The sequence below is a fragment of the Fictibacillus sp. B-59209 genome (assembly GCF_036216745.1).
Taxonomy (GTDB): Bacteria; Bacillota; Bacilli; order Bacillales; family Fictibacillaceae; genus Fictibacillus_C; species Fictibacillus_C marinisediminis.
The window spans coordinates 1-57,671 of the sequence record NZ_JARMMC010000023.1; the positions used below are offsets into that span (position 1 = coordinate 1).

The window sequence follows — 57,671 nt, forward strand, 5'->3', positions numbered from 1 at the left end:
TGGAAGATGCGAGACTCCTGCGGGACTAGCGTGACAGGTGAGACTCCCGCCGGTGCTTGCACCAAGAGGCTCACCGCACGCCCCGCGGAAAGCGAGCAGCCTGGAACGGAAATCAACAGCTTACAGACTTCTTGGACAGCCCCTTTTTACAGTTATAAGGTTACTGCTTTGCCCTGATAGGTTAAGTGCCTCCCTTTAGTAAATGCAGGCAAGTAATCTGCATGAGCATCCAATAGTTCCTTCGTCATGTTCCACATTTCGTCCAGTGATAGAACAGAAGACGTGTGAGGGTCGAGCATGACTGCCTGATACACATAATCCACATTGCTTGTAAGTACAGCTTCAACGACGAGTTGCTGAACATTGATATTGGTCATGTTCATCGCAGCCAAATGAGGTGGGAGATCGCCTACATGGATGGGCTGAATCCCTCGTTTATTGACCAGGCAAGGAACTTCCACGCAGGAATTATTCGGCAGGTTCGTAATAAGTTGTGTATTTAACACATTTCCCCAAATCTCTCGGTTGATCCCCGTTTCTAGAGAATGAATGATAGGGGCTCCAAATTCATGGCTTTTTTCCATTGGAAAGGCCTTCCCTTGGTCTATCATTTTTTGTGTTTCGGCAAATTGCTTTAAATTGTCTTCGCTTCTTCTCACATATTCATCAATTGGAATATCAAAGTCCTGAATTAACTGATCCCGTTTAATAAAATACGGTGTGTATTCGGACATATGTTCACTGGATTCAGTGATAAAGAAATTCAATCTTTTCATCATTTCAAACCGGACTTTATCTTTGGCATAAATGTTTGGGTCTTTCATAGCTTTAAAGAGAGAAGGATAAAGATCCTGACCATTTCTTTTTATCTCCAGGAACCAGGCCATATGATTGATCCCCGCAACTTTGTACTCCAGTTCTTCCACGGGAATGTTTAAGTAAGAGGACAATTCATCCGCAGTGTTTTGAACACTATGGCACAAACCGACTGATTTTATAGAAGATGCTTTCTGAATGGCCAGCATGAGCATGGCCATCGGATTTGTATAATTAAGCAAATACGCCTCTGGACAAACTTCTTCCATATCTCTGCAGATGTCGAGGAGAACCGGTATGGTCCGTAATGCACGGAATACGCCTCCAACACCTAGTGTGTCGGCAATGGTTTGTTTTAACCCATACCGTTTTGGAATTTCAAAATCAACTAAAGTTGCTTCATGCATTCCCACTTGGATTAAGTTAAGTACATAATCAGCATTGGTCAAAGCCTGCTTTCGATCGATGTGCGCTTCTACCTGAGCATTGTTTCCGAACTGAGCGATGATAGATTGTGCCATTTTTTTTGCGGTTTGCAGCCGTTCCGTATTAATATCGGTTAAAGAAAAGGTAGTATCCCGCAACTCTGGAAAACTTAAAATGTCTGTAATTAAACGCTTGGCAAAAACTACACTTCCTGCTCCAATAATTGTAACCTTCATCGTTAACCCTCCACTTGTTTAATTGGGAGTTGAGCTATTCGCTTTAGGAGCCAGTGATTGGCAGTCACTCATACCTATGGGCTAGAAAGGTGGGTTTCTGGGCGAATAAGCCTTTTATATAAGAACTCCTTGTAATCTATTGAATCACCTCCTTAAAAGGATGCTTTGTTATAGATGATCCGCAGCTTTGCCGAATGACCAAAGAGGTTGGAATCGTCACCTTGATGGGAAGATTTCTGCCATTTATTCGATCCATTAATAGCTTGACCCCGGTTTGTCCCATCTCCTTGGTATAAACTTTCACCGTCGAAAGGGGGGGACTGCTAAATCTTGCAGCTTCAATGTCGTCAAACGCGACAAGGGCAACATCTGAGGGAACGGACAGTCCAGCTTCCTGTAAAGCACGTAAAGCCCCTATTGCCATGGGATCACTCGCCACAAAAAAGGCTTTTGGAACATTCTTCTTCTTGATAGCTTTCTTCATTAGTTCATAGCCATGAGACATCGTATATTCACCAATGTATATATCCTCTGAACCTTCAAACTCTCCATTTTTTATGCGCTGGGGTGTTTCTTCTAAAACGATTATGGAGTCGTCGGTATTTAACACTGGTGATACAGTTGCTGTTGAGACGTTGGATTTTTTTGCTATATCCTTAATGGTTGCCATCATAAAAAACCTCTTTAGTTATATATTTTATAAATTTTACGATTAATTACTAAATAATTTACTGATTGATAGAATAATACCGCCAAGTGGAAGGGCTTTCAATAGTTTATTTATTTGGAATTATTAATGGAGATTGATTTGGGCAGGTTAAAAAATTACTAAACGTTTATGATGGGATCTCCTCAAAAATGCAGTCAATAATCATTCTTAATGTTAGGATTCTCCTAATAAAAATATGTTTTAAAGAATTGTCAGGTATTTTACAGAAGACCTAATCAGGTTTCTACATTTAATATAATTTCACATACCGTATTTTTTTATAAAAATATAAAAATAAACTACACAAGTTTACAAAAGACAAGAGGATACTGTCTAATATACAAAAGCTAATCGGAAATAATTTAGATTAGCTTTTTATTATGTAAATAATCTACAATTCTATAATTCTTTTACGCTTCATTAATCGAATTTTTACAACTGTCCATTATATTAAAATAATCATCTTGTTTTGAACAGAATGTATAAAGTTTGGGGGCGTAAAAGAAAAATGATGAAATCACTCATTGACGCATCGATGAAACGGGCCATTCTTATTATCACTCTGATAATACTGATTATTGCTTGGGGGGCGATGGCTGCCCGGCAAATTCAACGAGATTATTTGCCTGAAATCAATAATTCAACTCTTACTGTGTCTGCACAGTCTGAAAATTATCAAGCAGATCAAATGAAACTGAACGTTACAAAACCGATTGAACAAGCCGTTCGGGTAGTGGATGGCCTTCAGGATATCGAAACCAGCTCCTCAAATGACAGCTCTCTTGTTCGTCTCAACTTTCCAATGAGCTATGATATGGAAAAAGCTGAAGAAGAGGTTAACCACGCCATAGAAACGATTTCAATGCCTGCTGGTGTAAAACAACCTGTTGTGACACGCCTTAGTACAAATTCGTTTCCGATTATGAGCATCAATTTAACCAGTGCCTCTCCAAATGTAACCGAGAACACCTTACGAACGATGGTCCAAGAAGATATCGTAAGTGGGTTGAAAACTGTTCCAGGGGTAAAGGAAATCAATGTAACGGGTGGTGGAACGGCTGGATATGCTTTGACCATTGATAAGGAAAAACTAAAAAAGGCTGGATTAACCGTAAACGATCTTCAAAATTCAATGGAGAAAAAATATACAACAGAACTGCAGGGCAATGTCTCAAGTAATCAAGCTTCTATTCCTGTCCAGGTCTCCGGTTGGTCATTAAATAAGCAGGAGTTATTAAACTTGCCTGTTCAAAGGCAGGATGGCCGATCCATTCCTCTCTCTAAGGTAGCTGACATTTCAAATTCAGTGGTCAATCTTCAAACGATCTCCCGGACCGATGGGCTGCCGAGTGTTCGGCTTGATGTGTTAAAAACATCCACTTCAAATATTACAGATGTAGGAGAAAAAATAAGAAGCAAGCTGAAAATCATACCTGCGCTAAAAAATAATGATGTGAAATCGTCCATTCTGTTTGATCAAAGTCAACAAGTGAATTCATCTTTAAAAGGACTAGTTAAAGAAGGGTTGTTAGGGTGTCTTTTCGCCATGATCTGTGTGTTCTTGTTTTTCCGTCAAGTTCGTTCCACCTTATTGATTGTTCTGTCGCTTCCCATATGTCTTTTAGCAACCATCGGTGTACTTAAAACGTTGGGAATCAGCTTGAACATACTGACGGTTTCAGGTTTGATTGTGGCCATGGGACGAGTGGTCGATGACTCCATTGTTATTTTGGATAATTTAAACCGGAAAGTGCAGGAAAGGGAGGGGAAAATAACACTTCATCAGTTATCACACGCAGTCTCAGAAATGATCCCTGCCATTGTTTCTTCAACAGCAACGACGATTGCGGTGTATGTTCCCATTGCCCTGATCGGCGGCATCGTAAGTTCTGCTTTCTCAGGGTTTGCCTGGTCGGTAGTTATTGCGCTTTTCGTTTCCTTATTGGTTGCGATGCTGGTAGTGCCGACTCTCTACAACCTGTTTTGGAAGGGAAAACCCCTAAGTGTTCATGATCCGTTAGAACCTCTCATGCATAAAGCTTTTAAGAGGATGTTGCACAAGGAGAAAAAAATTATCGCCCTAACTCTTCTATTGTTTCTAATGACGGGCATTGGAGCAGCATTTTTACCAGTGAACTTTTTACCCATAAGTTATAAAAAAGGACAAGCAGGTGTTCGGATCGAACTTCCTCAGTCTGCATCGTTAAGAGAAATGGATGCGGAAGTTAAAAGAGTAGAAGGGCTTATTAAAAAGGATCAGCATGTGGGTACATATTCTTCAGTCCTTGGGTCGTCTTTTACTGCTCAATCGGATGATGTTTTTGATGCAGGCGGCGGTTGGATTCAAAAACCGAATGTTGCCAACTTATTTGTTGCGGTTAACCCAGATACAAACCTTGCTTCTTTTATAGAAAATTTTCAAAAACAGCTTGATTCCATAAAGGGACAAGCCATATACACGGTTACGGATCAGCGGATTGCGGGAGATGACTCCCAATTAAAGATTAACTTCACTGGATCGGATCATGAAACGCTGGAATCCATGGCACATACAATTGGGCAAAAGCTTACGAGAGTTCCCGGGCTGGCAGTAGAGGATATAGCTGACGATGAGGCCGGTACGAAAAAGTATCATATCCATCTTGATCAAAAAGCCATTGAAAGAAATGGTATTAAAGTGGAGGACCTTTTAAATCGGATTCAATTTTATACAGCTGAAGGTACAAAGGGGCAAATATCCATTAATCAACATGCTTTTCCGGTCGTGTTGAAAAGCAAAGACAATCCTCCAGATGTTTTTTCTGCCCTGGGGTCAGAAACATTTAAGAATGACCAGGGACAGAATGTAAGATTAGATGAGCTTGCCACACTGGAAGCCGATGCCGATTCATCAGAAATTCAGGAAAAGGACGGACAGCCATTCGCCGAGGTTACGGCCAATATCACTTCATCAGATATTGGCGGGGTGACTAAACAAGTAAAATCGATTTTAGAGAAACTTCCGTTGCCGCAGAATATCAGCTACTCCTTTGCTGGAATACCAGAACAAGTAAATGAAATGATTTATGAGATTGCAATTGCTTTTTCTTTCTCTTTATTGCTCGTTCTCTTCATCATAGGTACAGTCTTTAGAGGTTGGAAAGCACCTTTATCCGTTTTCATCTGTATCCCTTTAGCGTTTATTGGATCAGTGGCGGCTATGTTTATCTTTCGATTGGAATGGAATCTAGCAGCCCTGGTCGGTCTATTAATGCTCACAGGCATTGTAGTTACAAATGGCATTGTTCTTGTTGATAAGATCGAGAGAAAACGAGCCGAGGGTCTTATGTTAAATGAAGCGATTGTTCTTGGAACGTCCACTCGAGTGCGTCCGATATTAACGACAGCTTTAACGACTGTTTTAACCGTACTTCCGTTAGCTCTATCCTCCCGCGCCGATTCTGTAATCTCACAAACTCTTGGCATTGTCGTAATAGGCGGTTTGATCAGTTCAACGTTTATCAGTTTGATTGTCATTCCCATTGTCTATAAATGGTTGCATAAAGGTTCACCAAACATTTCTCAAAAAAATATCCCTGAAGAAAAAATGTATGCATAATACCCAAACCATCGTGAGCAGCCTGGGCAAAGGCTGCTTTTTCTTTTTATTAAGATACTAATTGTGAAGAGAAGAGATTGAATATTTTACATAGTTAAACAATTAACTTTACCTTGATGTAAACAAACGTTAAAAATATAGCAGTATCCTAATCTAGTAAAACATACCAATTAGAATGGAGAGAGGAAAGTGAAAAAGATCATTCACAAGAAGAAACTGATTGCTGGTATTGCAATAAGTACAGCGCTTCTTGGTTCGGCAAGTGTATACGCATCCATTGATGATCCCTTTGGCACCAAGTTTGTGGGCCGCCAGCAAGACGGTTCGGTGTTAACGCCTGTAAATCAGCTCGTAACTCCAGCCGGTAAACAAATTGAGTTTGGGGGCAATCCTATTTCCATTGCGGTTCACCCAAATGGTAAAACAGCGGCCGTGTTGAATGGAAGAACAGATTATGGCGGAAACGGTCTAAACATCGTCGATCTCACAACCGGAAAATTAATGGCAACAAGCTTTAAATTAAAACTCTCACATATGTGGGGCGTTGCTTATTCACAGGACGGCAAAGAATTGTATGCTACAGGATCGGCAGGTAAAACTGGAAAGGTAGTTGTAATGACGATTGCCGACGACGGCACGCCAACCGTCAAAACGACATATGACCTCCCAGAAGCGAGTGTTGGAGGAAACATCAACCCGCTGGATATTAAAGTCGGGCCTCAAGGGCAGTTGCTCGTCGCACTGAACAGGGATAACAGCCTTGCCGTCATCGATCCGAAGACGGGTACTGTATCGAGCAAGATTCCAGTTGAAAATGCCCCAACCAGTGTGTTAGTGGATGGAGATAAAGCATATGTCACCAACCAAGGCGGCAGAAAACCGAAGCCCGGAGACACAACCGTTGATTCTTCCGGTACGCAGGTGGTTGTTAATCCGAAGACTGGTGCCACTTCGACTGGAACGGTCTCTGTGGTAGACCTTAAAACCAATAAGGTTACAAAAACGATTCCAGTTGGTGTCCAGCCAGAACGCATGACTCAATCCGGCCAATATATTTTTGTTGCGAACACAAACAGTGATACGGTTTCTGTTATTGATTCTAAAACGGATGATGTCGCTCAAACCATGAAGATTAATCCGTATCCGAAGTCGAAAAAAGGTGCTGCACCCAATGCGGTCAGGATGCTGGACAATAACCGATTGCTAGTCAGTTTAGGACGAGTTAACGCAGTAGCTGTATATGACTGGCAAGGTCCGAAGAAGACACCAGAACTTTTAGGGCTTATGCCTACAGCATGGTTCCCTGTAGACATGGCTATGGATGCCGAAAATAAACGCTTGCTTGTGGCAAACGCTGATGGTGTAGGCTCTCTTGGACCTGCACGTACATCAACCATTCAAGGAGTGACTGTTTCAGGACATTCCTCTTATGCGCAAGTTGGCTCTTTGTCCATGATTCCTTTCCCAACTGCAGATGATTTAATGGAAGGAACAAAAAAGGTTTACGCCAATAATAACTGGTTTGGTCTAAAGAACCAGAATGCGGAACCTCGCCGCGACATAAAGCCGGTTGCCATGCCAGAGCGGGTTGGCGAGCCATCAACCATCAAACATGTTTTCTATATCATTAAAGAGAACAGAACCTATGACCAAGTTCTTGGCGATTTAGGCAAAGGAAATGGCGAACCGGCTATCACACAATTTGGTAAAGAGGTAACACCAAACTTCCATAAGCTTGCCAATGCCTACCCGCTGTTGGATAATTTCTATGTTTCAGGGATCCAATCTGCAAGCGGCCACCAATGGGTCATGCAAGGGACCAATACAGATTATGAAGATAAAGAAACAAACACAGCCAACGTCCGAAGCTATCCAGGAGGAGCCGGAGATCCGATGGCTTATGCCCCAACGGGACATCTTTGGGACCAAGCCCTCAAATACGATGTTTCTGTGGAAAACTTCGGAGAAGATACGACTGGATTTACAGGTCCTGAGGAATTCGGCACTTGGACAGACTGGTACAATGATTACTTGAAACTGTCCGGAAAACAAAAAGGTGATCTTCACGTTCCGGTGGGTCATTATCAGGCAACCTATGACATTCCGTCTCTTGGGCCGATTACTCACAAACCGTATCCTACCTTCGATATGAACATTCCAGATCAATACCGATTTGAGATTTTCAAAAGGCAGTTTGAAAAGCATGTAAAAAATAAGGACTTGCCGCAATTAAATACACTGTGGGTAACCAATGACCATACGGCAGGAACCGCTTCAGGAAATCCAACTCCTCAGGCCATGGTTGCGGACAATGACCTTGCTGTAGGTAAAATTGTGGATTTAATCTCCCATAGTCCGTACTGGAAAGACTCTGTCATTTTTATTACCGAAGATGATGCTCAAAATGGTTTGGACCATGTGGACGGGCACCGCGAACCCGCCTATGTGATCAGTCCATGGGTGAAAAAAGAAGTAACGAATAGCCGTTACTGGACGGTGATCAATATGGTTCGCAGTATTGAACAAATCCTGGGACTTCCTGCCATGAACCAAAATGATGCAGCCGCACAGCCGATGAGCGAAATTTTTACGAATAAGCCAGATTTCACACCATATGAAGCTGAAGCGAACCGAATCCCGCTTGACACATTAAACGGTCAGCCAACGGCCAATGCAGCTGCACTTGCGAACACAGAAGCGAGTACTTCAGAGTCTAAGGCATTGGCAGAGCAATGGACGGAATGGTCCAACAAAAACAAGTCATGGATGAGCGGGAAAAATGCATCCCCTGACGAAATTAATGCAAACATGCTGAATCACGCGGTTTGGTACGCAACAAAAGGTTTTGATACACCGTATCCAGGTGACAAAAAGCCGCTCTTACCAAATGAAGTTGCCCAGCAGCCGGAAAGCAAGGCTCCATCGCCGGCAGACAATGATTAATAATTTAGAGTGAAGCTTGTAGAAGACCGTTCAGTATGAGACTGAATGGTCTTTGTTATTTATTAATTTCGGATACATCAATTATTGCAGCCAGCGGACATGCTGACCGATCAAGATGAAAATATGGATCCCCTAAGACATAAGTTTGTAACTTCCTAATATACATTTCGTCTAAAATATAAAGGAGGAATGGTGTAGGAAATAATGAAAAAGTAAAAAAGTTCAAGCGATAATTCAGATTGTGAAAAATTGTCATCATTCAAGAACAAGGAGGGAGATTTTATGAAGAATCATTTGAAGATTTGGGTATTCGTGTTTTTTTTAATGAGCTTGTTACTAGGTACAACTCAGTCCACAACACATGCAGCAACAAGTAAAAGAGTTCTAGGTACTCAATTTACAAATGGCCTCGTTTCATTCGTGCAAAACGGGAAATATGGAATGATGGACAAAAAAGGAAGAGTTGTCATAAAGCCGCTGTATGAAGAGATTACCCAATCAAAGCGAACCAATTTATTGAGAGTCAAGCAGAATAATAAATATGGGTTCATCAACTCAAAGGGCAAAGTAATAGTGTCGCCTAAATACCAGTATGCAGCGGATGGTTATAAGAGTCCGGTCCTAGTAGAAAAGGAAAACAAATACGGGCTTATCAATACATGCGGAAAAATAATCGTTTCACCCAAGTATGAAAAAATAGGTGATTTTCAAAACGGAGTCGCATTTTACAAGAGTAAGGGAAAATACGGGCTCATCAATACAAGTGGAAAAATAATCGTTTCACCCAAGTATGAAAAAATAGGTGATTTTCAAAACGGAGTTGCATCTTACAAGAGTAAGGGAAAATACGGACTTATAAGCACAAGCGGAAAAATCGTTTTAGTCCCCACATATGATGAAATTACAAAGAACACAAATGGTGTATTCACTGCCATTCTTAACAAAAAGTTCGGCCTTATCGATAAGCAAGGAAAAGTCATCGTTGCCCCAACTTTTGATAGCATCGGTTCAATTCAAAATGGCTTGGCAAAGATTCGAAACGCAAGAAAATATGGACTGATGAGCTTAAGTGGGAAAATCATGGTTGAACCTAAATACGATCAGATTTGGCCATTTAACAAGGGATTTGCTCAAACAAAATTGGGTGGAAAGTACGGTTTCGTTAGTTCAAAAGGAAAAGTAATTGTTGAGCCAATTTCTGACGAAACGAGTCGTTTCTCAGAAGGCCTGGCTTCCGTTGTTATTGATGGAAAGATTGGATTCATCGATACAACTGGATCGATGGTGATTAAACCACAGTTTGAGAAAGCAGAAGACGGTGATGAAACCGCACTTTATGTATTTCGCAAAGATGCAGCGGTGGCCTCAAAGGACGGCAAGTATGGGGTCATTAATCGAAAAGGCGAAGTCGTTCTCGATTTCAACTATGATTCAATTAGTTACTTTAACCAGATTGGGTTAGCTATTATCCGGCAGAATAATAAATACGGTTTTATTAACGAAACAGGCAAAGTGATAGTTGAGCCAACCTATGACTTTTTAAGGATGGCAACCTATGGCGAAGGCTTAATAAATCGTGATTATTTGATTTTTAAGCAAAAAAACAAAGAAGGTGCTATAAACAGCAAAGGAAAAGTGATCATCACACCTAAATATGACCGGATTGATCCAATGGAAGGTAAAGGGTTAATAAGAGTGAGGATGGGTTCAAAATACGGAATCGTAACCGAAACAGGGAAAATGCTAGTCGAACCCAAATATAGTGAAATTAACTCCTTTTCCAATCAATATGATTATTTCTATATCGACTACAAAGGGAAATATGGATTCATCGATAAAACGGGAAAGGTCGTGATTTCTCCTCAATACGACGAATTAGGTGACTTCCATGAAGGCCTGCTCTATGTAAAAAAGAACGGAAAAGCAGGGTTCATCGACAAAAATGGGAAAGTCATCATCAAATTAATATATTATTAAACTAGTAGGTGATCACTAATAAATTGGTTACAGAAAATAAGGACGATCAGTCAAATGAAGTGGTGATAGCCTTTGGTAGTCTATCGAATGAAATAGCAGCTTCTTTCGAAAAAACTCAAGTATTTGGTTTGGTAGATGGGAAAAACCATCTACATATGATGCAAGGCAAAATTGGGTTACGGTTGAAAAGTTTCATGACTTTATTGAGGATCTTGTTCAAAAGTTGGAAGAAAAAGAAAAACAAAAATAAGACTGGCATACGCCGGTCTTTTTTATTTTGCAAAAAGGAGAGTTCTACTTAAATAAAAAAGGCTAAAAGGAATTCGATGATTTTGACGAAGCCAAGGCTTTTCGAAAATCTCATCCGGAAGCCCTTGAATATACGGTCATCGATGTCGAAGATGAATTGTGTTTTCTTCAGGTACATTCCCTCACCAATCGAATGCACTACTATTTCACCGTTAATCAGATTGACCTGCCACATGGCGCAATGGAATAGAGTATTCCCTTATCTTCATTAGGGTTAACGCACTAAGAAAGAAAAAATAATTTTTACAAGGATTCACCTTGAGGAATAAAATAATAACCATACTTGTGATGTAAAAGCGGAAGCCATTTTTTTCATTACCAGAAATGGACTTCTCTTGTTTCCAAGTCTTACACAAACGTGTCAACAAGTTGGAACTCCAAAAAACTTACTATTGACTAACCGTTCATTCAATAATAAAATAAAAATGTAAATTAAGTTAAATAATAGAAGGTATGGTGTTTATTCATTAAGACATTAATGGTAAAGAATATCTGGGTGTTCAAGTGAAATAGATTATGCTGAACTTTTGTTGACACTAACATATTTGAACATTTATATGAAGAAATCACTGCTTTTATGGAGGATTGAAGTTAAAATGCCGCGAACACCTGAAGAGAATGATCGTATTCGCCAACTTTCAAAACAAAAGATAAGTGTTGCCGCTATGGAGTTATTTATTAAACAGGGATATTATGCAACCTCTATTAACGATGTAGCTAAACAAGCGGGCATTTCTAAAGGGTTACTATACAATTACTATAAAGGAAAAGAAGAGCTGCTTTCTGAAATGGTCGAGGCTAGAATCAGGGAAGTGATCGAAGTAATGGAAGGAGCAGCCGCTCGCGAGACACCTAGTGAGCAACTTAAACACATTATCGAAGGAGCGATTGATAATATCCATCAAAGTCCAGAAGTCCATCGATTCTATCTGCATCTGCAAACTCAGCCAGAGGCAGACGAAGAGCTAATTAAATACAGTAAACTCCTGATTAAAGAAAACGCTAGAATGTTTGAATTTCAATGTGAAATGTTTGAAAGGATGGGAGTAAGGGAGCCAAGGAACCGTTCGTTATATTTTTCAACTGTCCTTCAAGGTATTTTGTTCATGATATCTACCTATCCACATAAACTTCCGGTAGAAGAATTAAAAAAACAGATAATCCACGAGTTTTGTTCCACATAAGAGAAATTGGACCACAATAAATAATTACGACCTAAATGGATTGAGCAAATATGAAATTAAAATAAGGTGGTTCTCTAAATGAAATCCACCCTGGGAGATGAATGCGATGGAAACAAGGGTAAAAGAAATTGAAATTAATGGAGCCACTTTTCAATATCGTGAGACTGGATAACCTTCAACACCAACGCTTATTGCACTTCACGCTTTAGGAGAAAGCTCAGAGTCATGGGATAATTCGGCAGCTGTATTGGGAGAGAAATACCGTGTCTTAGCATTAGATCAGCGTGGGCACGCTGGGAGTGCGAGGTTTGATACATACACCATTGAACTCATGTGCGAGGATTTGCTGCATTTTGCTAATGCCATGGATTTGGAACAGTTCACACTAATGGGTCATTCCATGGGGGGATTAGTATCCTACCTATTCGCAGAAACTTATCCGTCAAGATTAGAACGTTTGATAATTGAAGATATTGTTCCTCCTTCTGATGAAAAACCAAAAGAAATCCCATCAAAGCCCTCTCATTCTTTACCGTTTGATTGGCTGGTTATTCCCTCTATACTCGGGCAGCACAATGAACCTGAGTGGTGGGCACATCTTACCGACATTAGCGTGCCCACACTTATTATTGGTGGTGGATCTAGTAAAACCTCTCAAAACAAGTTACAAGAGGTTTCTGAGCTAATCCCAGATTGCGAATTGGTGATGGTTGAAGGTGCGGGGCACTATGTTCACGATGAATATTTACCTGCCTTTCTAACTGCTGTAAGAAAATTTCTCAATATTAATCCATGTGTTAAACCATAAAATATAAGGTTATGTCATAATCTCATAATTATCGTCTTGATTTTTTTAATTTGAAAAAAATCTATAAATTGAGCGAGGGATTAGCGATGCCATTTTTCGAAAACAAAGAAGGTGTGCAACTGTTTTACCAAGAGTGGGGTACAGGGAATCCAGTCGTTTTTGTTTCTGGATGGTCACTTAGTTCTAGAATGTGGGATTATCAGAGGATTTTTTTATCAAATCAAGGCTTAAGATGTATAGCATATGACAGGCGTGGTCATGGGCGTTCCGACGAGCCAGGGAAAGGATACGACTTTGATACTCTGGCGGACGATCTTGCTGCATTGATTGAATACTTGAATCTTCGAAATGTCACCCTTGTATGTCATTCTATGGGTGGTGGTGAAGTGATTCGATATCTAACACGTCATGGCAGCGACCGGATCGATCGTGCTGTACTTATCGCTGCCATTGTGCCTTTTTTAATGAAAACAGAGGATAATCCAAATGGAATACCTAAGGAAGTTGCTGACAGGGTGAGAGAAACATGGAAACGAGATTTCCCGACTTGGTTGATTGAGAATGAGTTGCCCTACTTAGACAGTCCTAAAACTACTGCAATGGGTGAATGGACCCGGTGGGATATGTTGCAGACATCGCTAAAAGCAGTGATTGAGTGTAATAAGCAAATCATCGAAACGGATTTCCGAGAGGAGATGCGTTCTATCAACGTACGTACACTCATTATTCACGGCGATAAAGATAGATCAATTCCGGTAGAAATCTCAGGTCAGAAGTCAGCAATGTTGTTATCTAAAAGCAAGTTTACCTTGTATAATGATGCTCCTCATGGACTGTACATTACACATTCAGACCGGATAAATAAGGACATTCTAACATTTATTAACGATATACAAATTTAGAGAATATGTAGGATTTCCGTTAGTGAATCAGAGTTCTGAAAGGGGAAGTTAAATAAGACGTATAGCACATTTGTATTTTGAGCTGGTGACTCACATGACACAGCAGTCAAGACTAACTTGTATTATAGTGAAAGAGCAAAGAGAGAACCCTAAGAGTTCTCTTTTCTGTTGTCTTTGTATAATGATAATAGAATTAAAATTACCATGAAAACTGGTATGGATAAGGTGAGAAATAGAAAAGGAAATGAATTAATTATATGATTGTATATCAAATTAAACATCAAACTCCTCCAGGATTCTAAGCTATACCAACTAAATCTCCTAATTCATTTATTTAAAGATATACCCAATAATCATTAATCTATTCGAATGGACAATTAGGATTCAACTATTAAATCAATTAGGAAAAGATTGAATATATAACTTGTTGAACATCTAATGGCCTTCTGAACCTTGCACGGCAACAATGTAATTAAATCACATCGTTTAGATCGAATAGTTCGGCTCTCGAACTTTTATTGATGGGCTTACTTTGGAGGAAAAACACGCAAGTACATCCACAATCCTAGAATTGAAACGGCTAGCCGAACTGGAGAGGATTCATAATTAAGTTTTGTTCATTTGATAATAGAAATGATCCCTTTTATCAAATTTATTTGCTTAAGGAGGAATGTTTAGTGGCAGTTTCTTTTGCTCTTGAACCTAATCCAATCTATGTATCGGATGAGTTACTATCTGATCTTCGAAACCGCTTAAAGAATACCAGATGGCCGCTTGATAATGGTAATGACGACTGGTTTTATGGCGTTAGTAGGAACTATCTAGAGGAATTAGTAGACTATTGGATGAACCAGTTTGATTGGCGGAAATCTGAAAGTGCAATTTATGCCTACGAACACTACAAAGTAAATGTGGAGGGAGTTCCTGTGCACTTCATGCGTAAACCAGGCAAGGGCCCCAATCCAATCCCATTAATTCTATCCCATGGTTGGCCATGGACTTTTTGGCATTGGTCCAAAGTCATTGACCCGCTTGCGGACCCTGGTACATTTGGAGGTAATCCCGCTGAAGCATTTGACGTAATCGTTCCTTCACTCCCAGGATACGGCTTTTCTTCACCACTTCCTAGCAACCCAGACTTGAATTACTGGAAAATCGCCGATCTTTGGAATATCCTTATGACTGATATTCTCGGCTATGATAGGTATGCAGCAGGAGGATGTGATGTAGGTGCGCTTATAACTGGCCAATTGGGACACAAATATAGTGATAATCTCTACGCAATACATATTGGATCTGCCCTTAAATTGAATTTTTTTAATGGGGATGATGCATGGAATTTTGCCAGAGGACGTATCCTTCCTGACAACATTTCTCAAGAAAAGAAAGAAAATATTTTGGAGCTGGATCGTCGGTTTGCATCCCATCTAGCCGTACATGTTCTTGGCCCTAGCACACTTGCCTTTGGATTGAGTGACTCTCCAGTTGGAATGCTTGCATGGATTTTGGAAAGATGGATCAAATGGAGTAATAATAACGGAAACGTTGAGAATGTTTTTTCTAAGGACGACCTTCTTACTCATGCAACCATCTTTTGGGTTAACAACACTATTGAAACATCGATAAGAGTTTATGCGAATAATAATCGTTACCCATGGACACCTTCTCATAATCGTTGGCCGGTTATTGAGGCACCCACAGGTATAACTTTCGTAGGCTATGAAAACCCGCCTGGTATTACTACTGAGAATCGCATAAAGGATTTTCTAGACAGTGATCGTGCTCCCTGGTATAACCATGTCAACATTACAGCTCACGAAGATGGTGGACACTTTATCCCATGGGAAATTCCAGATAAGTGGGTTGAGGACTTACGTCGAACTTTTCGTGGACTTCGATGAGTTCTGGTGTCATTCGATAGGTATGATGTAGTTAGGCACAGATTTACAGATTAAATTATATTGAAGCACAGGAGAAGAAATTTGAAGATAAATAGAGTATTTGATTACGAAATTGATAATGTTTTAAGAAAAGAGATCCAAGAGCTGCTCTTTGAGTGTTTTGAAACCAATTATCCAAAGGAAAGAGAGTATTTTAAGCAATTGCCTCATTTTAGATACTTAGTGTTTGATGAGGATAATGCTAATAAACTGGTTGCTCAAGTAGGACTAGATTATAGAGTGATGAATCTGAACGGCAAACCAGTTAAAGTTCTAGGGATTATTGATTTATGTGTGATAAAAGGGTACCGCTCACGTGGGTTAGGCTCTATGTTACTTTCTGAAATAGATAAATTCTGTCAAAATAAATCAATAGACTTCTTACTTTTATTTGCAGATGATAAGAACTTATATTTGAAAAATGGATATAGATTTGTAGAAAACAAATGTAAATGGCTTAAAATAGATAATGAGAAGCAGAGTACGTTAGGTATCGGATTTGAAGTTATTAACGAACTTATGATTAAAGAGACTGGAAATAAAAAGTGGGAAGATGGAGATATAGATTTATTAGGTTACCTATATTAACAGTTAAATTATAACTTTGTAGGTTTTGTAATGTATGAAGGACGGCAATGCGAGAAAGAAGAAATACTTGTATGAGCACTGATAAAAAGAAGAAGTGAAATTAAGGGAAGCCATAAAACAGGCTTCCCTAATTTGTTATTGTGAAGACACCCATGTGACAAAAGAGACGCAAGTCTAACTAATACCTCAAACTCTTAATGAAACTCCACACCAATTTGTTTTTGATTATTCTCTTGATCATGTAACTTTAGCATACGTATCTCAAGAACTCCATTCTTGTAGGTGGCTTTTGCTTCTTTTTCAGCAGCAACAGGTGTAGGCAAACGAATGGAACGTTCAAAGCGACCTGTAAATCGTTCCTGTGTGTACATATGGTCGTCTTTAACTTCGTTAGCCCTGTTTATTATGCCACTAATAGAAAGCACATTATTATTCTCTATCTTAATGGTCAGGTCTTCTTTCTTTTCTACTCCTGGTATATCAACGGTTGCAACTACTTCATTGTCTGTTTCGTATACATCCATTTTCAAGACATCAATGTTCTGAGGAAAGTCTATATCAAAAGGGAAAAACCGATTTAATTCTTTTCTCATATTATTAAACTTACGAAATGATTCATATGGAATTAAAGACATAAATCATCGCCTCCAAATAGAAATCAATATTAAAGTTATGCTCCTTTGTTTTTAAAGTGTTTCCATGTGGTGAAATAAGGATTCAATGGTGTGTCTCTAATTTCAGGCGGTCGTTCTTGGCCATTTGTTCCGAATCAACGGGGTGCTGTTTTTTAATTCGATATCCCACCTTTTTCAATTTCTTTTGAAGGAAACGGCCAATTTTTCTACGTTTACGATCTGATTTATTCGACAAGGTATATGCCTCCTTTAAATCTGATCATTGAAACTTCCTTGTTTACATGTGCTGGAAATAGCTATCTCCCATATTAAAATTAAAAACCTTTTGTCAAGGCATACAAAAGAACCTGTTAAACAGGTATTTTTAACATAATGAAAATCTATCATTTTTTTTTCTCGGATCTACCCTTAATTTTATTGCAGTTTTTTCTTGATTATCGATTAACAACATTTTTAAGAGTTTGAATTAGCTTTTTGTTTAAAGAATGAAAAATATATAATTTTACCCTAAATAATAAAAAAGTTGTTTCCACAGTCAAGTCATTTGGAATGTACAGTGTTGCTAAAATTACTTTAAAAATAGCAGAAGGTACCGAGAATCAGGTGACTACCACATCATTTACTCGGTTTATCAGCATACTTAAGGTTCTGTGAGAAGAGGAATATCAATCTAACTTTAATCTATAAGAAGGCAACTAACCCTATTGGGTGTTGCCTTTTTTATGTTTCTTGAAGCGGATTTACAAAGTTGTCGTTCAATGGATATCATTGCTTAATTATATTGATCAACCCCTTCGATATCTTGAACTCCGGTTAAGATATCGATTATGGGTTTTGCTGCTAGACCTGGAATCGATGTACTTCCAATATGATGAATAGAATTTGAATAATCTCTGATTGAAATATTTCGTACAGCAGCTTCTTTTCTTCTGTTTATTTGGCGCAAACTCTTCTTCATATTTACTTTACGTTCCTTTTTTAATTTCTTCATATTAGAATGATATACTTCCGTTGTGTGATTAAACTTTTTTACAATTACGGGGGGATCATAGACGACATGAACAAAAAAATAGTTTTAACAGGTATTTTGACTTTTAGCTTTCTTTCAGCCGCATTCGCATATACTCACGATGCAGTGACCGAGGCAGCGACTTCTTCCACTCAGGTAAGCAATTCAAATCCCGTTGTCAAAGAACGGTTTTTAGTAAAAAATCCTCCTGATGTAGGAAATGGGATAAAAGCAGGCATGGGTTCTTCACTCACTCATCTTCCAGGGGATCCCGATACTATTTTTTATACGACAGCTGACCGGGGGCCAAATGGTGAAGTGGTCGTAAATGGTGAAAAAAGACGCACCTTCCCCGTGCCGACGTATACACCCAGGATTTATAAAATCAAAGTATCCAACGGTAAAGTGGAAATCCTTAAAACGATCAAGCTAAAATTGCCAAAAGGCACAGACGAGATTACCGGTAATAACTACATTTCCGGTGTATCCAATCTGCCGGGACTTGATGAAACGCCCTATGATGAAAAAGGAGAAAAACAATTGCCTTATGACCCTTATGGCCTGGACACAGAAGGACTCGCATACAGTCCGAAAGATGATACATTTTGGCTCAGCGACGAATATCGTCCGAGTCTTGTACAAGTAAAGCGGGACGGTACGATTTTACAGCGACTTCTTCCATCAGGCATGTCCAAGCAATATGAAAATGCTCCGAACATTCCAGTAAAGGATAGTTTACCTGCTGTATTTTCTAAACGAATTTCTAATAAAGGGCTTGAGGGAGTTACCATTTCCCCTGATGGAAAATGGATGTTCGCTCTTACGCAAAGACCGCTTGGAAATCCTGATGAAGATACCAGTAACCGTTCGCGGGCACTCAGGATTCTTAAAATCAACCTGGAAACATTAAAAGTGGCTGGAGAATATGTTTATTTAACAGATGACGAAAAACAATATAATGATTTGAAACAATCGAACATTTATGTTTCTGATCTATATGCGAAGGATGACCACACTCTCCTTGTCGATGAAAGGGACAGCTTTGGAGGAAGTGAATCTCAAGTAAAAAAAATTTATCAAATCGATCTTTCGGAAGCTACAAATATACAAGGTAAATATAATAGCCCGACCGGAACAACAAAAAGCTTAGAACAAATGACGGTGGATGAAATGGAGAAAGCCGGTATCGCTTTTCCAAAACAACGTTTAGTGGTTGATATGCTAAAACTAGGCTATCCGTTTGAAAAACTTGAAGGTTTAACCATGACCAACGACCATTCCTTAGCTGTGATGAATGATAATGACTTTAGCATCACCAATACTTCCCAAAATGGAACTCCAACTGAACTATGGAAGATTGGAATCAGTAATTAAACCAACTGCTTTGGTTCTTAAGACAGATGTATCATGTACCAATAACAATAAAAAACTCGTAACTCATATAATGTTTGATTTTTATTGAAATTCTAATATTAATAAGCCCAATTTCAACATTAAGATTGAAAACTTGGGCTTTTTTCGTTACTCCATAAACTGGACCTATTCAAAAGGACCCTTTTTATTTGTAAAGAAGACGCTTTCTTACTTAAGAAGCGCACCATTTAGCGAAGAAGGGATATGAACAGAACGCAGGGTTTAATATATCCTGGTCATTTCAACTTTACAATACTTAGGGAAAGGCGGGGAACTTCGGAATGTCGTTAAATAAATTAAGAATACTAAATGAACAAATTGATGGGAGCACCGTCCTTTGTGTAGCTGAATGAAGTGTAGTTTCATATTTGTTAAGATGTTTAATATTTTGGCGTGTATCGTATTCAAAATGAACATTAGAAACAATATTTAGATAGCTGTTTTCCATCATGATTATTAAATAATTAAAATTTTCAAAATATTAATTGACTTTCATTGATTAAGGTGGTATTTTTTAGATGAATATTTAGTCATAGACTATGATTAATTATGAACAAAAAGGGCGGAGAACAAATGAGTATATGGTTAGGAACGTCCAAACAGGATATTACTCCTTTTCAGCCAGTTCATTTGGCTGGTTTTGCACATCGTAAAGACCCTTTCACAGAAATTAAATCGAAGCTTTATGTCCGTGTTTTTTGTTTCTTTGAAGAAACAAATAAGAACCCTTCGTTGTTAATTATTGCTGATTTAATTTGGTGGGGGTCAGATCTAGTTTCTATACTTGAAAAGAAAATCGCTGAACAATTTTCTATCCCCGCAGAGTCCATTATTTTTCACGCGACACACAATCATTCCGGTCCGCAAACAAGCAGATTGTTTACTTCCTATCTGGGGATTTACAGTAACTCCTATATTGATTTTTTGGAGAAACAACTTCTTCTTGCGATTGAGTCTGCAAAACAAAATGCGGAAGAAGTGACGGTAAAAAAAGCAGCTACTTCCTCTGATATAGGGATTAACCGCAGAAAGGCAGTAAACGGTGAGATCATCATGGCCCCTAATCCTGATGGTTTAGTGGACAATGAAGTCATACTCGTTCGCTTTGAAACCCACTGCCAAAAGACGAAAGCTTTGTTGATTCATTATGCATGCCATCCGACTACAACCGGAAATAACCATGTATCTTCCGAATTTCCTGGAATTGCGCTTGAGATCGTAGAAATGAAAATAGGCAATGGATGTATAGCCGGTTATTTACAGGGGTGCTGCGGTGACATCCGGCCGGCCCTTATTAAAGGTGATGCCTTTTACAGGGGAGAAGAAGAGGATGTAAAACGACTTGGTTCACGATTAGCAAGCACAGTATTGGATTGCTTTAATGAAAGGCATTGGAAGGACGTAATATCTGCAAAAGTACATACTTCAACCACCGTTTTGTCCTTGGACTTTGAGCAATTACTTTCTGACGAGCATTATGAACCAGCAGCTTATCCTAAAGACCTTTTGATGATGGAATGGTGCACCATTATGAGAGAGCGTGTTTCGGTCTTTGAGGCGGGGGTACCTTTAAAGCTCCGTTTGATGACGTTTTGTGAAGATCTGTCCTTTCTATCCATGAACGCCGAAATGGTTACAGAATATGGTCTGAAGCTGAAAGAAAAGTATGGAGGACGAATCATACCCCTTCCGTACAGCAATGGGATGATTGGTTATGTTTCAACAGCAGCCCAACTGAGTGAAGGAGGCTATGAAGCCAAGGACTCTATTTATTATTTTGCGCTTCCATCCCCGTTTTCACGAACGGTTGAAAACAGAATATTAGAAGCAATTGATAACCTTATCCAGAAGAAAGAGAGGGAGGAATATGACGGTTTATCCATTAACGAGTAGAGCAGATCGTTTAAATGTAAAGGTATTTGAAACGAGAAAAGAGATGGGACAGCAAGCAGCAAGTGATGTTAGCAGCAAGATTAAGGAACTTCTCTCGATTCAGGAAAATCTACGGATGGTTTTTGCATCGGCTCCTTCTCAAAACGAATTGCTGGATAATCTTGCAGCAGATAACAGCATTGACTGGAGCCGGATTACAGTTTTCCATATGGATGAATATATGGATTTGCCATCCGGATCTTCTAAAAGCTTTGGTTCCTTTTTAAAAGATAAGTTATATGATCGAGTTCATCCAAGAGAAGTCCATCTTATTCAAACGACGAATGGAGCAGAAGAAGAATGTGATCGTTACACAAAACTAATCAAAGAAAAACCTGTTGATATTGTTTGTTTGGGTATCGGTGAGAACGGCCATATTGCCTTCAACGATCCTCCAGTTGCAGATTTTCATGATCCAAAAACAATGAAAGTGGTGACATTAGACGAGGCATCCCGGCGACAGCAAGTGAATGATGGCTGTTTCTCTTCTCTCGATGAGGTGCCAGAAGAGGCGCTGACATTAACGATACCTGCATTGGTTTCAGCTGAATTCCTGTACTGTGTGGTGCCAGGCAAGACAAAAGCACATGCTGTACAATCGGTGCTTCATGGAACAATTACACAAGATTGTCCTGCTTCCGTTCTTCGAAAACACAAAAATTGTACATTATATCTAGATCAAGATTCATTTGGCGGTGGCTGTTAAGTGAAACAAGTTTCTGCGATTCACTATAAAACTGGCAAAGCAGTAAAAGTGAGTTTTGAAGATGGAGTGTTTCTTTCTATTGAAGAGGATGAACAGCGAAAAGAACTACCGATCATAACACCGGGTTTTGTTGATCTACAAGTCAATGGGTATAGAGGAATTGATTATAATGACGCAACGCTCACACCTGCTTCTATCGAATCTACCGTTCGACATTTATGGAGCCAGGGAGTAACTACATTTTATCCTACGATCATCACCAATCACCCGGAAAACATAATAAACTCGTTGTCCGTATTCCAAAAAGCAGCAGTAACAAACAAAACGGTCAATCAAGCCATTCCGGGCATTCATTTAGAGGGGCCTTACTTATCTCCCCAGGATGGACCTCGGGGAGCTCATGCTGAACAATTCGTTAAAGCTCCTGACTGGACTGAATTTCTGATGTGGCAAGAAGCTTCTGGGGGACGGATTTCCATCCTCACCGTATCACCCGAATGGCCAGAGTCCGCATCGTTTATAAAAAAATGTACAAATCATGGTGTTCTCGTTTCCATAGGCCATACATCTGCCACCCCTGAAAACATCCAAAACGCGATTGAGGCGGGAGCGAAGATGTCTACCCATTTAGGAAATGGTGCTCATGTCATGTTAAAGAGGCATCCTAACTACCTTTGGGAACAGCTGGCAAGCGATGAGCTTGCCGCCTGCATGATTGCTGATGGATTTCATCTCCCCGATTCAGTCATAAAGGTCATCCTGAGGATGAAAGGGAAGCTGGCCATTCTGGTCAGTGATTGCGTCTCATTAGCCGGAATGCCTGAAGGTTCTTATCATCTTCATATTGGCGGTGATGTTGTACTGGATAAGAGCGGAAGGCTATATATGAATGATAATGCCGATCTTTTGGCAGGGTCAGCTCAAACGCAGTCATGGGGGATTAACCATTTGATCAGGCGGGGACTGTGCAGCTTATCTCTTGCTGTGGACCTGGCCTCAATCCATCCTTCCACGGTGATGAATTTGCCGCAACAGAAAGGCATCTGTGAAGGTGCACCAGCAGATTTTCTATTGCTTCACCAATCAGAAAAGAATGAATTAACCATAACCGAAACGTACAAAAATGGAGTTTCTGTATATATGAATAGGGAGGCTTATTTTCATGAAAACACCGTTAATGACTGAATATTTGCAGGGGATTATCTGTCACTTGGAAAAAATACACAAAGAAGAGCAGCATGCTATTACAGAGGCTGCGAAGTTGGTGGCACAACAAGTGAAGCAGGATAAACTTGTTTTCGCTTATGGTCCTGGCGGCCACTCCAATTTAGGTTCACAGGAGCTGTTTTTTCGTGCCGGTGGTCTTATGCACATCAGTGCTATGCTGGATGAAGGAACGCTTCTAAGTGGAGGAGCTCTTCGTTCGATGGCGATCGAGCGGACACCGGGTTATGGAAAAATTGTGATCGAAGACTATGGACTTGTGAAAGACGATCTTCTGATCATTGTTAATGCTTATGGCATTAATGCAGCGACCATCGATGCGGCCTTGGAAGCCAAACGGCGAGGTGTAAAAACAATTGGTGTAACCTCTGTGGAGCATGCATCAAGTACTCCTGCTGACCACCCTGCCCGTCACCCTTCCAAGCAAAACTTGCATGAATTGGTGGATGTCGTTTTGGACAGCAAGGTTGGAGTAGGCGATGCGATATTGCAAATCAGCGGATTGGAGCAAAAAGTAGCCGCTATTTCTACATTTGCGAATGCCTATCTGTTGAATGCCATGACAGCTGAAGCGATCGCTTTGCTTGTGGCTGAAGGCATTCAGCCGCCCATTTGGATGAGTGGAAACGCCTCAGGAGGGGATGAATGGAATGCCCAATTTATCGATCGGTTTAAAGGAAAGATTAAAAAGCTATAAAGAAGTACGGAAAAAGGACAGGAGAATATAGAATGCCGTTAAAAGGTACTGCTCTGTTACGGGAAATCAATCAAAAAAATATTTTGGACTATATTCGGACACATGAACCATGTTCAAGAAAGGAGATCGCCCAAGCGTTAAAGGTAAGCAAAAATACAGTGTCTCTTATCGTTGAACAATTGCTGAAACAAAACATGATTGCTGAGTCGGGAATAAAAGAACCGATTGGAGCAGGAAGACCAAAAGTTTTGCTGCGCTTAAGGCCAGATGCGCTGCAAACCATCGGATTAATGGTTCAGCAAGACAACATCTCATATATCGTATTGGATTTTCAATTAAATGAACTAGAGGAGGGGTCAGTATCCATAAAAAGCCAATCCGTCCTGGATGAAGTGATCAACCTCTCAAAAAACTTAGCAAGCAGATTTCATAAGGCAAAAGGGATTGGGATTGCCATACCTGGCATTGTTGACCCGACAAGAGGGTATGTATACCAATCGGCAAATCTGAATTGGAAGGATGTGGATTTAAAAAAAATTCTTAGCACCGAGGTTAAAGTGCCTGTCGAGGTTTTTAACAATGTGAAAATTGCAGCGGAAAGAGGTAAAGAAACGGTCAAACCAAAATTGCGATCTAGTTTCTTTTATATAAGGATTGGCGAGGGGATCGGAGGAGCCTATGTGGCAGACAATCAAGTAATGAATGGCAACAGCTGGACAGCCGGTGAAATTGGCCATCTATCTGTGGCTTCACATGGTCCAATATGCAAGTGCGGCCAGAAGGGTTGCCTTGAAAAAATAATCAGTATGGAAGCTTTTCGGGAATTTCTTCAAAGCCTCTCTTATACTCCTTCAGATAAAAATGACATGGATCTTACAAAGTTAGCTAAGCAAGACCACAGGGTACACCAAGAGATAGAAGAATACGGAAATTATTTGGGCCGTGCTCTGGTGCAGGTGATTCATTTGCTAAATCCTCAAGAAATCGTTATAGAAGCACCTTATAACCAAATTTATGAATTTCAGGAGAAGACGATTTCTTCCGCAAAGCAACGTACTCTTTCCGACGCTTTTGCTCAGACGAAGATTGTTTTTTCAAAAGAGTTCTATTCTCCAGCGAAGGGAGCAGCGGTTTCTATTCTTCTGAATAGCTAAAATCTATTAATTTTGTTCCATCTACCGAAGAAGGGAATGATGATATGAGGCAAGTTCGTGAAGCAATTGAAGAATACAGTGCCTACAAACCACTTCTATCGGCAAGACATGATTTTCATTCATTTTGGTCACAGGCACTGAAAGAGCTGGAATGTATTGAGTTAAATGAACAGGCAGAAATGATGGAATATCCCATTAAACAAATCCAATGTGAAAAGGTTGCTTATCGCGGAGCATACAGATCTCTGATAAAGGGGATTTTTCTAAAACCAAAAAGACTGGAACGGAATCTTAAATGCCTTATCTTTTTTCACGGATATAACAGCAGCAAAGGATCCATTTCCCAGTATATGCAGTGGCTGATTCAGGACTATGCTGTATTGGCAGTGGATTGCAGGGGAATGGGAGAGACGGGGGATGATTCCTGTTATAGTTCGGGAACACTAGGCAGCTGGGCAACACAGGGGCTTATGAACAAGAAAGAATACTACTATTATAAAGTCTATCTGGACTCTAAACGGGCCATTGATTATTGTTTAACGCGTCCAGAGGTAAATCCACAAAAAATCTGTTTAATAGGCTCAAGTTTGGGAGGGGGGATTGCTTTAGCTGTGGCAGCTCTGGATCCTCGACCGCAATTGATAGTGGCAGACGTTCCGAATATGTGTGATTTGGAGCTGGCGATTCAATTAAAAACAGAAGGCTCTCTCGTATTTATCGAGAATTATTTAGCAAGATATCCCCAATACACGGAAAAGGTTTTTGAAAACCTAACTTATTTTGACAATCTTAATTTCGCTTCAAATATTAAAAGCAAAGTCAGATTATCTGTCGCGTTAAAGGATGCGGTGTGCCCTCCAAAACCGATTTTTGGCGTGTATAATCACATAACTTCCGAAAAATCAATAGAGGTTTATCCTTTCTCGACACACAATGCTCCAGGAAGCCAAGAACATATTGATAAAACCCTTGAGTTCGTCAATAAGCAATTATAAGAAATAAACCCTCTGGAAAATTCCAGAGGGACATTCTTCACATCTCGCTTTCATAGTAGGTTAGCAGTTCGTCACATATTGATTCCCATTTCTCTGCCATTTCCAGGGAAATCTCCCGTCCGCTTTTAATCCGTATTTTGTTTTTCAGCTGACGAAGCTTAATGATCGCTTTTTGATTATTTTCGGAAAAGTATTCATCCATTACCATCTCAGCTTTTTCTGCTAAATCGGTCTTTGTTTCTGGCTTAAGATCTGCAGTATATATAGAGTGATACAACTCATAGGTTAAATAGGATCTTTTTGTTTGTTCATAGGCTCTTTCGGCTCGATTTTCGTCGTAATGCATAATCTCACCAATAATGGCGGCAGAGATAGAGGAATATGCCCAGGAGCTATTATCTGCAAAATCACCATTCTCTACAGAAAATCCTTCTGGCTGCAGACCATCAAAACCAGCATAAGTCCAGAAATTGTTGACAGGGCGGGCTTCATAAAAACGAAAGGAGAGCCGGGCATTCTTCTTGCCGCTTAAATACGGAGTAAGATCAACGTGAATGGTATTCCACTGCAAATCCGTCAGAATTTCGGCTGTGTCCTGTTCCCACACCACCTGGCTATCGATCAGCAATTGTTTTTTATGGTAACCCATCGCATTGGGGCCATGATCCATTGTCTGGAATGTTAACGAGTATTGATCAGATTTTCGGTCCACACGGATGTTCTGTGAAGCTTCCTCATAATCTCCGGCTGTGGTAGGTGCACCTGCTCCAACAAAAAAGTTAAGATACCCAGTATCATTAAAGGCCTTGTCGTCTATTGGTTCAGGTTCAAAGTTCTTTTTAAGAACATACGTAGTGACCCCTTTAATTTTGCCTGTTTTCATGTTATCCAAGGCAATTTGCACGACTTCTCTTACGTAGTTTGCTGAAGGGTTTGCCGGGGTAAGGGAAAGCTGTGAAGCATACAGCATCCAATAAAGCGGAAGGTCATAGGAACTTAATAGGTTGTAAGCGGTATCAATTTGCTGTTGAGCAGATTCATAGACTTGAGTATTTCGATAGATTCCATCTCTGAAAGCCAATATGACGCCATCAATATAAGCACCTCTTGTTTGTAAAAAGCTTTCGTTCAAGGAGTCGGTATACATTTGCGGAGTAAACATGAGTTTTGGGTTAATGGCCTCAGAAGTTTGTTTCATTTGTGCCATATATTGAGGTGTGTAAGTAGACAGGTTGTGGTTGAAATCATCAATGGCCCATCCTATAAGATTAGGGAAGTCAAGGGAGAGTTGGGCAATAGCTTTTGACCATGCAATGTAATCGGTGGTGTAAGGATAAGATTTTCGAACGCCGGTAGATTCAGAGGGAGGTACGAGATAGACAACAATATTGATATTGGCATCACGGGCTGCAGGCAAAAACTCATTCTTTAAATCGTCCCAATCCGTTTTCTCATGCCAAACGAGGTAGTAGTACGTATTGATATGAAGTTCTTTCAGTTTTTGAATGGATCTCGGGGTATCAATGTGGTAAATCCCATCAGAGCGAGGGGATGTTTCCCTGACAACACCAGCATAATCAGCTAAAATCTCACCGGGTTGTCCGTCGGTCTGAGCCGCCGCTCTTGGAAGAGGAGCCCAACCTGTCAGCAGGCTGTACATCAAGATGGAAGACAAGAGTACGATCACACTCATTTTTCTTTTCATAGTAATCCTCCTTTTTCAGGCAATTTTCTTTGTAGCTTTCTCTGTAGCTTAACGTTATCAAAAAAAGACACGTCTATAAAATGTCTATTAATAGTTTAGGAAAAAATTAGGAAGTTAGTCATGCTTCAAGAAAGGAGCTTTAAGATGTTTATTTCTAAAATAGAAGTTTTTCCTTTAACATTACCCATGCTTCAGGACTTTAGGATTTCAGGTGGTTCAGTAGGTGATATGCAAGCAGGTGCTCCACATGTTTATGTAAAAATTACGGATAAGGATGGAATAAGCGGGTGGGGGGAGGCACGGCCCAGCCATCGATGGAGCTATGAAACGATCGAATCAGTTACCACCACCATCAACACCTATTTCATTCCGGCTCTCATAGGGAAAAGGATTGACGACATTTCTTATGTGCACCAAGTGATGAACCAGGAAATTAAGAGTGGATTGACTGTTGGCCAACCGATTGCCAAAGCTGCGATCGATACAGCGCTGCATGATTTAATCGGACAAAGGAATAAAAAAACCATTGGAGAATTATGGATGGGTTCAACGAATTCAACGATCAGCCTGTCTTATCTTATTAGTACAAGAGACGTGAATGAAGCGGTTCAAAAAGCCACAGAAGCTAACAGAAAAGGGTACAAGGGGCTGGATGTTAAGATCGGATTTGATCCTGATCACGATATCCATTTGGCAGAAGCGGTAAGGGAAGCTGCTCCCGGCCTATTTTTCCGGGTTGATGCGAACCAGGGCTATACTGTGGCACAAGCCATCTATGTTGCAAGGAAACTTGAGAAATTAGGAGTGGATGTATTCGAACAGCCGCTTAGTGCAAATAATCTCTTAGGACACGCGGAAATTCGAAGGAAAGTGCACATTCCTATTGCACTTGATGAAAGCATTTGGAGTTCAGGTGATCTACTACAGGCGATTCGGATGGAAGCATGTGATACGGCTGTCATTAAGCTGACTAAAATGGCAGGTTTGTACCGTGCAAAAATTTGCGGGGAAATTGCAAAGGAAGCGGGGCTAGCTTTACTCGGAGGGGGCTTGACCGAATCTACACTTGGTCTGGCAGCGAGTGCCCATCTTTTTAATTACTTGCAAATATCAGCACCAGTAGATTTAAATGGACCTTTTTTTCTTGCAGATGATCCTGTTTCGGAGGGGCCTGTACGGGAAGAAGGAACCGTATACCTTGGTGATCGGTACGGGATAGGCTGTAAGGTTAGTAGTGAAAAGCTTCAAAACTATACAGTGGAATAGAGTCTATTCCACTGCTTCTCTTATTTTTTTTAAATGGTCGGCAACAAAAGACAGCCGGTAAATTTGGCGGGGACGGCCTTTTGATGAGATTTTTTCTTCTCCCACCACGTCTACCAAACCTGCATCTATCCATTGTCCAAGGATTCGGTGGGAACTTCGGATGGTAATACCGAGGATGGAAGCGAGTTCCTGAGCAGTGTAGTTAGCTTTTTTGTACCGGGCGACTTGTGCCATCAATTTGCTCATATAAGCAGCCGACATTCCAGCCTTTTCTGCTTCCTCAAGAAGTTTGTCATCCGTTATGGAAAGGTCATAGATCATCGGATGGGTAATTTCTACTGGCCCGATCACACTGAGATCCTCCCTGACGATATAGCAGGCTTTTCCGCCAAATTCCTTGCACTGTCGGAGTGCCACTCTCGCATGGTTTCCCGCATCGGTGGCTGTTCGGCCAAAGCCGATTCCAACACTTAAGGAAATGCCCAACAGTTTATCAGCCTCATCCAGGACAGGCAAATATTTATAACCTCTTGTTTCTCTTTCAAAGATGCCTCTTGTAGTGAAAAATAAATATTCTCCTCCGCCGAGGCTTGTTAAGTGGCCGTCGAGAAGTTTCACGTAATCGAGCAGCAGCCGGTGTAAATCAAGTTTCAGCTTTTGAACCTCATGTTCTGATGGATAGCTGTCCACCATCTTGCGAAACTGATCAATGTTTACTAAACCAACGACAATTTGAGATTCTTTGTTTCTCCTTGTACGGGTGGCTAATAACGCCCGCTCCAACGATACGATTAAATCCTGATGGGTAGGGGTGACCCATTCATTTGGTATTCCGAGAGCGGTAAGTTTTTCGGAAACAGCTTCAATACCTGTCAACACGGAAGAGCCTGGCCTGTTGTCAAAATGTGATAAATGAAAATTCACCATTTCTTCCGTCGTAGCCAACGGACTTCCTTCAAATATATGCAGGACTGTGTTCTTTTCGTTAAGCTCAGTTAAAATTTGATTCACATACTGGTTAGGAACTGAATCGATGGTCAGCATCCTTAAACCATAAAGGCTTTTACTTCGAAACAAAGAACGATACAAACCTGTTCCCATAAGGGGTACGTAATGGACGGGAATATGAAAATGAAGCTGTTCTTTTACCTTCCTGAACAAGTGATATTCGAGGAAAAGCAATACCTCTACGTTCGCTAGTAAGTCTTTTGTAAGATCCATCACTTCACTTTCTTCTTCATAACTGCGCAAAAGTGGTATGAAAGATGGAAAAGAGTGCAGCGCTTCACGGGCTTTTTCAATTAAAGCTGAAGGGCCGATCACACCAATAGCAACACCGTTTTCCGTTTCCTCGGGAGAATGAGACGCCATACGATTTACTTACCTCCAAAAATCAGACATGTTGAATTTATTATAGCTGAAGGAAATTAAGAAAAAAAGACTTTTTTTAGACTTGTCTTTAAATAAACTTTGCCCTTATAATGAGATTGATTATTCAGAAAATTTCAGGAGGAGGCTATATCATCAAAATGCTGAAAATTGGAATGATTGGTCTTGATACCACTCACTGTCCAGCTTTTACCGATCTTTTAAATAATGAGAAAAATCCTCATTATATCAAGGGGGGTAAGATTGTGGCTGCTTATCCGGGGGGCTCGCCGGATTTTGAACTAAGCATTTCGCGGGTAGGATCGATTACACGGCAGCTGGAAGAAAACTACAATGTGAAAATGACCGGGAGTCCAGAAGAAGTAGCGGAACAAACAGATGCAATTTTATTAACTTCGGTAGACGGAAGAGTCCACCTTGAACAATTTAAAAGAATTGTTCCTTATGGAAAACCAATTTATATTGATAAACCATTAGCCTGTTCGTCAGGTGATGCCCGTCAGATTTTTGAGCTGGCACAGCAGTACCACGTGCCAGTCAGCAGCAGCTCATCCTTGAGATTTTCTGAAGAACTTCAGCAAGCCGTCATGGAAAAAGGCTCGATCATCGGGGCAGATACATACGGTCCCATGAAAATTGAACCTCCGTTGCCCGGCCTTTTTTGGTATGGGATTCATTCGGTAGAGATGCTGTTTACCGTCATGGGAGCCGGGTGCGAACAGGTAAGCTGCACCGTAAATCATGATCACGATGTCATCGTTGGCAAGTGGGCGGATGGAAGAATAGGAACGGTTAGAGGAAATCGTACAGGAAATAATCAATTTGGCGCTTTGGTCCACCGAGGTTTAGGTACAGCATTTGTGGATTGCCAAAAAGGTACAAAGCCGCATTACGCGAGCTTGCTTGAAGAAGTAATGAAAATGTTTTTAACCGGAGAACCTCCGGTTGGCATGGAAGAATCCATGGAATTAATCCGCTTTATCGAAGCGGCGAATGAAAGCCGGCAGACTGGTAAAACGGTTCAGCTCGGGGAAAGGATGGCCCGCCATTGAGGATGGCAAGGGTAGGTGTTTACCTGGATAAAGAACGCGCCATCCATAATTGGGGAAGAGGCGAAAACGTTTTTGAATGTTATTGTAGTTCTTTATTTCAGTATGCGGGAATCCCATTCACACCAATAGAAGAAACAAAACAACTACATCACTTTGACATTGTTGTGCTGGCATTGCCGCCACTAAAGCTTGAGGATACAGAGGATCTATGGGATTACATCCACTCGGGAGGCTCTGTTATTTCCTTTGGCACATTAGGGGAGTTTGCCCGACGCATGGGCTTGAAAGAGTACCTAATAGATGGTGGTTATGGCGTTTACAATCAGCAATTTTTACGTTTTTTTCACGCATTTCCTTGGACTGCATCACCCTCTCTGTTTCATTGCCAAAAGTCCGGAGAAATCAAATCAGGTTCTAGAGAAGGACGAAGTACTGGCGCCTTGCTTGAGAAATGGGACATAGGAAAAGGCATCCTTCATCGCTGGACGGTGGATATCATTGGAGCCATTGTCGGGATGCAGCAGGGAAGAGAACCTGTAACAAAAGATGGGCCGCCAGCTCCGGATGGCACGGCTAATTTAGATGATGGGCTGTTAAAGGCAGACGATGGGTTTGCAATGGATTGGGAGATGGATCGTTTGCGAACCTCTACTGGCCAGCCATATTTTTCTGTTCCTTATGCTGATTTATGGAAAGAAGCTATGATTTCTCATTTGATGAAAACCGTCCTTGATCAGGGATTGACACTGCCTTTTCTTGATTATTGGCCAGATGGCATAGAGCAGTTAGCCATGGTCTCTCATGATAGTGATGTAAATGACGATGAATCTGCGTATACCACTCTAGCTATTTTAGAAGAATGTGATATTCATAGCACCTGGTGCATGATGGAGCCGGGATACAGCCCTGCTATATATCCAGTTATCCGTCAGAAAGGCCATGAAATTGCACTTCACTACAATGCCAGGAAAGAGGACGGTGGTTTTTGGAGTGAATTTGAAATGAAAAGACAGTTAGACTGGCTCCATACAGTGAGCGGAGAAGAGTCGATCGTGTCGAATAAGAACCATTACACGATTTTTCAAAACTGGGGAGAGTTATTTGAATGGTGTGAAAGTATCGGCATCCAGTCGGATCAAACGAGAGGACCTAGTAAAAAAGGGAATGTTGGCTTTTTGTTTGGCACATGCCACCCCTATTTTCCTATTGCATGGGCAGATAAACAAAACCGTATCTATGATGTATTAGAAATCGGATTTTTAACACAGGACGTGAATTTATCAAGATTAGCAGATACGTCCATCATTAAGCCGTTTTTAACAAAGGCGAAGGAGGTGCGAGGAGTTGCCCACTTTTTATTTCATCAGATCCATCTTTACAGGGAACCAACGGTGAAGGAGGCACTGAAACAAGTGGTACGTCAGGCAAAAGAGATGGGTTACCATTTTTGGACCGGAGACCAGATCAACGAGTGGGTAAGGCGCCGTACCAGGATGAAGATTCAAGGAATAATGCCAGAAGGAGAAGTGGAATATACGGACGGATGCTTAGGTGCAGTCATTTGCATTCCGGTAAAACAAAAAGATAACAGTGGTACTTATATCGAACGATTCGGAGTTTACTGCAAAAAGCAGAAAGTGGGAGCAGGAACTGAAGAAATGGTGCTTCCTGGGAAGGAGACGAAGTTCCATGAGTGAAAAACTGGCTGTTCACGGGGGCAGGAAAGTGAAGGATACGCCGTTTGGAACGGGTAAACGATTTGGATTAGAAGAGGCAAAGGAACTAGTGGAGGCATTGGAACAAAATACGCTTTTTTATCATAACGGAGAAAAAGTAAAAACATTTCTTAACACTTTTAATGAAATGTACGGAATTTCCTACAGTGTGGCAGTTTCATCTGGTACTGCAGCTATCCATACAGCACTGGGTGCAGCGGGGATTACTGTAGGCGATGAAGTCATTACGAGCCCCATCACCGATCAAGGGACTTTAATTGGAATTCTTTATCAAAATGCCATCCCTGTTTTTGCTGATCTAAATCCTCACACGTATAATATGGACCCAAAATCCATTGAAGCGTGCATAACACCCAGGACAAAAGCGATTTTGGTCGTTCATTTAGCAGGCAATCCTGCAGATATGAATGAGATCATGTCTCTTGCAAAAAAGTACCGGGTAAAAGTGATTGAAGACTGTGCACAGAGCTATCTTGCTTCGTACAAAGGAAGGCTGGCAGGTACCATTGGTAATTATGGCTGTTTCAGCACAAATGATTTTAAGCATATCAGCACAGGTGATGGCGGTATGGTAACCGTAAATTCTGCTGATGAGCAGGATTATAAATTGACTCATGCTTTTGCTGACAAGAATTATTTAAGACTGGGTGGCATTGTAAATAGAGATCTTTCTTACCTTGCTCCCAACTACAGAATGACGGAACTACAAGGAGCCGTTGGAATCGCACAGCTGAAAAAGCTTCCTGGGATTTGTTCCATCCGAACAGCATATGGAAACAAGATTACAGCAGGAATTCAAGAGCTAGATGGTATTCATCCACATAAAGTAGATGCTGGCAATGTTTGCACCTATTGGTTCTATATGTTCCGTATTGAACCTTCCAAATTTCATTGCACTAGGGATGAATTTGCGGCTGCCTTGAAAGAAGAAGGAATTCCCGCATCAGCAGGTTATATTCCTGAAGTGGTCTACAAAAGCGGATTATTTCAAAAGCGTTCAGCTTATCAAAACAGTACCTTTCCTTTTGACGTGACTGGTGCTGCCTATGAAGGGGTATTGTGCCCTGAAGCTGAAAACATACTGAAAACCGCCATACGGCTTCCTGTCAATGAGTTTTATACAATGACAGATATCGAAGCAATGATTGCGGCCATTCAGAAAGTAGCGCGTTTTTACCAAAAACAAAAAGTTGCCGGTACGTTATAGAAAGGAGAATCACATGGATAAGCTCGCCATACATGGAGGCGTTCCCGTCAGGAACAAACCCTATCCCATCTGGCCCATTAGTGAAGAGGAAGAAAAACGGCTGCTGTACGAAGTGATAGACTCAGGAAAATGGGGAGGTTCAGGAGGAGCAAATCTAGCAGGTTATGAAGCAAAACTTCCTATTTTCGAGAACAAGTTTGCAAGTTTTCAAGATGCTGGTTACGGCGTCAGTGTTGTAAATGGAACCGTTGCTATCACCGTTGCTTTGCAGGCAGCGGGAGTAAAGCCATACGATGAAGTAATCATGCCCCCTTATACTTTTATAGCTACAGCAACGGCCCCGTTAATGTTTGGAGCGATACCTGTGTTCGTGGATGTAGAAGAAGATAGCATGCTTCTCGACCCAGAGAAGGTGGAGGAAGCCATCACCCCAAGGACAAAAGCCATTATTGCGGTTCATATCGGAGGGACGGTAGCAGATTTGGACCGGTTAAGCGCTGTCGCGAGGAAACATGGAATTGCATTGATTGAGGATGCAGCCCAGGCGGTAGGATCTCAATGGAAAGGAAAAGGAGTAGGAGCCATTGGCGATATTGGCACGTTCAGTTTTCAATCAAGCAAAAATTTAACAGCTGGTGAAGGAGGAATGATCGTTTCAAACAACCGTACTCTAGCTGACAAGGCATGGTCTTTGTGCAACGTAGGAAGGAGCCGTGACGGTGCTTGGTACCAGCACGACACGATAGGATGGAATCTGCGTCTTACTGAATTTCAGGCAGCAGTATTGCTCGGACAGATGCAGCGGCTTGAAGAACAGGTGGAACGGCGCAATCGCAATGCGATTCTTTTGGATCAGTTGCTCAAAGACATTGACGGGATACAATTGTTTAGAGACGATTTACGGGTGACCCGTAACGGTTATCACCTCTATATGTTTTATCTGGAAGAAGAGTTCGCCAGGTCTTTTCATAAAGCTGAGTTCATGAAACGGCTTTCTGCAGAAGGAATCCCATGTGCAAGCGGATATACGTCTCTTACGAAATACGACGCCATACAGAATTCAATTGAGGAATGGACAGGAGAAAGAAGGATACAGACTTGCCCCGTTGCTGAACGAATGGGTGACCAGCAGGTTTTATGGATCACCCAAACCGTGCTGCTGGGAGATGAAGAAGGGATTTATGATGCGGCAAAGGCCGTTAAAAAAGTCGCTCAGTCGCATCTTCCCGTCATGGGAGGAGGATGACAATGAAAGTGTCATTTCTGGGTGAGTTGGAGACATTGCAAGAAGGAATTGAAAAAATTGCTCCACTGCTTGGCATTGAGATATGTGAAGATGGACTTCCCATTCATGTAGTAAAATCTTCAAACTCGCATCTAGACGTTCAGCTGGAAAATGGCCAAGGTTTGATTGGTTACCACGATAAAATACATTTTTTCCGGGCGCTGGGATTATTTGTGGAAGCAACGCGTGAAAAAGAAACGTTCCACATAACAGAACAGCCCTATTTTGATATGAATGGGGCAATGTTTGACTGTTCCCGAAACGCTGTCATGAAAACCGAAACGGCCAAAACTTTTCTTCGTTATATGGCCATTATGGGCTTAAATGTCATGATGCTGTATACAGAAGACACGTATACGATTGATGGTGATCCGTATTTTGGCTATATGCGCGGACGATATAGTAATGAGGAGCTTCAAGAAATCGATGATTACGCCTACTCTTTAGGAATAGAAGTGATTCCCTGCATACAGACGTTAGCCCATTTATCAACGTATTTAAAATGGTCTCACACTTCAGCGATCAGAGACACGGAAGACGTCTTGCTGGTCGGGAATCAAAACACATATGAGTTCATAGAAAAAATGATTGTATCAGCTTCATCTCCCTTTAGAAGTAAGCGAATCCATATTGGAATGGACGAAGCACATGGACTAGGCAGGGGAAACTACCTTGACCAGCAGGGGAAAAAAAACCGTTATTCCTTAATGACTCAACATTTAAAGCTGGTCGAAGATATCCTGAAAAAGTATAAATTGCGTCCCATGATTTGGAGTGATATGTACTTTCGAGTATGGTCTGAAACGGATGCCTATTATGATTTAAATATTGAAATCCCTGAAGAAGAGACAAAACAAGTCTCTAAACAAGTACAAATGGTGTATTGGGATTATTACAATGAGGAAGAAGGCTTTTATGAGCAGTATATTGACAAACATGCTGCTTTCGGAAGTCTCCCGATTTTTGCAGGAGGAATCTGGACCTGGCATGGTCCTACGATTCATTATGAAAAGACGTTTCATACAAGCAATCCTGCCTTGGCTGTATGCAAAAGAAAAGGCGTGAGAGAGGTTTTTGCGACATTGTGGGGTGATAATGGCGCGGAAAGTAATTTCTTTTTTGCCCTTTTAGGTTTGCAGTTATTTGCGGAACATGGGTATAACAGCATTGTTGACGAACACAAGCTGAAAAAGCGGTTTGAATTCTGCACGGGTGGAAATTATGAGGCATTTTTAACGATGGGAAAGTTAGATGTGCATCCTCAAGCTAACATACATGCCCTGATTCCCGACAGTCCCGCAAAGTACCTGCTGTGGCAGGATATTTTACTCGGATTGTTCGATAAAAATATAGAAGGCCTCGGATTTTCACAGCATTTTCAAAACATTAAAGACGAACTGCAAAGATATTTGGGGACATCTTCTCCATGGAAATCTCTTTATTCGTTCATGATGAAGCTGTGTACGGTACTAAGCATTAAGAGTGAATTAGGATTAAAAATAAGTGAATTTTACCATGGAAACAGGAAGGAAGAACTAAAGGAAATAGCTATAAAAGAATTGAACCTTTTAGAAGAAGCCGTTAAGGAGCTTCGTATGATCCATCGAAGACAATGGTTTACAAATAACAAACCATTTGGATGGGAAATCCTTGATATTCGTTATGGCGGACTGCTGGCAAGGATAGAGACGGTACGGGATCGGCTTATGTCTTTTATTGATGGACGGATTGACACTCTGGATGAAATGGAGGAGGAAAAGCTATTTTATGATTCATTTTCCCGTGACTCAAAGAAAGGGGTAGGGAAGGAAATTAAATATCAGCGGATTGTTTCTGCTAATCCTTTGTAAATATTGAAAAATCATGTATTTAAAGACAGTTAAAAGACTTGTCTGTAAATAAAGTGGTCATTATAATGAAGTCAAGTTTATGAAAAGCTTTACAAAAATGCTTTCATAAACCTGGGTAAATCAAATTTGATGGTTGGGGAGGGGCTTACGTGAAAAGGAAAAAACTGGCGTTTCTATTTTTGGTCTTTCTACTTGCATTTATTCCCTTGTTAGCTTGTTCAAACGAGGAAAAAGCATCAAGTGACAGCAAAAACGGAGAAAAGGTGGAACTTGAATTTTGGACGATTAATTTAAAGAAGAATTTTAATGATTATATTCAGGGTATGATCCATGATTACGAGAAGGCCAATCCGAATATCAAGATTAAATGGGTAGATGTTCCGGGTGCCGATGCGTCCAAAAAGTTTTTGACATCCTTACAAAGCAGGAAAGTGCCGGATGTGGTCAATCTGGCCAGCAGTGATATCTCCATGATTCAGCAGTACAATGTTCTGTCCCCGCTTAATAAACTTATCTCCAAAGATGAATTGAATGCGTATATTCCTGGATTGATTGACAGCTTAACATTCCAGGATGAACTTCAAGGGCTTCCGTGGTACTATGGCGGACCTCCAATTGGCACCATTAATACAGAAGTGTATAAAAAGGCAGGATTAGATCCCAACAATCCACCAAAAACATGGGAAGAAAGCTTGGAAAACGGAAAAATGATTCATGAGAAACTTCCAAAAGTATATGGTTCCAATGACTTGCCGGGTATTGAAGTTTTTGTGAGCCAAGGGCTTCCCATCCTTAATGATGATCATACAAAAGCGGTATTTAATTCAGACGAACACGTGAAATTTGTACAAATGTTTGTAGACGGCTACAAGAATGGAGCAATTGCTCCCGGGGCGGTAACGAAGGATGACCGTCAGCTTCAGCAAACCTATGAAAATAAGCAGCAGGCACAGGCTGGGCAGTCCGTAGCAGCCACCTTACTCAATCTGGAAAAAAATGCTCCTAATGAAATTAAGAAGATCAAAGTGACAAAACCTGTAACTGGAGGAGATGGAACCGTAGCTGTTAAAGCCATTCAAACCTTTGTCGTACCAAAGAAATCAGAGCATCCTAAAGAAGCCGCTAAGTTTGCTCTTTTTGTTACTAACGCAAAGAATCAATTGGATTTTGCCAAACTTGTTCCTATATTCCCATCGACTACTGAAACATTAGAAGACCCGTTTTTTAAAGAATCAAAGGGGAAGACCATTCATGATGAAGCAAGGAAAATTATGGTGGAAACAGCTCCGCATTTAAAGGTTAATATTTTAGGGATCAAAGATGAGGAAAAGTTAAGAGACTATTTTACTGAACAAATCCGTGCTGCCTTGATGGGTGAACAATCGGCAAAAGAAGCACTGGATAAATCGGTAGACTATTGGAATCAAGCACTAAAGAATCAAAAATAACGTTTAGTACCTAAAAAGAGCAGCGGAGGGTTTCCCGTCCGCTGCTACTGTTTGATTGAAAGGAGTGGTAAAATGGCCGTCCACCAAGTAGAAACAAATATTCACCAAACGGTCAAAGCTTCAGTTAAACAAAAGAAAAAGAAAAAATTCAACTATGTTCCTTATGTTTTCCTGCTGCCGGCAATTGTGCTCCTCCTCGTTTTTGAATATGTGCCGACTCTGAACGCTTTCTATTATTCTTTTACCGAATATCATATTTTATCTCCTGCTGAATGGACGGGGCTTAAAAACTACAAAATGATGATGGAGGACGAAAAATTTTGGATTGCACTGGGCAACTCCATGAAATACTTTGTTATAACCGTCCCTATGCTGGTCATCCTCCCTTTATTTTTGGCCATACTTGTAAACCGTTCGATTAAAGGAATCACTCTCTTCCGTGTTATTTATTATCTCCCTGTTGTAACAGCGATGGTGGCTGTAGCCATCGTGTGGAAATATTTATATCATCCAACCGGTTTAATTAATGCAGCCCTTCATGGAATAGGATGGGATCATGCAGACATAAATTGGCTGTTGAATAAAAATACAGCACTTCCGGCGGTTTCTATGCTGGAAGCTTGGAAGGCGGCGGGCTTTTATATGCTGATTTATTTAGCTGGCTTGCAGACGGTTTCCAAGGAGTTGATCGAAGCGGCAAAAATTGACGGGGCTTCAAAAATCCGAATTCTTTGGCATGTATACTTACCCCAGCTAAGGCCTGTTTTTGCTGTCACAGTTGTTATGGCCACACTCGGAACGGTTCAAATGTTTACGAGCATCTACGTAATGACAGGTGGAGGCCCGCTGGACAGTACAATGTCTCTACCGCTTTATATCTATCAAAAAGCGTTTGTTGAATTTGATATGGGCTACGCTACTGCTATGGGAATGGTATTGTGGCTGATCCTTATGGTCCTGACCATCATCAATTACAAGCTTTCAAGAGGGGGGCAATCCATACAATGATGAATAGACAAAAAACAAATTGGAAGAAAGTTAGTAAACTTGCTCTCTTGTATTTGCTGTTAATTGGGGTAGCCTGCATCTTCATAGGACCATTTTTATGGCTTTTATCTACTGCATTCAAGTCGAACAGCCAGGATGTTTTCAGTTTTCCGCCAAGTTTTATTCCAAAACCCGCTGTCTTTGACCATTTTATTGAAGCGTGGACGGCTATTCCTTTTCCGCGTTATCTGTTAAATTCATTTCTATTAATCATCATCATGGTTCCTGCCCACATTTTTTTAACTGCCCTAACGGCTTATCCTTTGGCCCGAATGAATTTCCCGGGAAGAAATTTTATCTTTTATGCCATTATCGCAACTATGTTTCTCCCTGAAGAGGGGAAATTGGTACCCTTGTATATCATTGTGGAAAAGCTGGGATTGGTAGATTCATGGTGGGGACTTATTTTACCAGGTCTAGTAGGAGGTTTTTCTATCTTTTTAATGAGGCAGGCCTATTTGGCAATTCCCAAAGAAATTGAGGAAGCTGCGATTATCGATGGCTGTGGTCCTTTTCGTGTGTGGTGGAGTATCATACTGCCATTAACAAGACCGACGCTTGCCGCCTTAAGTGTTTTTGCATTTATTTCTGTTTGGAATTCATTCATGTGGCCGCTCATCATATTAAAAGATGACAGTTTGTTCCCGATTTCCTTGGGGCTTGCTTACTTATCCGGAACGTTTGGTACGGATGTAAAAACAATGGCTGCTGGAGTTGTTATTTCCCTTGTTCCCGTTATTATTTTTTACATTGCCATGCAGCGTCATTTTGTAAGCGGGCTGCAAGGATCGATTAAAGGCTAAGGAGCATTGGTAACCTATGAGAACATTAGCATGGAAAAAAAAACCGTTGAGGATTGTTGATTTTATTCCACCCGGGCCTGAAGTTTATGAAAGGCTTGACCTTCAAGAGCAGTTTCTCATTCGAAAAAGCCTGGGCTTTAATTGTGAACACGTAGAAGTACATGATATTGCTGAAGGAGAGTCCGGGATAACGTTCTATCCATCTGATTGTGCTGTAGAAGTTAGAAAAAATATTTTGGTACAAATAGAATCCCAGTATGACAAGCTGGAAATTAACCCTATTGTATACTTCAATGTTCACTGGCTTTCATCCTCGCTTGCTGTGCAGCATCCTGACTATCAGCAGGTTTTTCCGGATGGTGAGCCCATACCAAGTGCTTATGGATCTGGGGCATATTCTTGCATAAATTCCCCTTTTCGCGAGTATGCCTTTCAAGTCATAAGAAATCTGTCAGCTTATAAAATAAAAGGGATTTTCCTGGATGGTCCCTTTTTTCGTATTGAAGGATGCTATTGCAGAAGCTGTAAACATGATTTCCAAAAGGCTTTTCATTATGAACTTCCTGTGTGGGAAAAAGCAACGCCTCAAGAAAGAAAGGATTTATTTCGTTTTAAAAGGGAGTCCATTGCCCTTTTTATGAAACAAGCAAGCCGTTTATTAAAAAGCAAAAAACCGGATGCCATGATTTACATGAACAGCCCTCAACTGGTCCCAACCATTTATTGCAGCCGGGATAACCGGCTTACCGTTGAACATCAAGATATGCTCTTAGCCGAAGGAGGATTTTTAAGTGATGATCTGAGACAGGTCCCGATCTGGAAACCTGCTGCCACAGCTCAACTGCTTGAAACCCAGTCTGCTGGCAAACCTTATTGTGTAGCGATTGCCGGCCGGCTTGCCCCCTGGTCCCGTTATTTATTATCGGCAGCTGAAACATGGCTGACTCATGCAATGGCTGTTTCTCACGGTGCCAATACGTGGTATGGAGTTTACAATGACAATAATCTTGACCCAAGAATGCAAACGGTGAGGGAAATCAATACCTTTCTTGAAGAGAATGAAGGGTGTTATACCGATACAAAATCAATGGCATCTGTTGCTTTAATGTGGTCTTATGATACCGCCAATTTTTATCAATCTTCCGCAGAAGAAACCGATTTTACAGCTGGCCAGGACAAAATGAGAGATCCTGACAAGAGCGATGCCCGAGGTTCCTTTATGGGTTGGTATGATGTTTTATCAAGAAGCAGAATACCGTTTGATATTGTAGACAATGCATCGATAACAGATGGTTCACTTGCAAAGTATGAACTTTTAATTTTGCCCAATGTGAGTGTCATGAACGAGGAAGAGGCCAACCGTATCAAAGCTTATGTTAATAGAGGAGGGAAGGTCATAGGATCATTTGATACTTCTCTTTATCAGGAAGATGGGCAGAAAAGGAATCAGCCTTTGTTAGCAGAAGTGTTTGGCATAACGTTACGTGCTATTCGCCACTGCCAATACGATCATATTGAATGTGATTCACGTCATGATTTGCTTACATCCATTGACCAGCAGTTAATTCCAGCTGCACGGTTAGGAACTGAAGTTGCTAGCAATCATGGTGCAGAAAGCGTGATGTTCTACCGGGAAAAACAGATTTCGAGATATTGTGAGCTTCCGCGAAAAACATCGCACCCCTATGTCGTTAAAAATGGCTATGGATTGGGAGAAAGCATTTACTTTGCCGGAAATGTAGGCAAATTTTATGAAGCGTATGCTCTTCCGGAATACAGGAAGCTGATGGAGAATGCGGTGAAGTCACTGGTGGAAATTCCAATCCACGTCGGTTCGGTACAAAATACAGAATCCATTCATGTATCCTTGAGAAATCAAGGGGAGAACCGCATTCTTATTCATGTAATCAATTACACAGCTTCGATGACGAGACCGATTACTGAAGTACTGCCTTTACCAGATTTGACGATAAACATCCGATTACCAAAAGAGGTTGATTCTATTACATTTTTACGAAGCAAAAAAAGCGCAGACTTTGTCCAGCACGGAGGATGGGCAAGGATCCAACTGCCGACAATTAAAGAATATGAAGTCGTGGACATTTGTTTATTGTCAACGTAAGGAACTGGTTTTGAAAATTAGGGACATTAAAAAGACTTGTCTTAAAAAGGAGAGATGAAAGAGACCTATGAATACAATAGCGGAATTAGAAAAAAAGCTTTCGGAACCATCCCCAAGATTAATTGAAGATATAAGAAGCATTTCCGGTGACATTATCATTCTTGGGGCAGGCGGGAAAATGGGGCCAACTTTGGCAAAAATGGCAAGAAGGGCTGCAGATAAAGCGGGGCTTTCAAAAAGAATCATTGCTGTATCCCGCTTCAGCAGCCACCCAGCCCGAATAGAACTAGAGCAAGAAGGAGTAGAAACTATCGCTGCGGATTTATTGGATCCTCATCAGCTGAATCAACTCCCAGAAGCTGAAAATGTTATCCATATGGCTGGATTTAAATTTGGAACGGTCGGCAATGAGGCGTATACATGGGCTATGAATACTTACTTGCCAGCATGTGTGGCCCAAAAATTCAAAGGAGCAAATATTGTCAATTTCTCGTCTGGAAATGTATATCCCCTGACACCTGTATCAAAAGGTGGGGCCACAGAAACCCATCCAACTGGCCCAATAGGGGAATACGCTCAATCCTGCTTGGGGAGAGAACGTATTTTTGAATATTTTGCTCACCTGCATCAAATCAAAATCGTCCATTTCCGATTAAATTATGCCATTGATTTACGGTATGGTGTGCTGCTGGATGTGGCAAGGCAAGTAAAAGAAAGAAAACCCATTGATTTAAATATGGGGCATGTAAATGTCGTATGGCAGGGAGATGCCAACGAAATGGCCATCCGAAGTTTAAGATTGGCAGACTCTCCGCCATTGATTATAAATGTAACAGGTCCAGAAACCATCTCTATCCGCTGGCTTGCCAGACAGTTTGGAAATCTGCTGCAAAAGGAACCCGTTTTTCTAAATGAAGAAAAAGAAACAGCGTTATTAAGCAATGCATCAAAAGCTCATCAATTATTGGGTTATCCCAATGTGCCGCTTCAGCAGATGATTGAATGGGTTGCCCGGTGGGTCGAAAAAGACGGAATAATGATTAACAAGCCGACTCATTTTCAGCAACGGGAAGGAGCTTTTTAAATGAATGCACAGCTTTGCCCAGAAAAGCATAAAGCTCTTTTATCGGGTATGGTAATACCCGCCCACCCCTTAGCCCTTACTTCTTCCCGGCAACTGGATAGAGAATGCCAAAAAAGATTAACAAGGTATTATATTGCATCAGGTGCCGGTGGTCTTGCAGTAGGAGTGCATACTACCCAGTTTGAAATTCGCGATCAGCCAAAAATGTTTGAAGAGGTCTTGAGATTAGCGATAGAGGAAGCAGCTGACGCAAGCCTTAACCGGCCGTTTGTTATGGTTGCAGGAATTTGCGGACCAACAGATCAAGCGTTAAAAGAGGCAAGGCTGGCAAGAGAGCTTGGCTACGATTTAGGTTTGGTCAGCATGGGTGGGCTGTCTGACTGGACAGAACAACAGCTTTTTGAACGAATGGAAGCCATCTCTTCCATAATTCCGGTCTTTGGTTTTTATTTGCAGCCTTCTGTTGGCGGGAGAATCCTAAGTTATGAGTTTTGGAAAAGAATAGCGAACCTGTCAAATGTGATGGCAATCAAGATTGCTCCGTTCAATCGTTATCAAACAATAGACGTAGTAAGAGCAGTCTGTGAATCAGGAAGAACAGATGAAATAGCGCTTTATACCGGGAATGACGACAATATTGTAGCTGATTTACTCACGCCTTACCGTTTTGTTATCGATGGTCGATTGGTTGAGAAAAGAATTGTCGGAGGACTGCTTGGTCATTGGGCAGTCTGGACCAAGAAAGCAGTGGAACTATTGGAGGACATAAAAAAAAGGCTGCAGAATGCTCCGAACGCAGTAAGTTATGATGACTTATTGCAACGGAATATAGAAATAACGGATGCTAATGCTGTAATTTTTGATGCTGCCCATCAGTTTTCTGGATGTATTCCTGGCATCCATGAAATACTTCGAAGGCAAGGAATGCTGGAAGGAAGATGGTGTTTAAATCAAAAGGAAGATTTATCACCGGGACAAATGGAGGAAATTAATCGGCTCTATCATCAATATCCCCATTTAAATGACGATGATTTTGTGAAAAAGAATCGCTTTAAAAGGAAAATCAATGATGTAAAGGAGGATACCAATGCCGTTAGTTAGCTCAAAGGAAATGGTGAATGATGCCTATCGAAACCATTATGCGATCGGAGCATTTCCCGCTCATAACTTGGAAATGATTCGAGCCATTACTGAAGCTGCTGATGATTTGAACGTACCGATAATTTTACAATCCACACCTGCAACCATTTATTATATGGGGATGGATCATATGGTAAGCATGGTTAAAACCGCAGCTGACGGTGTCAGTGTTCCAGTATCCCTCCACCTGGATCATGGAGAAAGCATAAGAACCGTACATCAATGTGTGCGTGGAGGCTATACTTCCATAATGTTTGATGGTTCTCTCCTCCCATTTGAAGAGAACATCGATTTGGTTAAACAAGTAGTTAGTGTTTGCCACGATGTAAATGTACCAGTAGAAGCAGAATTGGGTGCTATCGGAAAGGCAGACGATGAATCACAAGACATGGAATATTATACAGACCCTTCCATGGCAGAGGAGTTTGTGTATAGAACGAAGATTGACTTTTTAGCTGCAGCATTTGGGACAGCTCATGGTCAGTATAAAAAGGCGCCAAGGCTAGATTTTGACCGTGTAAAAAAAATCTCGGAACAAACCGGAGTTCCTATCGTTATGCATGGAGCGTCCGGAGTTCCGGATGAAGACCTAAAACGGGCGATAGGCTGTGGCGTAAGTAAAGTGAATTTCTCAACAGAATTAAAGCAGGCTTTTTTTAAAGAGCTGTCCCATTTTTTACATGAAAATCCTCTTCAGAATGATCCGCGTAAGGTTTTCGTGACATCAAGAGAAGCTGTAAAATTCATCGTGAAAGAAAAACTATTGCTGCTGAAGCCCATTCCAAAAGCCGTACAATGACAAATCAGAACTTTGTTACGACAGTTACCCTAAATGCTGCTATTGATATTACTTATAAACTTTCCAGCTTCAGAACCGGCCACATACACCGGGTAGGAACATGTCACAAAGAACCGGGAGGCAAGGGTATCAATGTGGCAAAAGTATTAAAAGCTTTCCATATTCCTGTCATTGCCACTGGGTTTGCTGGGGGCTTTAACGGAAAGAGCATATGTAACATGCTGGATCTCTCTGCAGTGAAACATGATTTTGAACTTGCAGCAGGTGAATCCCGACTGTGTATGACGATACTGGATAAAGAGGCAGGGAGCCAAACAGAACTATTGGAGAAAGGACCTGTCATTTCAGAGGAAGAATATGGCGGGTTTCGCCGCCGCCTGCAGAAGCTTGCAAAGATAAGTGAATTTGTTGTTTTTTCGGGCAGTCTTCCTTCTGGTTTGCCTTCATACACCTACAAGGATTTGGTAGGTATAGTTCAACTTTTAGGCGTAAAGGCGGTCGTGGATACAAGCGGTGAGTCCTTAAAGGAAGCAATTAAAGCTAAGCCATTTATGATCAAGCCGAATTTTCAGGAGCTTATAGAGATGACAAACCGAACAACTTGGTCAGAGGATGATATTTATGATTGGATCATACACTGCCAAAATCTAGGTATCTCTTATCCTTTTGTATCGATGGGGGAAAACGGATTGTTTGCCGTCATCCATGGTGAGAGATGGAAAGTGGTGCCTCCTAAATTACAAGCAGTAAATACGGTTGGCTGCGGAGATACACTCATTGCCGCTCTCATTACAAAAATGATAGAAGGTAAAAAAACAGCCGAAGTATTGCGAGCTGCAGCAGCTGCAGCAGCTGCTAATGCCATGGAAGAAAGAGCTGGAGTTATATCGCTGGAAAAATGGAACGAATTGAAAAAAAGTGTAGCCATCTTACGTAATGGAAAGGAGTACTATTCATGAGTAGCTCATATACGTTTCAAGAAATCCATTCACAGGCAGCAACATTGGAAACAACCCAAAAACTTATGTTGGATCTTTCAATAAAGAAACCTGAAAATAAATGTGTTCACTTGTTTATTGGATGCGGAACCTCTTATTATCTTGCCATTTCTGCTTCTCGTTTTTTTCAAGAAACAACAGGAATGGCTGCTCAAGCGGTTCCAGCCTCGGAAGTTTTTTTACATCCTAAACAGACATTTGCACAAGATTGCCATTATAAACTAATCGCTATTTCCCGGTCTGGAACAACATCTGAAGTTCTGCACGCATTAAAATCGGTAAGAGGAAATAAGAAAATTGCAACCCTTGCTGTGACTTGCCATGCCGATTCCGAAATTACTCAATTAAGTGGAGAATCTATCATATTGAATCACGTACAAGAAAAAAGTGTTGTCATGACTCAATCGTTCACGAACATGCTGTACGCACTACAGCTATATTCTGCCCGACTGGCTCAGCTTGAGCTGCATGATTTACTGCTTGTTCCCCAAATAGTAAAAGAGACGTTGAAGGATACAGAAATGATGCGTGAGATTGCTGAGACTGAGCAGAATCAACGGTTTATTTTTCTTGGAACAGGAAGCTCTTTTGGATTAGCGGAAGAAGGCTGCCTCAAATTAAAAGAGATGACACAAACCGAAAGTGAGGCTTATTCTGCCCTTGAATTTAGGCATGGTCCCATCTCAATGGTAGATGAAAAGACCGTTGTATTATTGTTATCAACCGGTGACCTGCCAAGAAAAATAGAAGAATCGCTGCTTCTCGATGTTCAGTCATTCGGTGGGCGGACAGTCCTTATTGGAAACCAGCATGAACGATTAGGAGCAGACCTTGTTATTACCGTTCCATGCAGTTCCAATTGTAAAGCAGCTTTACTGTGTCTAATGCCTTATTTACAAATGTTAGCCTATTATCGGGCAACTGCGCTAGGATTAAACCCCGACCATCCTAGAAATCTTAATCAGGTGGTTAAGATTAGCTTTTCTTCATAGGAGGTCAATCGATGTATTCTATTGGTGTAGATATCGGCGGTACCAAAATTGCGGCTTGTCTGGTCGATCAACAAGGAAGTTGCCAGGAAGTAAAAACCATTCAAAGCAAGCCTCATCACCCTGAAGAAATGTTCGATCAAGTTGTGAATTGCATAAAAAGAGTGGTGTCAGATGCTGGTGTTTCATGGAAAGATATTCATGGTATTGGTGCAGGTGTTCCTGGAAAAGTGGATGTGGAAAAAGGAATGGCTGTCTATCAAAACAATCTTTCCTGGTCGTCCTTCCCCATTGCAGAAAGGTTAAGAAATACATTTCAAACGGAAGTCTGGATTGATAATGATGTCGTTATGGCTGCATATGGTGAGTGGCTGCATGCTAACAGTAAATCAAACGAAATTTTTGTGTATATTACATGGAGTACCGGTATTGCTTGCTGCACCTTGTATAATGGATCAGTCCTCAATGGATGTGGTTTTGCCGGAGAACTTGGATTATCTTTTGTGACATCAAGCAATCAGAGAATCGAGGAGCTTGCAAGTGGCCCAGCTATTTCCAGAAGAGGAAGGGTTCAAACCGGTCAGCATTTTTCCACAAAGGAATGGGTCAAGAACTATTATAAAGGTGATTCGTGTTCCATTGTATTGATGGATGATGTGATCAAAACGTTTAGTAAGGGAATTTACACCATTATTAATTTGTTAGATCCTCATAAAATAATCATCGGAGGTAGTGTAATAACCCAAAACCCCTTTTTGTTACGATCAATCAAGGATTCTTTAAAGGACTTAGTCTTGCCAGAACAGCAAGGAACAGTAGACAGATTGTTCATAAGCCATCTTGACGGAAAGGCAGCACTTATTGGAGCGGCTTTAAAAGGAAATCCTGACTTTAGGTCCCAAAAGAAGTAGAGTGTACTCTCTTAATCTATTTACTTAACCACTGAACGATACGGAGGTGTAAGATGAATATCACATTTCGATGGTACGGCCGCGGGAACGATACGGTCACACTGGATCATGTTAAACAAATTCCAGGAGTGAAGGGAATCGTTTGGGCGCTGCACCAAAAGCCTGTCGGGGAAGTATGGGATAAGGAAGAAATAAAGGCTGAAGTGGAGTACATTCAATCAAAGGGATTTCATGCAGAGGTTGTAGAAAGTGTGAATATCCATGAAGCGATCAAACTCGGCAATGAAGAACGCAATCGTTATATTGAAAATTATAAGCAAACGATCCGCAACCTTACTGAATTTGGAGTAAAGGTCATTTGCTACAACTTCATGCGTAAAAAAGGAGATAGCGTATGATTCCCGTGCATGAAACCTTAAACCATAAAACAGCGGTCATCACCGGCGGCAGCGGGGTCCTTTGTTCCGAGATGGCCCGTGAGCTCGCCCGCCACGGCATGAAAGTGGCAGTTCTGAACCGTACCGCTGAAAAAGGGCAAAAGGTTGTCGACGAGATCCGGCAGTCTGGCGGCACCGCTCTTTCTGTCTCCGCTGACGTTTTGAACCGGGAATCATTAGAAAAGGCGAAAGAGGAGATTTTAGAATGGTTTGGTTCCATCGATCTACTGATCAATGGGGCTGGAGGCAACCATCCCGATGCGATCACTGACTTTGAGACATACGACGAAGAAGCTTCAGGAAAATCATTTTTTGATATGGATGAGAACGGATTTTCCAACGTGTTCTCAACTAACTTTACCGGCACTTTTCTTGCATCTCAAGTATTCGGCAAGGCATTGCTGCAGGCAGAATCACCGGCTGTTATCAATATTTCATCCATGAGTGCTTACTCACCCATGACAAAGGTGCCTGCTTATAGTGCGGCAAAAGCATCGATCAATAATTTTACGATGTGGATGGCGGTCCATTTTGCGGAAACAGGCCTGCGTGTGAATGCGATTGCACCGGGGTTCTTTTTAACGACACAAAATCGCGGACTGCTTTTGAAGGAAAACGGAAGCTATACAGACCGGTCAAGTAAAATTATAGGAAGCACTCCGATGAAGAGGTTTGGGAAACCAAAGGACTTACTAGGAACGATGCTTTGGTTAGCGGATGAATCATACTCCGGATTTGTGACGGGTATTACTGTTCCAGTAGATGGTGGATTTATGGCTTTTTCAGGTGTGTAAAAAATAATTTTATTAATTTAATGCATAAAAGCGTTTACTTATTAAAGTGTTGTGGTATGATAGGGAGTATAATCGTTGGGATTAAACAATCTCTTGACACACCCCCTAATGAAATACCCTCATTGAGCAGCCGGATCCTTTTGATTCGGTTCTTTTTTTGTAAAAAAAAAGCGGAGTTTTCCCCGCTCCTTTATCCTTCAATTTTCAATGAAAGCAGACGATTTTCTCAAACTTCTCATCGGTCATGGTATCACCCAGGATCCCGCGATCAGGAGAACGATCAAATCTCATTCTGTACCAGTGTTCTGTCACGATTATTCTCCTGTTATCTCCCGTATGTTGAAGATCATATTGCGCTTCTTCCAGTAGATGGACGGCTGTATACAAATCATACATAAAATCCGCCAGTTTCTTCGCGAGGGCACTTTGCTGCTGACCATCTTGTTTTAATACATGTTCAAACAGTTCTTCCATTCGTTGAACTTCCATCTTTATTTGGGTTCGGAGCTGAAGAAGTTCTGAATTTTTGATTTGATCCATGGTTTGATACAAGTCTTCCATAAACGATACTGTTCCGCCCTTCTGAAGCGTTTTTAATACTTCGAGCGACTGGATGTTTGCGGTTCCTTCCCAAACCGGATTAACAATTGCATCCCGTAGAAGGCGAGGGGTAACATATTCTTCAATGTATCCATTGCCTCCATGCAGTTCAAGCGCCTCTTTGGCAGCGGATACACCTAGCTCGCTGCACCGGTATTTGGCTAGTGAAAGAAGGATCCTGAGGAGAGAGGTACTTTCAGGAGTTCCTTCATTGTAGGTATGCACACGGTCGAATAAAGAAATCATCTGAGCGGAGATTGACCATGCTGCTTCAATTTCAGTCATCATGTTCGTCAATGATTCCTGTACCATGGGATAAGAGATAACCGCTGCCCCGAATGCATTACGCTGGCTTGTATAGACGGCCGCTTCCAGATGTGCTCTTCTTGCAACGGCAAGACCTGCAAGAGAGGTGCCGAGCCTTGAAACATTCAGGGCTTCTGCCATGTATTTAAAGCCGTTCTCTTCTTCACCAATGAGATAACCTACCGCTTCGTTTAAAATGAGTTCACCACTGGCGACTGCCCGGACACCCAGTTTATCCTTAAGCCTTCTTATCGTTACCTTGTTTTTTGTCCCATCTGACAGTGTCCTTGGCACGATAAAAAGTCCGAGTCCCTTTGTAGATGGTTTTTCGCTGACTCTTGCGAGGGCAATGGCAATTTCGGCATCACAATTGCTCGCGAACCATTTTTCCCCTGTCAGGAGATAGTGGTCGCCGTGTTTAACTGCAATGGTTTGGGTTGCTCCCACATCTGACCCGCCTTGTATCTCGGTTAAAAATGTCGCTCCTTGAGCGTGTACTTCAGGATCGGTAGAGGACAGGCGGGAAAGGTAATCGTTCTTTTGCTGAGTGGATCCGAATTTTTCAAGAACGAAAGCAACGGACTGTGAAAGTCCTACAGGACAAGTGAAGCCATTTTCAGCTTCACACAGCAAATAAAGCAGAATGGAGTTCACCATGAAAGGAACCTTTTCAGGGGCGTTATCATCATAGCGATAAGATACGACGCCTGTTCCATAACCGTCCTTTATCGTTTGCAAATATCCCTCGTTATACCAGACTTCATTGATTTCTTCCCCTTTGCGGTTATAACGGATCAGTTTCGGAGCTCCATCGCGATCGGTATGTACAGCCCGCTGATCAATTGGGCCAGAAGCAAGCTCTCCTGTTTTTTGAAAGGCGGATTCAACATATGTAAACATCGGAACTGATAAATAACGTTTCGCATAGCGGACAAGGATCGGATCGTCATTATACCAATTGGCTTCATTTCCTTCCTTCCATTTTGTATAGTCGATACGGTCGCTGTTCTTTAAACTGTTTTTCACGTGTCACATCTCCTTTACGAGCTGTTTTAAGATTTTACCGTTGGCATTGTACGGCAGTTCAGTAACAAAACTGTATGTACGTGGGCACTTATATTCAGCTAGATGAACAGACAAAAAGCTTCTAAGTTCACCTTCTGAGACCTCTGAATCTTCTTTTCTTACAATAACAGCCTTGATGGTTTCGCCCCACTCCTGATCTTGAATCCCTACAACGCATGCTTGAAGGACATCCGGATGCTTCGTCAGAGTTTCTTCGATCTCGCGAGGATACACGTTGACACCACCGGGAATGATCATGTCTTTTTTTCGGTCGACGATGAATAGATAGCCGTCTTCGTCACGATAAGCAATGTCACCGGAATAAATCCACCCTTCACGAAGGATATCGTCTGTGGCGTCTTTGTTATTGAAATAGCCGGACATCACACTGTCACCTGCTAAAATAATTTCACCGTATTCACCAGGAGCAGTTTCTGTTCCATCATCATTGATGACTTTCATCTCCATATTTACTACCGGGGTTTTACCAATGCTTCCTGGTTTATGTTCATGTTCCTCCGGGCGCAAAAGGGACCCGTTCGGCCCGGCTTCCGTTAAGCCGTAAACCTGGTAGAAGTTTTTGTTATGAAAGGCTTTTGTCACAAAATGATAGGAAGCAAGAGGCATGGCTCCGCCGCCATAGGCGAATACCCGCATGCTGGATAGATCATAATTCGATAGGGAAGGTTCTTTGGCTGCAAGCAAATAGGCGATGGGAGAGGCAAAGGTGAATGTCGTTTTTTCTTGATGGATCCTTTGGAGAAAGTTCTGAGGTGTGAAATCTCCAAGAACATGAGAAGCACCGCAATAAAGCCCGCCCATGAAAAAACAATTTAGTGGAGCGGAATGGGAAAGAGGCATTTGTGAAAGGATGCGGTCATTGTGGGATAAATGGAATTCTATTGCGATCCCCAAGGCAACAGAGGAAACCTGGGCATGAGTGAGCATCACTCCTTTTGGAAGACCCGTCGTTCCTGAAGTGAGCATGATCTCACAAATCTCGTTCGTATCAATCGAGAAGTTCAGATTATCGGATGAGAGGGAGTGGGATTGGTTAACGGCATGTTCCAAGGAAACCGCCAGATGTGGTAATACTATAGTCTCCTGTGAAACGCATGACTGAAAAGATTGCTCATAAAGGATTCCTCTGCAATCCATCCTTTCTAAAATAGAATGGACCTCGGTCGACTTGAGCCGTGTGTTGAGAGGAACAGGAATGGCTCCCGCTTTTAATAAAGCAAAATACGCATAGAAGAAATGCTCATTGTTTCGCGACATGATCGCCATTCGTTCGTTCTTCCTGACGCCGTTTTCAATCAGTAGTCGGGCAAGCTGATTGGCTTTGCCATTCATATCGCTGTATGTCAATCGTGCTGTACCAGAAATAAATGCTTCTTTCGTTGGGAACTTCCGGGCGTTTAGTTCCAAGAACCCGTGAATGGTCATCTCGACGGCCACCTTTACTAGTAATTTAACGTCATCGTCTTTTCCAAGGTGTTAACTAACTGTTTGACATCATCTTATCCAATTCCTCTATTTTCTTAAAGGCTGATCGATATAAAAAAATGCCTATGGAACGCGAAAGTGTGTACTTACAATCATTCCAAATCTGTAACTTAATGACTCTCAAAGTGACGTAGGAGTAAGAGTCAGGCCTTTTATTTGTATTTTTCACAAGGAAATCCTTAATAAGTGGTGAATTAATAGTTTTGTAGAAAAATGTCACAGGTTTCTGCAAATGAACAGAAAGGAATGAAGAGATGGGGTTTTCTGTAACGTGTGATGGACAGCAGTATCATTTAGAAGATTTAAAGTTTGTAGAAGAAAAAGAACGTCATGGAAAAACATTTATTTTACGTTGTTTTACGTATGAATCTCAGAACTTCAGAGTGGAGTACTTCAAGAAATTATACACTGGCTCTGGGGTACAGGAACTTTGGAATACCGTTAAGAATATCTCAAAGGAGATATTAAGAATTGATAGGATAGACAGTATTAATGAATGGATCCCAACAGCTTCTGAACTAACCTGCTTCAAGAGTGGTTGGGGAAATGAATATCAGCCTTTTAAAACAATAATAAATGAAGAAGTAATTCTGGAGAATCGGTTGGGCCGGTCTTCAGCGTCCGTTCATCCCTTTGTTTTTTTGAACACTGAAAGCAGTGTTCGAATGGTTACGGTCGCCTGGTCCGGAAACTGGGTGCTGCGTTTTCAGCCCAGCATGAAAGGTGTCCATCTCAGTGGAGGACTTTCAGATTGGGAGTTTTACAAAGAGTTGTTTCCAGAGGAAGATATGGAAAGTGTTCGTATCCTTACTATTGAATCAGACTGCCACGACATGAATGAGATGGCTGTTCGATTTAACCGCTGGGCAAGGGAGTTTTGGATTCCTGCCAACAAAGAATTAGATAATCCTCTAGTGGAATGGAATCATTGGTGGACCTATGAAGACAGTGAAATCAATGAGAACATCTTTAAAGAGAATGCTGCTATTGCACAATCTCTTGGAATCGATGTCTGCACATTGGATGCCGGATGGTTTGGTCCGCCGGATGGCCACTCAGAATGGTTTGATTGGCGGGGTGATTGGGATAAAGTAAACACAGATCGTTTTTCTTCAGGGATAAGAGCGTTAAGTGATGAAGTCCATGAAAGAAACATGAAGTTCGGTTTCTGGTGTGAAATTGAAGGACTGGGGAAAAAGGCAGCAATCGGCTCCAGACGTGAAGATTTTATTGCTAAACGAGACGGAGAGCCTCTTGGTTACATTTGTTTCGGAAATGTGGAAGCACAAGATTGGGCCCTTTCAGTCCTGGACCGTTTAATTATCGACTATCAGTGTGATTGGCTCAAATTAGACTTTAATCTTGATCCTCACGCAGGATGCAGCCGTACAGATCATGGACATGGCGCTGGAGATGGACTGTTTGAGCATTACCTTGGCTACTACAGAGTATTGGATATGATTCGAAAAAAGCATCCTCATGTTATTTTAGAAAATTGTTCATCCGGGGGCTTGCGGACAGATTTGGGAATCATGAAGCATAATCATGTGAATTTTTTAAGTGACCCTGACTATTTGCTCCACCAGCTTCAGGTATTTTGGGCTTCAAGCTTGTTATTGCCCCCTTCTGCTTGTTTGCATTTTGTCTGGTCTCAATCCAAACCGAATGTGAACGGTGATTATGCTTTTCCGCCACTGAGGCTGAATGAGTGTACGGAAAAAGAGATAGCATTTCATATGAGGACAGCTATGATTCATCGTTTGGGTCTCTCTCATCCATTGCCAGAATGGAAAGAACGAGTAAGGCAGGAAGTGAAAAAAAACATCAAGTTTTATAAGGAAAAGGTATTTCACTTTGTGCAGAACGGGGACCTATATCGTTTAAATGAACAATGCAACCGTGATGAAAATGATAATAAGATAAGTTATGGTGGCTTTCAATATGTATTGTCGGATGAGGATAGGAGTCTCGTCTTCTATTTTTCAATCGATGAGCAACAGGAAGAAATAAAGTTAAAATGCAAAGGGCTTAACTCAATGTCAGAATACATCGTTACGGATATGGATAGTGGACATTCGATCATACGGAGCGGGGAACAGCTTCTTCAAGAGGGAATGACTGTATCGAAACACGGTAAGAGTGAATCATCTGTCTTCATGATTCAAGCGATTAAAAGTTTCTGAAAATTAAAAATAAATATTGATAACGCTTTCAATATTGCGTTATAATTTTTGTAGCATTACCAAAACGTTTTGGAGGAAATGGAACTTGACCACGATAAAAGACATTGCCAAAAGGGTCGGACTTTCCATTACAACAGTTTCCCGCGCGCTTAATGATTATTACGATGTCAGTGAAAAAACAAAACAAAGAGTTAAGCAAGCGGCCAGAGATTTGAACTACAGTCCGAACTCCATTGCCCGCAGCCTAGTAATGAAGAAAACAAGAACAATCGGACTTCTCGTCTCTGAAATGTTCAGGGAGGGGGTAAAGGATAACTTTACTTATGAAGTCCTTTGCGGAATCAATGATTGTTCGGGACAGCATGACTATGATTTAGTGCTGTTCAGTACCAGTTCCGCCAAACAGAAAGTAAAAACGTATGCTCAAGTTTGCAGGGAAAGAAGAGTAGACGGGGTGATTATTTCCGGAATAAAAACCAATGACACTTATCTTAAAGAAGTTGTAACAAGTGATATCCCATGTGTACTCATTGATATTCCCATCCGTTCAGACAAAGTCGGCTTTATTACAACTGATAGTGTTCTTGGAGCAAAGACCGCTGTTGAATATTTAATTGAGTTAGGCCATAAGAACATTGGGTTCATGAACGGACACGATTTTGCTTTTGTCAGCAAGAATCGATTAGAAGGATACTCGCAGGCTCTGCTTGAGAATGAAATCATCGTTCGGAGCGAATGGATTGCCAATGGGGCTTTTTCAGAAGTTATAGCCGAAGAAAAGGCGTTGCAGATGCTTCAGAACCATCCAGAGATCACAGCAATATTTTGTGCAAGTGATTTAATGGCTTTGGGAGTCATAAGGGCGGCAAAAAAATTAAATCTTCAGATGCCGGATGAACTATCCATTATCGGCTATGACGATATTGTTTTGGCATCCTATGTTACTCCTGCTCTAACTACAATCTCTCAAGATAAATACCAGATGGGCTATCAAGCAGCTGAAATGCTAATCAGTATACTGGAGAACCAAGTGGAGCCTCATCAAAGAGTTCTAAACAGCAAACTAGTTATAAGAGAATCAACTGCATCCATCCTTTAAATGAGGGGCAGTCTCTTCTAAAAATCCGAAACGTTTTCGAGACAACTATACATATTATACTAACGCATAAACCCGAAACGTTTTGGGTTTTCCGGTTGTCCGTGGTTTAACCACTAACAATATAAAAATGGATTGAAGGGGGAACAACAAAATGAAAAAAGCCGGAAAGATGCTTTTAACCATGTCTCTAGCGGCAGGACTAATGTTAACTGGCTGCAGCAAGGACACCAGTACGGATGCCAAAGGCGACCAGATCACCCTGAGAGTTGGAACATGGGAAGGCGGAGAAGGCCAGGCCTTGCAGCAAAAAGTCGCCGATTCCTATATGAAGAAACATCCGAATGTGAAAATTGAAATTGAATCGGTCCCTGATCAGTACGGTACGAAGCTTCTGACGCAGATTGCAGGCGGAGACGCTCCTGATATCTTTCAAGTTGGTGATGGCGACATCAGGCTTTATATGGAAAAAGGCGCTTTTGAAAATCTCTCCGACTATGCCAAAGGAAAAAACGGGATTAATTATGACGATTATTACCAAAACGTTTTAGATGTAGGAAAGATTGACGGTGAACTGTATACGCTTCCAAAGGATTACAGCACGCTTGCCGTTTACTACAACAAGAAAATGTTTGATGAAGCCAAGATTCCT

General features: G+C 41.3%; 43 protein-coding genes and 4 pseudogenes (1 of these 47 running past the window's edge). 37 read left to right on the forward strand and 10 right to left on the reverse strand.

Annotated features, from left to right (window positions below; genetic code table 11):
• Window positions 1-152 precede the first annotated feature (152 nt).
• From P4361_RS19225 to P4361_RS19235, 3 genes and pseudogenes are all read right to left on the reverse strand, one after another.
• The gene (locus tag P4361_RS19225; protein ID WP_328090553.1) at window positions 153-1,478 is read right to left on the reverse strand and encodes an alpha-glucosidase/alpha-galactosidase; all 1,326 of its coding nucleotides are present in this window, start codon (window positions 1,476-1,478) and stop codon (window positions 153-155) included.
• A 136-nt stretch (window positions 1,479-1,614) separates the two neighbouring features.
• A pseudogene (locus P4361_RS19230) lies at window positions 1,615-2,010 on the reverse strand (substrate-binding domain-containing protein); the annotation flags it as partial.
• A gap of 36 nt (window positions 2,011-2,046) precedes the next feature.
• Window positions 2,047-2,151: pseudogene (locus P4361_RS19235) on the reverse strand (LacI family DNA-binding transcriptional regulator); the annotation flags it as partial.
• A gap of 544 nt (window positions 2,152-2,695) precedes the next feature.
• Here P4361_RS19235 and P4361_RS19240 point away from each other — a divergent pair.
• From P4361_RS19240 to P4361_RS19280, 9 genes and pseudogenes are all read left to right on the forward strand, one after another.
• Window positions 2,696-5,785, forward strand: coding sequence for an efflux RND transporter permease subunit (locus P4361_RS19240; RefSeq protein ID WP_328090554.1), 3,090 nt, complete (start codon window positions 2,696-2,698; stop codon window positions 5,783-5,785).
• Window positions 5,786-5,974: 189 nt separating this feature from the next.
• Window positions 5,975-8,728, forward strand: coding sequence for a bifunctional YncE family protein/alkaline phosphatase family protein (locus P4361_RS19245; protein WP_328090556.1), 2,754 nt, complete (start codon window positions 5,975-5,977; stop codon window positions 8,726-8,728).
• Between the two features lie 282 nt (window positions 8,729-9,010).
• A complete protein-coding gene (locus tag P4361_RS19250; RefSeq protein WP_328090557.1) occupies window positions 9,011-10,705 on the forward strand; it encodes a WG repeat-containing protein in 1,695 nt (564 codons plus the stop codon).
• A gap of 17 nt (window positions 10,706-10,722) precedes the next feature.
• Window positions 10,723-10,851: pseudogene (locus P4361_RS19255) on the forward strand (sugar ABC transporter substrate-binding protein); the annotation flags it as partial.
• Between the two features lie 759 nt (window positions 10,852-11,610).
• Window positions 11,611-12,198 carry a TetR/AcrR family transcriptional regulator gene (locus P4361_RS19260; protein ID WP_328090558.1) on the forward strand — a complete coding sequence of 196 codons (588 nt, stop codon included), beginning with the start codon at window positions 11,611-11,613 and terminating at the stop codon, window positions 12,196-12,198.
• Between the two features lie 190 nt (window positions 12,199-12,388).
• Window positions 12,389-13,006: an alpha/beta hydrolase gene (locus tag P4361_RS19265; protein ID WP_328090614.1), complete on the forward strand. Its 618-nt coding sequence runs from the start codon at window positions 12,389-12,391 to the stop codon at window positions 13,004-13,006.
• A gap of 86 nt (window positions 13,007-13,092) precedes the next feature.
• The gene (locus P4361_RS19270) at window positions 13,093-13,908 is read left to right on the forward strand and encodes an alpha/beta fold hydrolase (RefSeq protein WP_248252890.1); all 816 of its coding nucleotides are present in this window, start codon (window positions 13,093-13,095) and stop codon (window positions 13,906-13,908) included.
• Window positions 13,909-14,585: 677 nt separating this feature from the next.
• Window positions 14,586-15,809, forward strand: coding sequence for an epoxide hydrolase family protein (locus P4361_RS19275; protein WP_328090559.1), 1,224 nt, complete (start codon window positions 14,586-14,588; stop codon window positions 15,807-15,809).
• Window positions 15,810-15,890: 81 nt separating this feature from the next.
• The gene (locus tag P4361_RS19280) at window positions 15,891-16,436 is read left to right on the forward strand and encodes a GNAT family N-acetyltransferase (protein WP_328090560.1); all 546 of its coding nucleotides are present in this window, start codon (window positions 15,891-15,893) and stop codon (window positions 16,434-16,436) included.
• Between the two features lie 194 nt (window positions 16,437-16,630).
• Here the strand turns inward: P4361_RS19280 and P4361_RS19285 are convergent, their stop codons facing one another.
• The 3 genes from P4361_RS19285 to P4361_RS19295 all read right to left on the reverse strand — a co-directional run bounded on the left by P4361_RS19285 (window position 16,631) and on the right by P4361_RS19295 (window position 18,062).
• Window positions 16,631-17,071, reverse strand: coding sequence for an Hsp20/alpha crystallin family protein (locus P4361_RS19285; RefSeq protein WP_328090561.1), 441 nt, complete (start codon window positions 17,069-17,071; stop codon window positions 16,631-16,633).
• 82 nt (window positions 17,072-17,153) lie between these two features.
• Entirely contained in the window at window positions 17,154-17,306 is a 153-nt protein-coding gene (locus tag P4361_RS19290; RefSeq protein ID WP_328090562.1) for a hypothetical protein, read from the reverse strand.
• Between the two features lie 537 nt (window positions 17,307-17,843).
• Window positions 17,844-18,062 carry a GrpB family protein gene (locus tag P4361_RS19295; protein ID WP_425590292.1) on the reverse strand — a complete coding sequence of 73 codons (219 nt, stop codon included), beginning with the start codon at window positions 18,060-18,062 and terminating at the stop codon, window positions 17,844-17,846.
• Between the two features lie 66 nt (window positions 18,063-18,128).
• On the opposite strand from P4361_RS19295, the gene P4361_RS19300 reads away from it, so the two are divergent.
• The 7 genes from P4361_RS19300 (at window position 18,129) to P4361_RS19330 (ending at window position 26,201) form a co-directional block, all read left to right on the forward strand.
• Window positions 18,129-19,454, forward strand: coding sequence for an esterase-like activity of phytase family protein (locus P4361_RS19300; RefSeq protein WP_328090563.1), 1,326 nt, complete (start codon window positions 18,129-18,131; stop codon window positions 19,452-19,454).
• Window positions 19,455-20,066: 612 nt separating this feature from the next.
• Window positions 20,067-21,386, forward strand: a complete 1,320-nt coding sequence (locus P4361_RS19305; protein ID WP_328090564.1) for a neutral/alkaline non-lysosomal ceramidase N-terminal domain-containing protein — start codon at window positions 20,067-20,069, stop codon at window positions 21,384-21,386.
• Window positions 21,361-22,131: a 6-phosphogluconolactonase gene (locus tag P4361_RS19310; protein ID WP_328090565.1), complete on the forward strand. Its 771-nt coding sequence runs from the start codon at window positions 21,361-21,363 to the stop codon at window positions 22,129-22,131. The genes P4361_RS19305 and P4361_RS19310 overlap by 26 nt, the downstream gene beginning before the upstream one ends.
• Window positions 22,132-23,316, forward strand: coding sequence for an N-acetylglucosamine-6-phosphate deacetylase (locus tag P4361_RS19315; RefSeq protein ID WP_328090566.1), 1,185 nt, complete (start codon window positions 22,132-22,134; stop codon window positions 23,314-23,316).
• Window positions 23,294-24,052 carry an SIS domain-containing protein gene (locus P4361_RS19320; RefSeq protein WP_328090568.1) on the forward strand — a complete coding sequence of 253 codons (759 nt, stop codon included), beginning with the start codon at window positions 23,294-23,296 and terminating at the stop codon, window positions 24,050-24,052. Before P4361_RS19315 ends, P4361_RS19320 begins: the two co-directional genes overlap by 23 nt.
• A gap of 32 nt (window positions 24,053-24,084) precedes the next feature.
• Window positions 24,085-25,206: an ROK family transcriptional regulator gene (locus P4361_RS19325; RefSeq protein WP_328090569.1), complete on the forward strand. Its 1,122-nt coding sequence runs from the start codon at window positions 24,085-24,087 to the stop codon at window positions 25,204-25,206.
• 44 nt (window positions 25,207-25,250) lie between these two features.
• A complete protein-coding gene (locus tag P4361_RS19330) occupies window positions 25,251-26,201 on the forward strand; it encodes an acetylxylan esterase (RefSeq protein ID WP_328090570.1) in 951 nt (316 codons plus the stop codon).
• Between the two features lie 37 nt (window positions 26,202-26,238).
• Here P4361_RS19330 and P4361_RS19335 read toward each other — a convergent pair whose 3' ends face one another.
• The gene (locus tag P4361_RS19335) at window positions 26,239-27,906 is read right to left on the reverse strand and encodes a hypothetical protein (protein ID WP_328090572.1); all 1,668 of its coding nucleotides are present in this window, start codon (window positions 27,904-27,906) and stop codon (window positions 26,239-26,241) included.
• A 144-nt stretch (window positions 27,907-28,050) separates the two neighbouring features.
• On the opposite strand from P4361_RS19335, the gene P4361_RS19340 reads away from it, so the two are divergent.
• On the forward strand, window positions 28,051-29,172 hold the full coding sequence (locus P4361_RS19340; protein ID WP_091005295.1) for a mandelate racemase/muconate lactonizing enzyme family protein: 1,122 nt from the start codon (window positions 28,051-28,053) through the stop codon (window positions 29,170-29,172).
• Window positions 29,173-29,175: 3 nt separating this feature from the next.
• Here P4361_RS19340 and P4361_RS19345 read toward each other — a convergent pair whose 3' ends face one another.
• Window positions 29,176-30,543 carry a GTP cyclohydrolase IIa gene (locus P4361_RS19345; protein ID WP_062232410.1) on the reverse strand — a complete coding sequence of 456 codons (1,368 nt, stop codon included), beginning with the start codon at window positions 30,541-30,543 and terminating at the stop codon, window positions 29,176-29,178.
• A gap of 158 nt (window positions 30,544-30,701) precedes the next feature.
• On the opposite strand from P4361_RS19345, the gene P4361_RS19350 reads away from it, so the two are divergent.
• From P4361_RS19350 to P4361_RS19430, 17 genes and pseudogenes are all read left to right on the forward strand, one after another.
• Window positions 30,702-31,613, forward strand: a complete 912-nt coding sequence (locus P4361_RS19350; RefSeq protein WP_328090575.1) for a Gfo/Idh/MocA family protein — start codon at window positions 30,702-30,704, stop codon at window positions 31,611-31,613.
• Complete coding sequence (locus P4361_RS19355) at window positions 31,610-33,310, forward strand: hypothetical protein (RefSeq protein WP_328090576.1); 1,701 nt, start codon at window positions 31,610-31,612, stop codon at window positions 33,308-33,310. The genes P4361_RS19350 and P4361_RS19355 overlap by 4 nt, the downstream gene beginning before the upstream one ends.
• Window positions 33,303-34,556 (forward strand): DegT/DnrJ/EryC1/StrS family aminotransferase, encoded by a 1,254-nt coding sequence (locus P4361_RS19360; protein WP_328090577.1) that lies wholly within the window; start codon window positions 33,303-33,305, stop codon window positions 34,554-34,556. The genes P4361_RS19355 and P4361_RS19360 overlap by 8 nt, the downstream gene beginning before the upstream one ends.
• Before the next feature lie 13 nt (window positions 34,557-34,569).
• A complete protein-coding gene (locus P4361_RS19365; protein ID WP_256227475.1) occupies window positions 34,570-35,802 on the forward strand; it encodes a DegT/DnrJ/EryC1/StrS family aminotransferase in 1,233 nt (410 codons plus the stop codon).
• Window positions 35,803-35,804: 2 nt separating this feature from the next.
• A complete protein-coding gene (locus P4361_RS19370) occupies window positions 35,805-37,691 on the forward strand; it encodes a beta-N-acetylhexosaminidase (protein ID WP_328090578.1) in 1,887 nt (628 codons plus the stop codon).
• 149 nt (window positions 37,692-37,840) lie between these two features.
• Complete coding sequence (locus P4361_RS19375) at window positions 37,841-39,139, forward strand: sugar ABC transporter substrate-binding protein (RefSeq protein WP_328090579.1); 1,299 nt, start codon at window positions 37,841-37,843, stop codon at window positions 39,137-39,139.
• 72 nt (window positions 39,140-39,211) lie between these two features.
• Window positions 39,212-40,147 carry a carbohydrate ABC transporter permease gene (locus P4361_RS19380; protein ID WP_091005099.1) on the forward strand — a complete coding sequence of 312 codons (936 nt, stop codon included), beginning with the start codon at window positions 39,212-39,214 and terminating at the stop codon, window positions 40,145-40,147.
• On the forward strand, window positions 40,144-40,989 hold the full coding sequence (locus tag P4361_RS19385; protein WP_199805048.1) for a carbohydrate ABC transporter permease: 846 nt from the start codon (window positions 40,144-40,146) through the stop codon (window positions 40,987-40,989). The genes P4361_RS19380 and P4361_RS19385 overlap by 4 nt, the downstream gene beginning before the upstream one ends.
• A 16-nt stretch (window positions 40,990-41,005) precedes the next feature.
• Complete coding sequence (locus P4361_RS19390) at window positions 41,006-43,111, forward strand: beta-galactosidase trimerization domain-containing protein (RefSeq protein WP_328090581.1); 2,106 nt, start codon at window positions 41,006-41,008, stop codon at window positions 43,109-43,111.
• 67 nt (window positions 43,112-43,178) lie between these two features.
• The gene (locus P4361_RS19395; RefSeq protein ID WP_256227469.1) at window positions 43,179-44,195 is read left to right on the forward strand and encodes an NAD-dependent epimerase/dehydratase family protein; all 1,017 of its coding nucleotides are present in this window, start codon (window positions 43,179-43,181) and stop codon (window positions 44,193-44,195) included.
• Window positions 44,196-45,296, forward strand: coding sequence for a dihydrodipicolinate synthase family protein (locus tag P4361_RS19400; protein ID WP_328090582.1), 1,101 nt, complete (start codon window positions 44,196-44,198; stop codon window positions 45,294-45,296).
• Window positions 45,283-46,134 (forward strand): class II fructose-bisphosphate aldolase, encoded by an 852-nt coding sequence (locus P4361_RS19405; protein WP_328090584.1) that lies wholly within the window; start codon window positions 45,283-45,285, stop codon window positions 46,132-46,134. Before P4361_RS19400 ends, P4361_RS19405 begins: the two co-directional genes overlap by 14 nt.
• Entirely contained in the window at window positions 46,131-47,093 is a 963-nt protein-coding gene (locus tag P4361_RS19410) for a 1-phosphofructokinase family hexose kinase (protein ID WP_328090585.1), read from the forward strand. Before P4361_RS19405 ends, P4361_RS19410 begins: the two co-directional genes overlap by 4 nt.
• Window positions 47,090-48,124, forward strand: a complete 1,035-nt coding sequence (locus P4361_RS19415) for an SIS domain-containing protein (RefSeq protein ID WP_328090586.1) — start codon at window positions 47,090-47,092, stop codon at window positions 48,122-48,124. Before P4361_RS19410 ends, P4361_RS19415 begins: the two co-directional genes overlap by 4 nt.
• An 11-nt stretch (window positions 48,125-48,135) precedes the next feature.
• The gene (locus tag P4361_RS19420; protein ID WP_328090587.1) at window positions 48,136-49,032 is read left to right on the forward strand and encodes an ROK family protein; all 897 of its coding nucleotides are present in this window, start codon (window positions 48,136-48,138) and stop codon (window positions 49,030-49,032) included.
• 53 nt (window positions 49,033-49,085) lie between these two features.
• Window positions 49,086-49,406: pseudogene (locus P4361_RS19425) on the forward strand (mannonate dehydratase); the annotation flags it as partial.
• Between the two features lie 20 nt (window positions 49,407-49,426).
• Window positions 49,427-50,263 carry an SDR family oxidoreductase gene (locus P4361_RS19430; RefSeq protein WP_328090588.1) on the forward strand — a complete coding sequence of 279 codons (837 nt, stop codon included), beginning with the start codon at window positions 49,427-49,429 and terminating at the stop codon, window positions 50,261-50,263.
• Between the two features lie 204 nt (window positions 50,264-50,467).
• Here the strand turns inward: P4361_RS19430 and P4361_RS19435 are convergent, their stop codons facing one another.
• Window positions 50,468-52,195, reverse strand: coding sequence for an acyl-CoA dehydrogenase family protein (locus P4361_RS19435; protein WP_328090589.1), 1,728 nt, complete (start codon window positions 52,193-52,195; stop codon window positions 50,468-50,470).
• 3 nt (window positions 52,196-52,198) lie between these two features.
• Window positions 52,199-53,680: a class I adenylate-forming enzyme family protein gene (locus tag P4361_RS19440; protein ID WP_328090591.1), complete on the reverse strand. Its 1,482-nt coding sequence runs from the start codon at window positions 53,678-53,680 to the stop codon at window positions 52,199-52,201.
• 314 nt (window positions 53,681-53,994) lie between these two features.
• Between P4361_RS19440 and P4361_RS19445 the strand changes: the two genes are divergently transcribed.
• The 3 genes from P4361_RS19445 to P4361_RS19455 all read left to right on the forward strand — a co-directional run.
• Window positions 53,995-55,923: an alpha-galactosidase gene (locus P4361_RS19445; RefSeq protein ID WP_328090593.1), complete on the forward strand. Its 1,929-nt coding sequence runs from the start codon at window positions 53,995-53,997 to the stop codon at window positions 55,921-55,923.
• Between the two features lie 85 nt (window positions 55,924-56,008).
• On the forward strand, window positions 56,009-57,022 hold the full coding sequence (locus P4361_RS19450; protein WP_256227455.1) for a LacI family DNA-binding transcriptional regulator: 1,014 nt from the start codon (window positions 56,009-56,011) through the stop codon (window positions 57,020-57,022).
• A 151-nt stretch (window positions 57,023-57,173) separates the two neighbouring features.
• A protein-coding gene (locus P4361_RS19455) for a sugar ABC transporter substrate-binding protein (protein ID WP_328090594.1) crosses the window boundary here: on the forward strand, window positions 57,174-57,671 show its 5' portion. 792 nt of this gene lie beyond the right edge of the window; the window shows 498 of its 1,290 coding nt (coding positions 1-498); its start codon is at window positions 57,174-57,176; its stop codon lies off the right edge, out of view.

Coding starts and splice junctions, on each gene's coding strand:
- P4361_RS19225 (WP_328090553.1), bottom strand. CDS start 1,478: ATGAAGGTTACAATTATTGGAGCAGGAAGTGTAGTTTTTGCCAAGCGT.
- P4361_RS19240 (WP_328090554.1), top strand. CDS start 2,696: ATGATGAAATCACTCATTGACGCATCGATGAAACGGGCCATTCTTATT.
- P4361_RS19250 (WP_328090557.1), top strand. CDS start 9,011: ATGAAGAATCATTTGAAGATTTGGGTATTCGTGTTTTTTTTAATGAGC.
- P4361_RS19260 (WP_328090558.1), top strand. CDS start 11,611: ATGCCGCGAACACCTGAAGAGAATGATCGTATTCGCCAACTTTCAAAA.
- P4361_RS19270 (WP_248252890.1), top strand. CDS start 13,093: ATGCCATTTTTCGAAAACAAAGAAGGTGTGCAACTGTTTTACCAAGAG.
- P4361_RS19285 (WP_328090561.1), bottom strand. CDS start 17,071: ATGTCTTTAATTCCATATGAATCATTTCGTAAGTTTAATAATATGAGA.
- P4361_RS19295 (WP_425590292.1), bottom strand. CDS start 18,062: ATGAAGAAATTAAAAAAGGAACGTAAAGTAAATATGAAGAAGAGTTTG.
- P4361_RS19300 (WP_328090563.1), top strand. CDS start 18,129: ATGAACAAAAAAATAGTTTTAACAGGTATTTTGACTTTTAGCTTTCTT.
- P4361_RS19305 (WP_328090564.1), top strand. CDS start 20,067: ATGAGTATATGGTTAGGAACGTCCAAACAGGATATTACTCCTTTTCAG.
- P4361_RS19310 (WP_328090565.1), top strand. CDS start 21,361: ATGACGGTTTATCCATTAACGAGTAGAGCAGATCGTTTAAATGTAAAG.
- P4361_RS19320 (WP_328090568.1), top strand. CDS start 23,294: ATGAAAACACCGTTAATGACTGAATATTTGCAGGGGATTATCTGTCAC.
- P4361_RS19325 (WP_328090569.1), top strand. CDS start 24,085: ATGCCGTTAAAAGGTACTGCTCTGTTACGGGAAATCAATCAAAAAAAT.
- P4361_RS19330 (WP_328090570.1), top strand. CDS start 25,251: ATGAGGCAAGTTCGTGAAGCAATTGAAGAATACAGTGCCTACAAACCA.
- P4361_RS19335 (WP_328090572.1), bottom strand. CDS start 27,906: ATGAAAAGAAAAATGAGTGTGATCGTACTCTTGTCTTCCATCTTGATG.
- P4361_RS19340 (WP_091005295.1), top strand. CDS start 28,051: ATGTTTATTTCTAAAATAGAAGTTTTTCCTTTAACATTACCCATGCTT.
- P4361_RS19345 (WP_062232410.1), bottom strand. CDS start 30,543: ATGGCGTCTCATTCTCCCGAGGAAACGGAAAACGGTGTTGCTATTGGT.
- P4361_RS19350 (WP_328090575.1), top strand. CDS start 30,702: ATGCTGAAAATTGGAATGATTGGTCTTGATACCACTCACTGTCCAGCT.
- P4361_RS19360 (WP_328090577.1), top strand. CDS start 33,303: ATGAGTGAAAAACTGGCTGTTCACGGGGGCAGGAAAGTGAAGGATACG.
- P4361_RS19365 (WP_256227475.1), top strand. CDS start 34,570: ATGGATAAGCTCGCCATACATGGAGGCGTTCCCGTCAGGAACAAACCC.
- P4361_RS19370 (WP_328090578.1), top strand. CDS start 35,805: ATGAAAGTGTCATTTCTGGGTGAGTTGGAGACATTGCAAGAAGGAATT.
- P4361_RS19380 (WP_091005099.1), top strand. CDS start 39,212: ATGGCCGTCCACCAAGTAGAAACAAATATTCACCAAACGGTCAAAGCT.
- P4361_RS19385 (WP_199805048.1), top strand. CDS start 40,144: ATGATGAATAGACAAAAAACAAATTGGAAGAAAGTTAGTAAACTTGCT.
- P4361_RS19390 (WP_328090581.1), top strand. CDS start 41,006: ATGAGAACATTAGCATGGAAAAAAAAACCGTTGAGGATTGTTGATTTT.
- P4361_RS19395 (WP_256227469.1), top strand. CDS start 43,179: ATGAATACAATAGCGGAATTAGAAAAAAAGCTTTCGGAACCATCCCCA.
- P4361_RS19400 (WP_328090582.1), top strand. CDS start 44,196: ATGAATGCACAGCTTTGCCCAGAAAAGCATAAAGCTCTTTTATCGGGT.
- P4361_RS19405 (WP_328090584.1), top strand. CDS start 45,283: ATGCCGTTAGTTAGCTCAAAGGAAATGGTGAATGATGCCTATCGAAAC.
- P4361_RS19410 (WP_328090585.1), top strand. CDS start 46,131: ATGACAAATCAGAACTTTGTTACGACAGTTACCCTAAATGCTGCTATT.
- P4361_RS19415 (WP_328090586.1), top strand. CDS start 47,090: ATGAGTAGCTCATATACGTTTCAAGAAATCCATTCACAGGCAGCAACA.
- P4361_RS19420 (WP_328090587.1), top strand. CDS start 48,136: ATGTATTCTATTGGTGTAGATATCGGCGGTACCAAAATTGCGGCTTGT.
- P4361_RS19430 (WP_328090588.1), top strand. CDS start 49,427: ATGATTCCCGTGCATGAAACCTTAAACCATAAAACAGCGGTCATCACC.
- P4361_RS19440 (WP_328090591.1), bottom strand. CDS start 53,680: ATGACCATTCACGGGTTCTTGGAACTAAACGCCCGGAAGTTCCCAACG.
- P4361_RS19445 (WP_328090593.1), top strand. CDS start 53,995: ATGGGGTTTTCTGTAACGTGTGATGGACAGCAGTATCATTTAGAAGAT.